This window comes from Acinetobacter sp. UBA6571 (assembly GCF_002434085.1).
Taxonomy (GTDB): domain Bacteria; phylum Pseudomonadota; class Gammaproteobacteria; order Pseudomonadales; family Moraxellaceae; genus Acinetobacter; species Acinetobacter radioresistens.
In genome coordinates, this window is sequence record NZ_DJJJ01000055.1 from 57,672 (window position 1) to 115,342 (window position 57,671).

Annotated in this window: 46 protein-coding genes and 1 pseudogene (1 of these 47 only partly in view); 20 read left to right on the forward strand and 27 right to left on the reverse strand. The window is 42.0% G+C overall.

The genetic code is table 11. The annotated features are described in order from the left end of the window. Positions 1–1,017: the 3' portion of a hemolysin family protein gene (locus B3X18_RS10380; protein ID WP_005027283.1), read on the forward strand. Its footprint begins 306 nt before the window's first position; the window shows 1,017 of its 1,323 coding nt (coding positions 307–1,323); its start codon lies off the left edge, out of view; it ends in the stop codon at positions 1,015–1,017. Between the two features lie 342 nt (positions 1,018–1,359). Here B3X18_RS10380 and B3X18_RS10385 read toward each other — a convergent pair whose 3' ends face one another. Together B3X18_RS10385 and B3X18_RS10390 are read right to left on the reverse strand one after the other, a co-directional pair. Further along, entirely contained in the window at positions 1,360–1,866 is a 507-nt protein-coding gene (locus B3X18_RS10385) for a hypothetical protein (protein ID WP_005027286.1), read from the reverse strand. Between the two features lie 167 nt (positions 1,867–2,033). Further along, positions 2,034–3,029 (reverse strand): NAD(P)H-quinone oxidoreductase, encoded by a 996-nt coding sequence (locus B3X18_RS10390; RefSeq protein ID WP_005405016.1) that lies wholly within the window; start codon positions 3,027–3,029, stop codon positions 2,034–2,036. A 305-nt stretch (positions 3,030–3,334) separates the two neighbouring features. Between B3X18_RS10390 and B3X18_RS10395 the strand changes: the two genes are divergently transcribed. After that, the gene (locus B3X18_RS10395; RefSeq protein WP_005405015.1) at positions 3,335–5,737 is read left to right on the forward strand and encodes a glycerophosphodiester phosphodiesterase family protein; all 2,403 of its coding nucleotides are present in this window, start codon (positions 3,335–3,337) and stop codon (positions 5,735–5,737) included. 189 nt (positions 5,738–5,926) lie between these two features. Here B3X18_RS10395 and cysN read toward each other — a convergent pair whose 3' ends face one another. The 4 genes from cysN to lysS form a co-directional block, all read right to left on the reverse strand. After that, positions 5,927–7,540, reverse strand: a complete 1,614-nt coding sequence (cysN, locus tag B3X18_RS10400) for a sulfate adenylyltransferase subunit CysN (protein ID WP_005405014.1) — start codon at positions 7,538–7,540, stop codon at positions 5,927–5,929. Between the two features lie 20 nt (positions 7,541–7,560). Further along, positions 7,561–8,484, reverse strand: coding sequence for a sulfate adenylyltransferase subunit CysD (gene cysD / locus B3X18_RS10405; RefSeq protein ID WP_026443966.1), 924 nt, complete (start codon positions 8,482–8,484; stop codon positions 7,561–7,563). Between the two features lie 257 nt (positions 8,485–8,741). Then, complete coding sequence (locus B3X18_RS10410) at positions 8,742–10,196, reverse strand: capsule assembly Wzi family protein (protein WP_026443967.1); 1,455 nt, start codon at positions 10,194–10,196, stop codon at positions 8,742–8,744. Positions 10,197–10,349: 153 nt separating this feature from the next. Next, positions 10,350–11,879: a lysine--tRNA ligase gene (gene lysS, locus B3X18_RS10415; protein WP_005027297.1), complete on the reverse strand. Its 1,530-nt coding sequence runs from the start codon at positions 11,877–11,879 to the stop codon at positions 10,350–10,352. Positions 11,880–12,124: 245 nt separating this feature from the next. Here lysS and B3X18_RS10420 point away from each other — a divergent pair, with 245 nt between their 5' ends. Further along, the gene (locus B3X18_RS10420; RefSeq protein WP_005404380.1) at positions 12,125–12,634 is read left to right on the forward strand and encodes a YqiA/YcfP family alpha/beta fold hydrolase; all 510 of its coding nucleotides are present in this window, start codon (positions 12,125–12,127) and stop codon (positions 12,632–12,634) included. Between the two features lie 26 nt (positions 12,635–12,660). On the opposite strand, the gene B3X18_RS10425 is transcribed toward B3X18_RS10420, so the two are convergent. Then, the gene (locus B3X18_RS10425) at positions 12,661–13,203 is read right to left on the reverse strand and encodes an adenine phosphoribosyltransferase (protein ID WP_005027299.1); all 543 of its coding nucleotides are present in this window, start codon (positions 13,201–13,203) and stop codon (positions 12,661–12,663) included. 598 nt (positions 13,204–13,801) lie between these two features. Between B3X18_RS10425 and rubA the strand changes: the two genes are divergently transcribed. The 4 genes from rubA (at position 13,802) to oxyR (ending at position 17,135) form a co-directional block, all read left to right on the forward strand. Further along, the gene (gene rubA, locus B3X18_RS10430; RefSeq protein ID WP_005019074.1) at positions 13,802–13,966 is read left to right on the forward strand and encodes a rubredoxin RubA; all 165 of its coding nucleotides are present in this window, start codon (positions 13,802–13,804) and stop codon (positions 13,964–13,966) included. A 70-nt stretch (positions 13,967–14,036) separates the two neighbouring features. Beyond that, positions 14,037–15,215 carry an NAD(P)/FAD-dependent oxidoreductase gene (locus tag B3X18_RS10435; RefSeq protein WP_005027302.1) on the forward strand — a complete coding sequence of 393 codons (1,179 nt, stop codon included), beginning with the start codon at positions 14,037–14,039 and terminating at the stop codon, positions 15,213–15,215. A gap of 60 nt (positions 15,216–15,275) precedes the next feature. After that, positions 15,276–16,220: an esterase EstB gene (estB, locus tag B3X18_RS10440; RefSeq protein WP_005019072.1), complete on the forward strand. Its 945-nt coding sequence runs from the start codon at positions 15,276–15,278 to the stop codon at positions 16,218–16,220. Between the two features lie 6 nt (positions 16,221–16,226). Next, on the forward strand, positions 16,227–17,135 hold the full coding sequence (gene oxyR, locus B3X18_RS10445; RefSeq protein ID WP_005019070.1) for a LysR family transcriptional regulator OxyR: 909 nt from the start codon (positions 16,227–16,229) through the stop codon (positions 17,133–17,135). Between the two features lie 56 nt (positions 17,136–17,191). Here the strand turns inward: oxyR and ppk1 are convergent, their stop codons facing one another. Together ppk1 and mtgA are read right to left on the reverse strand one after the other, a co-directional pair. Then, positions 17,192–19,270, reverse strand: coding sequence for a polyphosphate kinase 1 (gene ppk1, locus B3X18_RS10450; RefSeq protein ID WP_005019069.1), 2,079 nt, complete (start codon positions 19,268–19,270; stop codon positions 17,192–17,194). A gap of 109 nt (positions 19,271–19,379) precedes the next feature. Next, positions 19,380–20,054 (reverse strand): monofunctional biosynthetic peptidoglycan transglycosylase, encoded by a 675-nt coding sequence (gene mtgA / locus B3X18_RS10455; RefSeq protein ID WP_005019068.1) that lies wholly within the window; start codon positions 20,052–20,054, stop codon positions 19,380–19,382. A 78-nt stretch (positions 20,055–20,132) separates the two neighbouring features. Between mtgA and B3X18_RS10460 the strand changes: the two genes are divergently transcribed. Further along, a complete protein-coding gene (locus B3X18_RS10460; RefSeq protein WP_005027306.1) occupies positions 20,133–20,939 on the forward strand; it encodes a rhomboid family intramembrane serine protease in 807 nt (268 codons plus the stop codon). Positions 20,940–20,966: 27 nt separating this feature from the next. Here B3X18_RS10460 and B3X18_RS10465 read toward each other — a convergent pair whose 3' ends face one another. Both B3X18_RS10465 and B3X18_RS10470 read right to left on the reverse strand, forming a co-directional pair. Further along, the gene (locus B3X18_RS10465) at positions 20,967–23,447 is read right to left on the reverse strand and encodes an ABC transporter permease (protein ID WP_101161182.1); all 2,481 of its coding nucleotides are present in this window, start codon (positions 23,445–23,447) and stop codon (positions 20,967–20,969) included. Next, positions 23,428–24,174, reverse strand: a complete 747-nt coding sequence (locus tag B3X18_RS10470; RefSeq protein WP_005027311.1) for an ABC transporter ATP-binding protein — start codon at positions 24,172–24,174, stop codon at positions 23,428–23,430. Before B3X18_RS10470 ends, B3X18_RS10465 begins: the two co-directional genes overlap by 20 nt. An 84-nt stretch (positions 24,175–24,258) precedes the next feature. Between B3X18_RS10470 and B3X18_RS10475 the strand changes: the two genes are divergently transcribed. Then, positions 24,259–24,816 carry an arylesterase gene (locus B3X18_RS10475; RefSeq protein WP_372410819.1) on the forward strand — a complete coding sequence of 186 codons (558 nt, stop codon included), beginning with the start codon at positions 24,259–24,261 and terminating at the stop codon, positions 24,814–24,816. Between the two features lie 54 nt (positions 24,817–24,870). On the opposite strand, the gene B3X18_RS10480 is transcribed toward B3X18_RS10475, so the two are convergent. Continuing rightward, positions 24,871–25,485, reverse strand: coding sequence for a carbonic anhydrase (locus B3X18_RS10480; protein ID WP_005019060.1), 615 nt, complete (start codon positions 25,483–25,485; stop codon positions 24,871–24,873). Between the two features lie 321 nt (positions 25,486–25,806). On the opposite strand from B3X18_RS10480, the gene B3X18_RS10485 reads away from it, so the two are divergent. Together B3X18_RS10485 and B3X18_RS10490 are read left to right on the forward strand one after the other, a co-directional pair. Beyond that, positions 25,807–26,838, forward strand: a complete 1,032-nt coding sequence (locus tag B3X18_RS10485; RefSeq protein ID WP_005027314.1) for an alpha/beta fold hydrolase — start codon at positions 25,807–25,809, stop codon at positions 26,836–26,838. 17 nt (positions 26,839–26,855) lie between these two features. Beyond that, entirely contained in the window at positions 26,856–27,857 is a 1,002-nt protein-coding gene (locus tag B3X18_RS10490) for a hypothetical protein (protein WP_005027316.1), read from the forward strand. A 39-nt stretch (positions 27,858–27,896) separates the two neighbouring features. Here B3X18_RS10490 and B3X18_RS10495 read toward each other — a convergent pair whose 3' ends face one another. Continuing rightward, entirely contained in the window at positions 27,897–30,104 is a 2,208-nt protein-coding gene (locus tag B3X18_RS10495) for a TonB-dependent siderophore receptor (protein ID WP_005027318.1), read from the reverse strand. Between the two features lie 179 nt (positions 30,105–30,283). Next, entirely contained in the window at positions 30,284–30,922 is a 639-nt protein-coding gene (gene nfuA / locus B3X18_RS10500; protein WP_005027320.1) for a Fe-S biogenesis protein NfuA, read from the reverse strand. 158 nt (positions 30,923–31,080) lie between these two features. Here nfuA and B3X18_RS10505 point away from each other — a divergent pair, with 158 nt between their 5' ends. The 4 genes from B3X18_RS10505 to B3X18_RS10520 all read left to right on the forward strand — a co-directional run bounded on the left by B3X18_RS10505 (position 31,081) and on the right by B3X18_RS10520 (position 36,561). Continuing rightward, positions 31,081–31,701, forward strand: coding sequence for a rhomboid family intramembrane serine protease (locus B3X18_RS10505; RefSeq protein WP_005019051.1), 621 nt, complete (start codon positions 31,081–31,083; stop codon positions 31,699–31,701). Between the two features lie 166 nt (positions 31,702–31,867). After that, the gene (locus B3X18_RS10510) at positions 31,868–33,529 is read left to right on the forward strand and encodes an arylsulfatase (protein WP_005027322.1); all 1,662 of its coding nucleotides are present in this window, start codon (positions 31,868–31,870) and stop codon (positions 33,527–33,529) included. Continuing rightward, the gene (locus B3X18_RS10515; protein WP_286935554.1) at positions 33,526–34,509 is read left to right on the forward strand and encodes an SUMF1/EgtB/PvdO family nonheme iron enzyme; all 984 of its coding nucleotides are present in this window, start codon (positions 33,526–33,528) and stop codon (positions 34,507–34,509) included. The genes B3X18_RS10510 and B3X18_RS10515 overlap by 4 nt, the downstream gene beginning before the upstream one ends. A 495-nt stretch (positions 34,510–35,004) precedes the next feature. Beyond that, positions 35,005–36,561, forward strand: a complete 1,557-nt coding sequence (locus B3X18_RS10520; RefSeq protein WP_005027327.1) for a hypothetical protein — start codon at positions 35,005–35,007, stop codon at positions 36,559–36,561. Between the two features lie 76 nt (positions 36,562–36,637). Here the strand turns inward: B3X18_RS10520 and B3X18_RS10525 are convergent, their stop codons facing one another. Beyond that, entirely contained in the window at positions 36,638–38,254 is a 1,617-nt protein-coding gene (locus B3X18_RS10525; RefSeq protein ID WP_034670566.1) for an inorganic phosphate transporter, read from the reverse strand. A 476-nt stretch (positions 38,255–38,730) separates the two neighbouring features. On the opposite strand from B3X18_RS10525, the gene metH reads away from it, so the two are divergent. Then, entirely contained in the window at positions 38,731–42,417 is a 3,687-nt protein-coding gene (gene metH / locus B3X18_RS10530; RefSeq protein WP_034670568.1) for a methionine synthase, read from the forward strand. Between the two features lie 188 nt (positions 42,418–42,605). Here metH and B3X18_RS10535 read toward each other — a convergent pair whose 3' ends face one another. The 5 genes from B3X18_RS10535 to B3X18_RS10555 all read right to left on the reverse strand — a co-directional run bounded on the left by B3X18_RS10535 (position 42,606) and on the right by B3X18_RS10555 (position 48,856). After that, entirely contained in the window at positions 42,606–42,791 is a 186-nt protein-coding gene (locus tag B3X18_RS10535; protein ID WP_005019038.1) for a hypothetical protein, read from the reverse strand. Beyond that, positions 42,788–44,332: an FAD-dependent monooxygenase gene (locus tag B3X18_RS10540; RefSeq protein WP_228133328.1), complete on the reverse strand. Its 1,545-nt coding sequence runs from the start codon at positions 44,330–44,332 to the stop codon at positions 42,788–42,790. Before B3X18_RS10540 ends, B3X18_RS10535 begins: the two co-directional genes overlap by 4 nt. A 3-nt stretch (positions 44,333–44,335) precedes the next feature. After that, the gene (locus B3X18_RS10545; protein WP_228133327.1) at positions 44,336–44,497 is read right to left on the reverse strand and encodes a hypothetical protein; all 162 of its coding nucleotides are present in this window, start codon (positions 44,495–44,497) and stop codon (positions 44,336–44,338) included. A gap of 646 nt (positions 44,498–45,143) precedes the next feature. Then, positions 45,144–46,532, reverse strand: a complete 1,389-nt coding sequence (locus B3X18_RS10550) for an MFS transporter (protein WP_026443975.1) — start codon at positions 46,530–46,532, stop codon at positions 45,144–45,146. 47 nt (positions 46,533–46,579) lie between these two features. Beyond that, a complete protein-coding gene (locus B3X18_RS10555; RefSeq protein ID WP_286935559.1) occupies positions 46,580–48,856 on the reverse strand; it encodes a cytochrome P450/oxidoreductase in 2,277 nt (758 codons plus the stop codon). Between the two features lie 159 nt (positions 48,857–49,015). Here B3X18_RS10555 and B3X18_RS10560 point away from each other — a divergent pair, with 159 nt between their 5' ends. Both B3X18_RS10560 and B3X18_RS10565 read left to right on the forward strand, forming a co-directional pair. Beyond that, positions 49,016–49,657 carry a helix-turn-helix domain-containing protein gene (locus tag B3X18_RS10560; protein WP_005019026.1) on the forward strand — a complete coding sequence of 214 codons (642 nt, stop codon included), beginning with the start codon at positions 49,016–49,018 and terminating at the stop codon, positions 49,655–49,657. A 276-nt stretch (positions 49,658–49,933) separates the two neighbouring features. After that, a pseudogene (locus B3X18_RS10565) lies at positions 49,934–51,202 on the forward strand (MFS transporter). A 51-nt stretch (positions 51,203–51,253) separates the two neighbouring features. On the opposite strand, the gene B3X18_RS10570 reads toward B3X18_RS10565, so the two are convergent. Next, complete coding sequence (locus B3X18_RS10570) at positions 51,254–51,751, reverse strand: DUF2505 family protein (protein ID WP_005027342.1); 498 nt, start codon at positions 51,749–51,751, stop codon at positions 51,254–51,256. Positions 51,752–51,895: 144 nt separating this feature from the next. Next, positions 51,896–52,183 (reverse strand): hypothetical protein, encoded by a 288-nt coding sequence (locus B3X18_RS10575; protein WP_005027344.1) that lies wholly within the window; start codon positions 52,181–52,183, stop codon positions 51,896–51,898. A 158-nt stretch (positions 52,184–52,341) separates the two neighbouring features. On the opposite strand from B3X18_RS10575, the gene B3X18_RS10580 reads away from it, so the two are divergent. Then, on the forward strand, positions 52,342–52,716 hold the full coding sequence (locus B3X18_RS10580) for a copper resistance protein NlpE N-terminal domain-containing protein (protein ID WP_005027346.1): 375 nt from the start codon (positions 52,342–52,344) through the stop codon (positions 52,714–52,716). A 116-nt stretch (positions 52,717–52,832) separates the two neighbouring features. Here the strand turns inward: B3X18_RS10580 and pnuC are convergent, their stop codons facing one another. The 5 genes from pnuC to B3X18_RS10605 all read right to left on the reverse strand — a co-directional run bounded on the left by pnuC (position 52,833) and on the right by B3X18_RS10605 (position 56,368). Continuing rightward, positions 52,833–53,405: a nicotinamide riboside transporter PnuC gene (gene pnuC, locus B3X18_RS10585; protein WP_005027348.1), complete on the reverse strand. Its 573-nt coding sequence runs from the start codon at positions 53,403–53,405 to the stop codon at positions 52,833–52,835. Positions 53,406–53,530: 125 nt separating this feature from the next. Beyond that, positions 53,531–53,872, reverse strand: a complete 342-nt coding sequence (locus B3X18_RS10590; protein ID WP_005019015.1) for an FKBP-type peptidyl-prolyl cis-trans isomerase — start codon at positions 53,870–53,872, stop codon at positions 53,531–53,533. Positions 53,873–53,995: 123 nt separating this feature from the next. Then, on the reverse strand, positions 53,996–54,619 hold the full coding sequence (locus B3X18_RS10595; RefSeq protein WP_005019007.1) for an MgtC/SapB family protein: 624 nt from the start codon (positions 54,617–54,619) through the stop codon (positions 53,996–53,998). Between the two features lie 102 nt (positions 54,620–54,721). Continuing rightward, positions 54,722–55,252, reverse strand: a complete 531-nt coding sequence (locus B3X18_RS10600; RefSeq protein ID WP_005019006.1) for a YaeQ family protein — start codon at positions 55,250–55,252, stop codon at positions 54,722–54,724. Between the two features lie 93 nt (positions 55,253–55,345). Beyond that, positions 55,346–56,368 (reverse strand): CobW family GTP-binding protein, encoded by a 1,023-nt coding sequence (locus tag B3X18_RS10605; protein ID WP_005027351.1) that lies wholly within the window; start codon positions 56,366–56,368, stop codon positions 55,346–55,348. A 909-nt stretch (positions 56,369–57,277) separates the two neighbouring features. Here B3X18_RS10605 and B3X18_RS10610 point away from each other — a divergent pair. Continuing rightward, on the forward strand, positions 57,278–57,508 hold the full coding sequence (locus B3X18_RS10610) for a hypothetical protein (protein WP_005019002.1): 231 nt from the start codon (positions 57,278–57,280) through the stop codon (positions 57,506–57,508). Positions 57,509–57,671: the final 163 nt, after the last annotated feature.

Below are 57,671 nucleotides of genomic sequence, written 5' to 3' on the forward strand. Positions count from 1 at the left end.
GGTTTTGCTCTTTCCTTTACGCTGGTAACTTCACTTTTTATTCTGTTCGCAGATCTTATGCCAAAACGTCTGGCCATGATTGCGCCTGAGAAAATTGCTGTTTCGGTGATTAATCCTATACAGATTTTTATCAAGGTCTGTAAACCTTTGGCTTGGTTCATTAATGCAATTGCCAATACTTTGTTTCGGCTATTTAAGGTAAATACCACCAGGGAAGATAATATTACTTTTGATGATATTTCTGCCGTAATGGATGCAGGTGCACAGGCGGGTGTCCTGCAAAAACAGGAACATCATTTTATTGAAAATGTTTTTGAGCTAGAAGAACGTAACGTACCCTCAAGTATGACCACCCGCGAAAATGTAGTGTACTTTACTTTAAAAGAGTCCGAGGCCAGCATTCGTCAGAAATTGGGAGAGTATCCCTATTCAAAATTTCTGGTTTGTAATGAACATATCGATGAAGTAATTGGCTATGTAGACGCCAAAGATATATTGGTACGAATTTTAAATAACCAGTCCCTGCTTCAACTCAATGAAAATACCATACGTACTGTATTGACCATACCAGATTCGCTAACGCTTTCTGAACTGCTTGACCGTTTTCGTTCAACCAAAGAAAAGTTTGCAGTTGTTATTAATGAATATGCTTTGGTGGTCGGGGTAATTACTTTAAGTGATATTATGATTACTGTTATGGGGGATTGGGTGACGCCACTTGAAGAAGAACAGCAAATCATTAAACGGGATAATAATTCCTGGTTAATTGATGGCAGTACCCCCATCGAAGATTTGAAACATGCCCTCGAAATTGATGAAATGCCGGATGAAGACAACTATGAAACCTTAGCTGGTTTTATGATGTACCAGCTCCGCAAGATTCCACGCCCTGCCGATGTAGTAATTTATACCAACTACAAGTTCGAAGTCGTGGATGTTGACCATTTCAAAATAGACCAGCTTCTAGTGACCCGTATGCTGGAACCAAATGCTACGCCTTCTACAGAGCAGGAATAAGAGAATTTTATAGGAATAAAAATAACAGGAGACTTATCCCCTATATTTCTCTAATTTTTTCTGCCATCTAACGTGTGGCACAAATGATTAGATAAAGAGAAATTATTTAAGCTTTACGGCTTGCTAGCTCATTTTTCTTGAGCTTAGTTGACATCATATAGCTATAAACTTAAGCAGTTGGCAAATTGGCTTAACCGCCTTAAAGCAATTAACTGGAAGTATATGATTTTCAGTTAACTGGCCGATTTAATTATGCAGTTTTTATAAATTATAAATAATTATAAAATCATATTCATAAGGACATTAAAAAAGAGCCAGCTGGCTCTTTTTACATGAAATGATTTATTGCAGATTCAGCAAAGTATCGAGTACTGCCTCATAATGAATCTGGATATCTTCTGATAAGATTTTATAGGCATTGTCAAACTGTACCATTGGCCAGCCTTCTTTCCAGAATGGAAAGATATTATGCAGGTCATGAGTCACCACTGCTTCTTCACGGGTAATTGCCTGAGCTACTTGTGCCAATACCTGAGCAGTTTGTGCCCCATCAATTGCCATATAATCGATTCCGTGTGCTTTAAGAATACGAATACGGTCTTTCTTATAGCGAATTTTTTTGGCCTGGGCCTCATTTAGGTTTAGTGCAAGGGTTACCGCTTCAACAAAATTATTTTCAAAAGCCTGATTCAGTGCAATCAGAGCATTCCGATGACTTTCCTGACGTCCAGCCTTGCCACCGGAACGAATGATTTCTTTTGCCTGTATATCTAAGGCATCATTTTTCATGGCATTTAGAATATCCAGTTTTTCAATATCGCTAAGCTGTTCGGAAGAGTGTTCAGTCATGGAAAGTCCTTGGACAATATACTAAACGCTTATTTTGACATAAAATGACTTCTGAAAATGTGATTTTAGATATGGGACCGTATTTAAATTCATGTTTCTCTCTATTTTAAATTTCATGGTGAGAAAAAACCGCCTAACGGGCGGCTTTTTAATAACAGAAATACAGATTAGAGTATTTCTACTACAACTTTGCCTACATGTTCGCCCGTATCCATTGCTGCATGAGCATCTTGTATCTGATCGAACTTAAAGGTCTGATAAATCATTGGCAAACACTCACCTTTTGCCAATAAAGGCCAGACATGCTGTTTTAGACCTTCAGCAATGGTGTGTTTTTCTGCAGTATTGCGTGCACGCATGGTCGAACCAGTAATAGTCAGACGTTTCATCATAATATGGCCAAGGTTTATTTCTTTGGCTTTACGTCCACCTAAAAAGGCCAGATAAACCAAACGACCATCTTTACGCAGCAGGTTCAAGTTACGTTCAAGATAGGGTGCCCCAACAATATCCAGTATCACATCTATACCGCTCTTGTCAGTCTTCTCAGTAATGTAGCTTTCAAAGTCTTGGGTTTTATAATTAATCGCATCTGTCAGATGCGCAATTGCTGCAACTTTTTCATCACTGCCGACTGTGGCGAAAGTTTTAATGCCTAGTGCCTTACATAACATTAAGGCTGTAGTACCAATACCACTGGTGCCACCATGAATCAGTACAGTTTCCCCGGCTTTGGCTTTACCCATCTGAAACAGGTTAGCCCAAACCGTAAAAAATGTTTCTGGAATAGCAGCAGCCTGAACTAGGCTGACTCCTTCTGGAACTATTAGAGTCTGGGTTTCAGGTACTACACAATATTCGGCATAGCCACCACCATTGGTGAGTCCACAGACCGGATCACCTACTTTAAACTGAGTTACGTCTTTACCTACTGCTTCGACCACACCAGCCACTTCCAGACCAGGAACCGGAGTGACCCCTGCAGGCATCGGATAAAGTCCCTGACGTTGCAGGATATCTGGCCGGTTAATTCCGAAAGCATGAACCTTGACTAAAACTTCATCAGCTTTTGGTACTGGAATAGCAACACTTTCATAGGCCAGCTTTTCTGGGCCGCCCGGTTCAGTAATAATGACCTGTTGCATGGTGGTTTGCTGTGACATGATCTTTCCCTATCTGTTACTGTTCAAGTTTCTAGCTGCTATTTGAACATATAAATTTGCCACAATGAAGCTTAGCCGGATTTATGTATACATTTAAACAGCAACCGGCAGATTACCGGTTTTCACTCCACTTATTTACATTCCCCGCATAAAACATTAGCTATCAGCATACTTGTGTCTCATCCATATGAAATTAATAAAACTTTAATATGTAAGAATTTTTTAAATAACTGCTGAATCCATCTACTTGTCATTTTAGTGCTCTAGCCTTCTGGCCCGAACTATAACTAAAACTGAGGTTACTCATGAAATTTGCCAAGTTGAGCTTTACTATCTTGCTGGTTCTGGGCCTTGTCGCCTGTAATGATGATCACGACTCAAGTGGAAATAACGGCTCGAATGATACGCCAGTAGTGACTCCTCCAGCTCCAACCCCCACTAACCCAAGTGAAGAAGTACCACAACCCAAAATTTACATTGATGAAACTTTTGACCAGCTGACCGCTCTTCCGGCAGGCTGGATTGCCCCTAAAGCAAATGCAGGAAAAGTTTATATAGAAAATGGCAGCCTATTTATTGATGGCCGGGCTAATGATACCCAGATGACTTCGGTTATCTTGCCTGAAGAATTTCATAAATTACGCGACTATCGGATCGATATTGAGTTTAGCTATCCTGAAAAAAATAATGCTACCCGCTGGGGCAGTATTATGTATCGTGCAGCTGATGCTTTAAGTGAACCGGCATTTACACCTTATTACCAGTTTGCAATCCGTGCCGAGGCAACTGGAGCAAGTGGTGTAGAACTGGCATTACGACAGCCTACCAATGCCTGGAATGTGTTACAAAAAGGGGCCTATAAAGAAAATATCGAAGGTGATAGAACCTATAAAGCCACGGTAGTCGTATCCGGCAACCGGGTACGCCATTATCTGGATAATAATCTGATCCACGATACCACTTTACCTTACAACCTGAATCAGGGCGGAATAGGACTCTCGACTGCGGGTCTCTTGATGCGGGTAGATAGTATCAAGGTTACCCAACAGTTGGATGCCTTGCCTGAATCAAATAAAGTTACGCCTATAGCCGAGCAGAGCCTGCCGGTTTCTATGGCACCCACTTTGATTCAGCCCGCCTCAACTCAAGGAGTGATTTCAAATGCTGTAAGCCAAGTTTATTATCAGCTGGACGATCAGTTAAATATTCTTGATACATCCAATAAAAAAATCACTTCTCTAAAAGATTATTTAAGTGATCCTAAACGTAACACCATGCCCCTGTTCAGCATTAAAAACGAGTCAACAATTGAACATTTAAAGGTATTTTCAGATTCAGTTGATATTGCAGACATTACGTTAAGTTCAGACAACGTTGAGCTACTACGTAAAGCCCGTATCAGCCTGCCCACAGTACGGACTGCACTGGATTATTCAAAACAGCTAAACCTGACCAATAGCGTAAAAGATATTGTCACTATTACTCATAACACCAATACGGCTTTGGCAAAAATTATAATTTTACCTGAGCAGCTTGTGAATGATATCACTGTTAGCCATTTACAACGGTTATTGCTTACACCGTGGGCTTATAGCACCACTACTGATCCGGTAAAGGCTGCCAGGATTCTTACAAGTGGGGTTAATGGAATTATTGCTACCTCTCCTGATGTATTTCAGAACATCATGAAAAGTATGAAACCAAATACTCTGCTTCGCAAACCGCTTATTACCGGTCACCGTGGTATACCGGCACTTGATGATGAAAATACTCTAGAAGGTGCATTAAAGGCCGTTGAAGTAGGAGCAGATGCAGTTGAAAACGATATCTATCTGACTACTGACGGTCATATTGTCATTATGCATGATGGGTCAGCGAAACGGACAACTGGGGTAGACCGTAATATTGAAGATATGACATTAGCTGAAGTACGTCAGCTTCGTACACTAGGCTATAACCGTACTGTACCTACTTTAGAGGAATTTCTGGACGCTGTAAAACCTCATAAGAATGTAATGCATTTTATTGAAATCAAGAGTTCTAAACCAGAAATTGTACCTGCATTAAAAGCTTTGTTAGATAAACATGATGTTTATGATCAAGTCGTGGTGATCAGTTTTAATGGGCCTCAACTTTTAAAGATGAAAAATATTTTACCAGGTGTATCTACCGGTTTTCTAACTAACACTCCTACCGCAGAAAGCGATATAGTCAATACACGTCGTATCCTAGATGCAACGCAGCAGTATTCCTCTACCTTTAATCCATCCTATAATGGGTTGTCTACCAATTTAATGAATATGGCCAAAGACCGGGGTGTAACATTCTGGCCATGGACTTTCCGTACAAATAAGGCCGATTTCAACCGGATGTATATTGCAGGAACCCATGGTTTAACCACTGACTACGCTCATGATGCATCAGACTTTGTGGTAAAACTCAAAGTCCCTGCTCAGGTTAATGCCAGTATTGGTAAGCCTGTCAGTATTCAGGGTGAAAAGATTACGCAGAAAGGCCAAGTTAGCAATATTACTTTTAGTCAGATGCTGCTATTACCTACTTCCGGAAAATACAGCCAGAATGCGCAAGGGCAACTAAGTTTCTCTGAGAAAGGTACAGCTTACGTTATGCCGAGCTATACCTATAATATTGACACAACCAGTCAATATACAATTTATGCGCCACCTGTACAGGTAAATGTTCAGTAATCTTTTTTTTAAATTAAAAACCAGACTGGTTCGCCGGTTTGGTTTTTCTGATGTATAAGTAAAAGTAATCAAATTAGAAATCCATCGATTAAAATAAAAGTTTTCAACACGGAAATTTAATATTTTTATAAGTATGCTTTTAATAAAAAAACCCGCCATTAAGACGGGTTTTTTTAAAATAGTTGAGTCTTATAGACGAACTAATTCGACAATTTTATCAGCCAGATCTTCAACCGTATCTAAATTGAGCTTAACATCAGCACCTTCTGTAATATCTGTAATCACTACAATACCTGTTTCACGTAACAGGATTGCCTGCTCTGCCGTTAAGCCAACCTTAGCAAGTGCAACTATGCCCTGCTGCATGAGTAGACTTTCCAGCCCTTGAGCATGTTCAAGTACTTGTGTATTTACACTCACAACCGCAGGTTTTTGACCTAAACGTGCAGCACGGTCTTCTGCAGTAACTGGCTTGCCATTGGCATTCCACTCAACGGCAGATTCAACCATACCTGCGCCAACTGTCACATTGCTCAGACGGTCAATAAAAATAAATGCACCGGTATAGCGGCTGTCCTGGTAACGGTCAAAGACTACAGGTGCATCAAATTCCACTGTTACATTGGCAATTGCATTAAGTTCAAGCTGTTCTACCTGAGTTTGCTCAAGCGTATTCACATTGACGCGGTAATTAATCTCGGTGACTTTGGCTGGAACAGTTTGTGTGCCTAGCTTAATATTATAAAGCTTGCCTTTTACAAGAGGCTGATCAGTCATCCATACGACGGTAGCACGTACAGAACGTGAGATTTCTGGCTGGTCACCTGCTTTAACAATCAGGTTACCGCGAGAAATATCAATCTCATCATTCAAGGTTAAAGTGACTGCCTGCCCTGCAACTGCCTGCTCAAGATTACCATCATAGGTCACGATTTCTTTGACTGTTGATCGTTTACCTGATGGTAAGGCAATGATTTCATCACCCACATTTACCGTGCCTAATGCAATCGTACCAGCAAATCCACGAAAATCCAGATTTGGACGGTTTACGTACTGCACTGGAAAACGGAATTCCTGCTTAGCAGAATTACGGTTGATCTCTACATTTTCCAGCGTCGCCATCAGGGTCTGGCCCTTATACCATGGGGTATTGGCTGATGGATTGACTACATTGTCACCATTTAATGCTGAAATCGGCGTAAAGATAATATTAGCCGGTTTACGGTCGCCCAGCTGATTAACAAAATCATTGTACTCAGCCTGGATCTCGTTAAAACGGGCTTCAGAAAAGTCTACCAAGTCCATTTTGTTAATGGCAACAATAATATTTTTAATACCTAACAGGCTGGCGATATAGCTGTGACGGCGGGTTTGGGTCTGTACCCCATAACGTGCATCAATCAGAATAATGGCAAGGTCACAGGTTGAGGCTCCGGTTGCCATATTCCGAGTATACTGCTCATGTCCCGGTGTATCGGCAATAATGAATTTGCGCTTTTCTGTTGAGAAATAACGGTAAGCGACATCAATCGTAATGCCCTGCTCGCGTTCTGCTTGTAAACCGTCAACCAGAAGAGCCAGATCCGGTGCATCCCCTGTAGTGCCGACTTTTTTACTGTCGCGGGTTACTGCCTGTAACTGATCTTCATAGATCAGCTTTGAATCAAATAATAAGCGGCCAATTAAGGTACTTTTACCATCGTCAACATTACCACACGTCAAAAAACGTAGAAGGTCTTTTTGCTCGTGCTGTTTAAGGTAAGCCAGAATATCCTGGCTAATCAGTTCAGACTGATGAGACATACATCACGCTCCACAAATTTTTAGAAATAACCTTCTTGCTTTTTCTTTTCCATCGACCCTGCTTCATCATGGTCAATCATGCGACCCTGACGTTCGGAGCTGGTGGTTAAAAGCATTTCCTGAATGATATCCGGCAAGGTTGCTGCTGTAGATTCCACAGCCCCTGTAAGCGGATAACAGCCTAATGTACGGAAACGTACAGATTTCATTTGTGGAACTTCGCCTTCTTTCAGACGCATACGCTCATCATCTACCATAATCAGTGTACCATCACGTTCTACCACTGGACGTACAGCAGAGAAATACAAAGGTACAAGTTCTATATTTTCAAGGAAAATATATTGCCAGATATCAAGCTCGGTCCAGTTTGATAAAGGAAAGACACGAATACTTTCACCTTTATTTACTTTACCGTTATAAATATTCCAGAGTTCTGGTCGCTGGTTTTTTGGGTCCCAGCGGTGTTTAGAATCACGGAATGAATAGACGCGTTCTTTAGCACGTGATTTTTCTTCATCACGACGTGCACCGCCAAAAGCTGCATCAAACTGGTATTTGTCCAAAGCTTGCTTTAAACCTTGGGTCTTCATGATATCAGTATATTTTGAGCTGCCTTGATCAAACGGATTGATTCCGGCATCGTGGCCTTCTTTATTCTGATGAACAATCAGATCCAGACCCAGTTTCTTCGCCATCTCATCACGGAACTTGATCATGGCACGGAATTTCCAGCCGGTATCTACATGCAGTAACGGAAAAGGAAGCTTAGCTGGATAAAATGCTTTCATAGCCAGATGAAGCATTACCGCAGAATCTTTACCAATAGAATACAACATCACCGGATTTTCAAATTCGGCAGCAACTTCACGAATAATGTGAATGCTTTCAGCTTCAAGCTGTTTTAGATGTGTAAGTCTTTCCTCAGTTGGAGGAACGATTGCCATAACAACTCCGGATGTCTATCTTGATTAAAACTTGGATCGATGCTTATTACGCATCTGACGAACTATATTCATTATAGTGATTTGCCAGTCTGGGCTATTGCTTCTTTTGTGATATGTATATTCTTGGTTTTCATATAAGAAGTTATAAATTGTGCATTAAATAAAACCTATACAATGAACTAACTGGGTTCATCAGTTATTTAGAATAGCGAACAATAAAAAAGCCTGCATTTAGCAGGCTTTTCTTTTAGACACAACTAGCGAAATGCTGCCCAAGCACGATCCAACGGAAACTCGATTCCGACTGATACACCGGCATCATTACCATTCGCATCTGAATCACTTAGCCAGCCATTCAGTTTTAAAGGAATATCAGGCTGCATATAATGGGTCCAGGTTAAATCGACTGCCTTAATTTCATCATCCTGTGCAAAAGCTAAATTATTTTTCGCACTTCGTTCAGATTGATTAACTTTTGCAACCAGGGCGCGTCCACTTAAACGGTTCATAATATCAAAGCGAATATCTCCACCAATAGAGACCATTTGAGCATCGCCTCCCAATGCGTGTCCTAAAGGATAGCCATGCTGATAGTAACCGTCAGTATAAGTACTATGAGTATAAGAAACACCTCGAACCTCGCCGTTGGTTCGAGTATCTGCCCACTCGGCATAAAGTTGAAATGGCAGGTTTTTATAGACAGATGAGTAGTCTACACCAGCTAAATACATTTTCTTTGATGGCAAGCCTCCAGCTTCATCCTCACCCACATACTGACCGTAAATACCTACCGGTGTATTTAAAAGTGGTATAAGATTCAGACGTGCATCAAATCCTGCAAGCTGGTTAGAAGGATCAGGCTCACCTGTTCCCCCATTATCTTTATTACCAACGAAAGCATCCCAAAGCGAACTTAAACTTTCTGGACGGCCCTCTCCTCCCCACTGGATCATTCGGGATGCCCCCAATTCGAGATAAGGTAAAGGCTGAGCTGTCAGACGCAGTCCAATCAGTTTCGCATCTGGTACTGCAGAGTAATCATCAAGTTGACCTGCGAACGCCTGATACTGCCAAGGCCCAATCCATGAAAGTAATGGTGTTTCAAAAGAATCTTGTACTGCACGCTGAGCAGTAACACCAATAACAGGACGACTAGCATCACCACGAATCAGACTGCCATCATGTCCTGGTCCCCACCAGCTTGGGATCTGACCGGCAATTACCCACTGATTCCAGAGTTTACCAGCAATATAGGAACCTTCGACATTAATATCCTGTCCATTGTCAATTTGCGGATCTTTCTCTGCATTCACCCGGACTTTCGCATCCCAGTTTTCTCCTCCTGCATTGAATTCAAGCGCGGCCTGATACTGGGCTTTCTGTTTGTCGCCGAAAGCTTGTGGTAGAACCTTCTGGTCAGTTTCAGCAAATAGCCCGGCTTTTAGCATATTATTGTCAGCTTTTAGAGTATTGAGTACAGAATCAATTACTTTTTGCTGAGTAGTATTTTTGATATTAGCTTGTGCAAGAGCGCGTTGAATTTCATCTCCACTCAGCGGCCAAGTTGAAGTACTGATCTGAATTACACCTTGTTGGTTTAACCAGTTCAGATCAGTACGCAAATCTTGGTTATTGAGGACCAGACCTTGTGCCCAGACAGGAGAAGACAGGACCGATAAAAGGGAAAGGCCCAAAACTTTTTTTAAAAACATTGTAGTGTCATGCTCAGGTGTAATTATTGTTACCAACCTTAAAGATTTCGTTTAGGTTTTTCAACATTGTAAATTCGGCTATTTACATATCTATAACTAAATCTTGGAATATAAAAAAGCCTGCATTCAGCAGGCTTCTCTTTATTTTAGTAATCAGACATCTTTACGACGCATGTGTGGGAATAAAATTACATCACGAATACTTGGCGCATCTGCAAAAATCATTACCAGACGGTCAATACCAATTCCCTCTCCGGCGGTTGGTGGCAGACCATATTCTAAAGCTTCAATGAACTCTGCATCATAGTGCATTGCTTCATCATCACCTGCATCTTTCTCTTCAACCTGAGCCTGAAAACGCTCTGCCTGATCAATCGGGTCATTCAGCTCTGAAAAGCCATTGGCAAGTTCACGACCACCGATAAAAAATTCGAAACGGTCTGTAATATGGGGGTTATCATTATTACGGCGTGCCAATGGAGAGGTTTCTGCCGGGTACTCAGTAATAAAAGTCGGCTGGCGCAGTTTGGTTTCTACTGTTTCTTCAAAAACGATTGTTTGCAGCTTACCTAAACCAAAACCAGCTTTCACCTGTTCTTTAAGTTCTTCCCGAACAAATTTTGCCAAGAATTCCCGGTCATTAACATTTTCTGGTGTAAATTCCGGATTATGCTCAAGAATGGCATCAAACATCGAGATTTTCTTGTATGGCCCTTTGAAGTTAAAAACTTCTCCCTGATAAGGCACATCGGTTGTTCCCAGAATATCGAGCGCCAGTTTTTCTAGCATATTCTCGGTCAGTTGCATCAGGTCTTTATAATCTGCATAAGCCTGATAAAACTCGATCATAGTAAATTCCGGATTATGTCGGGTCGATACCCCTTCATTACGAAAGTTACGGTTAATCTCAAATACTCGTTCAAAGCCGCCCACAACCAAACGTTTTAGGTAAAGCTCAGGCGCAATACGCAGAAAGAGTGGCATATCCAGCGCATTATGGTGAGTTTCAAACGGACGTGCTGAAGCACCACCAGGAATGACATGCATCATCGGCGTCTCAACTTCCATGAAACGTTCACTGTTCAGGTAACTACGGATGCCTGCAACAACTTTGGCACGAATTTCAAATGTTTTACGGGTTTCTTCGTTAACAATTAAATCCAGATAACGTTTACGATACTTAACTTCAGTATCGTTTAAACCATGAAACTTATCAGGCAATGGACGGAGCGATTTGGTGAGTAATTCAAAATGTTCGATATGAACATAAAGATCTCCTTTACCTGAACGCCCAATGTAACCTTGTACAGCAATAATATCACCAAGGTCCAAGCCCTTAATGCTTGCAAGAGTCTGTTCATCTAATTCTTTACGTGCAACATAAAGCTGAATACGGCCAGTCATATCCTGAATGACAATGAAGGAGCCACGATTCAGCATCACGCGCCCTGCTACAGACACATAAACTTTTTCACCAGCTTCAATTTCTTCTTTGGTTTTGCCAGCAAAAAGATTCTGTAGATCCTGCGCATAATGTTCACGTTTAAATGTATTTGGCCAAGGACTCTTACCAGTCTCTTCGGCCTGCTCTTTGATCTGTTTTAGTTTGGCATGACGCTGTGCAATTAAATCGTTTTCGGAAATAGTGTGTTCAGAAGTCGATTGAGCGTTATGTTGCGTCATCTCTGCCTCGATTCAAGTATAAAAAGAAGTCACATAGCATAGCAGATTGGTTACATTTTTCGTATGCCTTGCATCACGCTAAAGCAAAATAATTTCATCAATGCATTTTACTTAGACTTTGATCTAATCTAGACCAATAGCTAACAGCCAAGCGACAGGCGCAAAATTAAACTACCTACCGGAAGGGACAAGAAAAGATAACGGATATCTTGGATATTTCTGGATAGCGATTTGAAGTAAATTAAATGAATAAGTGCACATTAAAGATATTATTTATGCATGGGCTGGATTCCTCACGGGAATCTACCAAGTTCCATGCACTTCAGTCAGAAAATAAATGCTGTATTACAGTGGACTATCGTAATCTGAATTATCAGACAGTTGCTCACTTTTATCAGGAAATAATCCAGAAAATTCAGCCTGATGTGCTGGTAGGACATAGCCTGGGTGCGTACTGGGCATTAAAGATGTCGGCCTTATTCAAGCTACCGGCACTGGTTGCCAATCCCAGTTTGAAACCACAATTCCGGACAGATTATCCATCTATTAATGAGACAGATCTGGATTCTGATGCACCCAAAATTGCATATCTTGAACTGGGTGATGAAGAGCTGAATATGCTGGAAGCACAAGAATATCTGGAACAGTTTATGCTAGTTGAAGCAGTAGAAGGCGGTTGTCACCGCCTGTCTAATCCGGATAATTTAAATCAGCTGTTGCATCATCTGGAGAACCATTTTTTGCAACCTATCTGAATTATCCGGCTTTATAAGAATAAATTTTAGGCGACTTGTGCTTCAGGCTGGGTACGTTCATCCAGAACAGACCAGATATTAACCCCTAAATCACTATGTAAATCTGGCAGGTCAAGTAAAATACTTGCTCCAAGAATATGATGCTGACATTTTTCAGCAAGCTGTTTTACAGCTTTTAAAGTACCGCCTGTAGCCAGCACGTCATCAACAATAATAACTTTCTGTGGTGCAATACCATCAGCCATTTCCAGACGGTCTACGCCATACTCAAGACTATAACCAACACCCACTACTGGAGGCGGCAATTTGCCAGCTTTACGCACCAGTAATAAACCTTTATTTAAACGCTGGGCTAAAAGACTGGCCAAAACAAAACCACGTGCTTCTACCGCCAGGAAACTGTCGACTTCATTTAGCGCTTCAGCCGGAATGCTAGCAATTAAAGCATCTGTTAAAGCGGCAATATTCTGCATGAATAAAGGTGTCAGGTCGTAAAAACATATACCAGGCTTAGGGAAATCTTGTACCGTGCGGATATGAGTCCACAATGTTGTATGCAAACTGGTCATGGGAGAGGATCTGAAAAAACGAAAAAGAATGCATGAATTTTATGCTTTTATTCAGGTTATAGCCAGTTATCTAATGCAGAGTATTCAGTAATCAAAAAAATAAAAAATATAAGTGTCTGAATTTAATTAATTTTAATTAAAGGTATTTCTAAATAAAATTTTACCTATCTTTAAAATAAATGAATCATCGCTGCCCAGCTAGTAGACTATGGTCTTATTATCTACGCTTCTGCTTTTTTAGTCTCATGTCTGTTATCAGATATTTTATTAAAAATAATGAATGATCCTATATTTGATATTTGATATTTGATATTTGATAATTTTTAAAACAATTAATATTTTTATATCCTTAGAGATTCAGTCATTTAGGAATAGATAGTACAAAATATTGCCTGTTTGCCCCTCCTTTTGACCTACTCTGCCATTACCTCAGTTTTCAAACTGGTTAAACTCCGGTATTTGCTTTACTTTGACTGCTGAACAGCGTAAAAATATATGGCAAGATGAACATTCCTGAATGTTTATAATTTTAAAGATTTAACAATAGCTGCTTGTTTTTCCTGCCAGGTCTTTTGGCCCAGCAGTTTTGGAGATACAGATGAAGAAGTACCAATGCATCGTTTGTGGTTGGATTTATGACGAAGCTCAAGGTTGGCCACAAGATGGCATCGCACCGGGAACAAAATGGGAAGATATTCCGGATGACTGGACCTGCCCGGATTGTGGGGTATCTAAAGCAGATTTCGAGATGATCGAAGTTTAAATAATACTAAGACCATGCCCGACATGGTCTTTTTTACATCGAGCATAATTTATTGAACATGGAGAAAAATATGGACCCTATCGTCATTATCGGCTCAGGGATGGCAGGCTATACCCTTGCACGGGAGTTCCGTAAATTAAATACTGAACAGGAACTTGTGATGATTTGTGCCGATGATGCAGTAAATTATGCTAAACCGACTCTTTCAAACGCCTTGGCAGGTAATAAATCACCTGAACAGATTCCATTGGGTGATGCACAGAAAATGGCGGCCCAGCTCAATATGCAGATTGAGACCTTTACTTGGGTAAAAGAAATTCATCCTGAGCAGCATGAACTGCTCATTGAAAAAGATCAGCAGTCCCGAAAGCAGAAATATTCCAAGCTGATTCTGGCCGTTGGGGCTAATCCGGTTCGCCTGAATATTGCCGGGAACGCCAGTGAAGATATTCATGTCGTAAATTCATTAATCGACTACCGTACATTCCGTGAAAATCTGTCATCGCGTAAAGATAAGCGTGTTGTGATTTTAGGTGCGGGTCTAATTGGCTGTGAATTTGCCAATGACTTGCAGCATACCGGACACGGCGTTACTGTGATTGATCTGTCCTCACAACCGCTTGGCCGTTTATTACCTCAGCATGTGGCCAGTTCATTCCAGCATAAACTGGAACAGGCCGGTATCAAGTTTGTGTTTAATACTACTGTAGAGCAGGTTAATAAAATTGAAAATGATGACTATGTTGTGAGTCTTGCAAATGGAAAAGTATTGGAGGCTGATATCGTGCTTTCTGCAATTGGCTTGCAGCCAAACCTTGAACTGGCGAAAGCAGCCCAGATTCAGACCAGTCGCGGTATAGTTACAAATGGCCTGCTGGAAACCAGTCAGCCTGATATTTATGCCGTAGGTGACTGTGCCGAGGTAAATGGAACCCTGCTCCCTTATGTCATGCCGATTATGCAACAGGCACGGGCTCTGGCTAAAACCTTAAATGGCGAGCATACTCACGTCCATTATCCGGCTATGCCCGTTGCAGTAAAAACTCCGGCTGCCCCTCTTACTGTTCTTCCTGCCCCTTTAGATATTGAAGTCTCCTGGGAAAATGAAGAGCTTGAAGATGGTCTGATTGCCAAAGCTGTAGATGCTTCAGGAACATTACGCGGTTTTGTTTTACTTGGTCCAACAGCAGGCAAGCAGCGCCTGAACCTGGCAAAACAGGTCCCTGACTTGATTCCGCCTCAAGTTTAGCGCATAAATAAGCAGAGTGATTTTCAGTCAATACCGCTGTTTCGGGAGATAAGTGGTTTTATGAATAGTAATTTTCAACTTAAAGCTTCACCTTATTCTTCTTTTATGCATGAAACTCGGGTCGATTTAGGCAACGGAATCGAACTTCATGTAGAGATTGGCGGTAAACCTGAACATCCAACTATTTTGTTAATTATGGGACTAGGTGCGCAGCTTTTATATTGGCCGGATTTCTTTTGTAAATCATTAATTGACCAGGGTTATCGGGTAATTCGTTTTGACAATCGTGATATTGGACTTTCATCAAAGATACGTCATAAAGGACCACGTTTAAATACTTTTAAGCTGATGGGACGTTTTGCGCTTGGTCTACAGAATCAGGGAGCACCTTATACCCTCTATGACATGGCTGATGATGTAGCTTTACTGCTTGAAAGAATGGGGCTGGAAAAAACCTATGTTATCGGTGCTTCAATGGGTGGTATGATTGCGCAGATTCTTGCAGCACGCTATCCGGATAAGGTCGAAAAGTTAGGCTTGATGTTTACCAGCAATAATCAGCCTTTGCTTCCCCCTCCTTTTCCAAAACAGCTGTTTAGCCTGATTGGCAAGCCTGAAAGCAATGATGAAGAAGGAATTATTAGTCATAGTTTGAAGTTATTTGAGATTATAGGATCTCCCGGCTATATTAATCAGGTTGAAGCCATACAGAGTGCACGTAAACTATATCAACGGAGTTATTATCCAGCGGGTGTACTTCAACAGTTTTTAGCAATATTATGTACAGGTTCATTGCTAAAGCTGGATAAACAGATCCATCAGCCCACATTAGTGATCCATGGATCACGTGATCGTTTACTTCCACCGAGCCACGGCAAAGCTGTTGCGAAAGCAATCCCAGGCGCTAAGTTTGAATTGATTCATGGAATGGGGCATGATATTCCGCCGCATTTTATTCCTAAACTTAGCAGTTTATTTGCTCATCATTTTAATCATACACATTAGGACACTATGGCTGCATTACCCTCTTTAAGACAGCTGTCATATCTTGTAACACTGTCTGAAACGTTGCATTTCACTGAAGCAGCGCGCCGTTCATTCGTAACCCAGTCCACTTTATCGGGCGGAATTATGGAGCTGGAACGTTTGCTTGGTGGGGTTCTGGTAGAACGTGACCGCCAGAATGTACGTTTAACTCCCCTGGGTGAACAGGTGGTCGCACGAGCGCGTGTATTGCTGGCCGATGCTCAGGATTTAATGCGTTTAAGCCGTGAAATGAGCGAGCCGTTGACTGGTGACCTGCATCTGGGCATTATCCCAACCATGGCACCTTTTCTATTGTCACAGCTACTTGAAGAAGTGCATAAACAGTTACCCAAGATTCAGCTACATCTGCATGAAGCTCAAAGCGAGAAAATTGTAGAAAAGCTTGAACATGGTAATCTGGATATGGTTGCTCTGGCTCTACCGTTTGATACCCGTAATTTGAAAGTGGCTGAAATCGCAAAAGAAGATTTGTATCTGGTTTATCATAAGGCTGACCAGAAAGCAGCCAATGCAAACAGTCTGCAAGATCTGGATCTGTCGCGACTGATGCTGCTTGAAGAAGGCCACTGCTTACGTGACCATGCTTTGAGCGCCTGCCCGATTGGTGAGCGTAAAAATGATAGTCGCCTGAAAGCCAGCTCATTACCTACATTGGTAGAAATGGTATCTTCTAACTTGGGCTTTACTCTGCTTCCTGAAATTGCCATTCATAATAATATGATTAAGTGCAATGAAGAGTTGATGGTGAAATCGATTGAGGCGGCGCCAAACCGTACGCTTGCACTGGTTACCCGTAAAAGTACGCCATTACAGAGCGAGTTCGACGTCCTGTTACAGATTTTTCAGAAAATCAGCAGTGAGTTACAAGCTTAGGCTCATGTCTGATCATTTTATTTAGTGTAAAAAGGAGCCTTAAGGCTCCTTTTTTATCATGATTGAAAAATCTCCAGTAGCGTCTGCTGGGCATTGTAAGGTACCTCACCTTCAGCCAGCTGGGCACGATGCCACTGCCCGTTGCCCTGTAATATCCATGCCTGCTGGTTATCTTTAAGATAGGTTGCCAGCCCCTGTTCATAGATACGTTTTTTCAATGCTGGATCTTCGATAGGGAAACAGGCTTCTACCCGATTAAATAAATTGCGGTCCATCCAGTCGGCACTGGAACAGTAAATACGCGGATTGCCATTGTTTGAGAAATAATAAACCCGTGTATGCTCCAGAAAACGACCTACAATAGAACGGACCTGAATATTCTCCGAAAGGCCTGGCAGTCCCGGACGCAGGCAGCAGATAGAGCGAATAATCAGATCGATCTTGACCCCAGCCTGTGAAGCCTCATACAGTTTGTTAATCAGCTGCATTTCAGTTAAGGCATTGACCTTTACGATAATACGGGCTTTTTTCCCGGCTTTGGCATTAGCAATTTCTTCTTCAATATAGTGAATCAACTGCTGATGAAGTGTAAATGGGGCATGCAGCAGCTTTTTCAGCTTGGCCATTTTACCCATTCCAGTTAATTCTTGGAAAATACGGTGTACATCTTCACAAAGCTCTTTGTCAGTGGTCATCAGGCCATAGTCAGTATAAATCCGTGCATTGGCTGCATGGTAGTTACCTGTACCCAGATGTACATAACGCACCAGTTTGTTGTTTTCACGGCGGATAACCAGAATCATTTTGGCATGAGTTTTATAGCCTACAATGCCGTATACCACTACCGCACCTGCCTCCTGCAGGACATTGGCTACCTCAATATTGGACTCTTCATCAAAACGGGCACGCAGCTCGATCACTGCGGTTACTTCTTTGCCATTACGTGCAGCTTCTGCCAGAACCTGTACAATTTCAGAATCCGGTCCAGAACGGTATAGAGTCTGCTTGATGGCCAATACCTGCGGATCTCGCGCTGCTTCACGCAGCAGATTAATTACCGGTGCAAAAGATTCAAATGGATGGTGCAGTAAAATGTCCTGTTTCTGCATGGCAGAGAAAATATTTTCTGATTTTTTTAGGACTTTAGGAATTATCGGGGTATGCGAGTTATAGCGTAGATGAGGACGTTTAAAGTTTGACAGCAGCCGGGCCAGATTGACCGGACCATCCACTTTATATAACTGCTCCTCATCCAGATCAAACTCATTTAGCAGGTACTCATAAATATGTTGTGGACAGTTTTCAGTTACCTCCAGACGTACTGCACGGCCAAACCGTCGCGAGCTTAATTCGCCTTTAAGAGCTTTAGCCAGATCTTCCACATCCTCATTGAGTGCCAGATCGGCATTTCGGGTCACACGGAACTGGTAACAGCCGGTAGCTGTCATACCGGGGAACAGGTCTGAAACGTGTTCGTGAATAATCGCAGACAGCATGACATGATGCTCTTTACCACCAGTCAGTTCATCGGGTAAGCGAACTACACGCGGTAATGAACGGGGGGCAGGAACAACAGCCAGATCAATCTGCCGGCCAAACGCATCTTTACCTTCCAAGGTGACAATAAAATTTAAGCTTTTATTTACCAGTCTTGGGAATGGATGCGCTGGATCTAAACTGATAGGTGTAAGTACTGGAGCAACCTGCTCCTGAAAATACTTTTTGACCCAGGCGGATTGGGCAGGTGTTAAATCACCACGGCGCAGAAAACAGATATCTTCTTCACGCAGCTTGGGTAAAATTTCCTGATTTAATATCCGGTATTGGCGGGCAATGGCCTCATGTGCAGTTTTGGAAATGCTTTCCAGGACCTGTTTGGGAGTTAAACCGTCAGGACTGCGGCTTTCATTTCCCAAGTACAGCTGCTCCATAACTCCAGCAACACGGATTTCAAAAAACTCATCCATATTACGGGAAAAAATCAGCAGAAAATTCATACGCTCCAGCAAGGGATGTATCGGGTCAACAGCCTGTTCCAGTACCCGCAGGTGAAAGTCCAGAATGGACAGTTCACGGTTAATGTAGCGGTCATTATATGTATATTCTGAAGGACTGGCTGGAACTATACTATTCATGCTGCAACCTATACGAATGAGAACTGATATATTTCATTCAAGTATGCGTTAAAATTTTGACAATTTCATAAAAAAAAGCCCAAAAAATGGGCTTATCTTTAAAAAATTATTAAGGAATATGGCTATAACGCATATATTTACTGATCATACGCTTGCGGTACTGTAATTTCCGGTCATTCCGGTTTTCATCATAGTATTTCGGATTTGGTAAAAGTGCAGCCAGAAAAGCGGCCTGTTCACGGCTTAGACTATGCGAGCTTTTACCAAAGTAATGCTGGGTCGCAGCTTCTACCCCATAGATATTTTCCCCGAACTCAACCGAATTCATATAAACTTCTAAAATACGCTGTTTGGTCCACATACGCTCCATCATCCAGGTCGCGATAGCCTCCTGACCTTTACGTAAAAAAGAGCGTTTATTGTATAAAAACAGATTTTTAGCAAGCTGCTGGGAGATAGTCGAACCACCGGCCACCACTTGCCCCTTTTCTCCGTTACGTTCAATAGCGTGTTGGATGCCATCCCAGTCAAATCCATGATGCTGAAGAAATTTGCCATCTTCTGCAGCGACAATTGCATGTTTAAAGTAATCGCTGATCTGGTCATAGTCACGCCACTCATGCTGGATAGGCTGACTTCGATCTGCCCAGTAATCTAGTCGCATAAACATGGTGGTTTCAACCGGATGGGTACGCCACCACACCAGACTGCTAAAAATCCAGAGTTGTACTAAAAGAAACAGACTGACAAGAATTAACAAAGTGCGAACAATAATAGCTTTCATGTCAGAGAGTTACTCCTGTATTCATTTTTTTTCGTGTTAAGCTGTCTTCGACCATATCGTATCTGTTTTTAAAAAAGCATGTCGAACTATTCACCTTTTCCGGTTCAATCCAATACGCAGCTTTGGTGGTGTACAGCGCTTCTGATTGCAATCAATGTCGGGTTGTTCGCCTGGCAGATTTTCGCTGGTGTTGATATTACCCAGCCTGAGATCATTGATGCAATCCGCTGGGGTGCTGATTATGCACCTTTAACCTATTTAGAGGAACCTCAACGGCTATTCACCAGCATGTTTTTTCATTTTGGTCTGATCCATCTTATGTTAAACATGTGGGCCCTCTATATCTTTGGCAGTGTGGCTGAACAGCTGTTTGGACGGTCCTATTTTATAGGTTTATATGTACTGGCCGGTCTTATGGGAAGTCTGCTCAGCGGCTATATTGATGTTCAAAATACATATAGCCTGCTGAATCAGTTTGAACCCGAGCTATTGCCACGTGTAGGTGCAGGCGCATCGGGCGCAGTCATGGGTCTGGGGGCAGCCTTGGCTATACTATCTTTATTACCAGTACTGCCCCGACAGCAGTTTATTCTGGACCGAAAATCCTTATTACTGGTTATGGGGCTTAATCTGGGCATGGGTTTTATGATTAGTGGCATTAATAACGCAGCCCATATCGGCGGCATGTTGATGGGTATACTGTTAGCACTGCTCTGGTATCTCAGCCAGCGTTTACGTGTCAGCGTTATAGGGGGAATGGCTGGCCTATTGATAGGTGCAGCATGCTGTCTGGCCTTGTATCAGTATAATCTGGAGCAGATACAGCAGATTCAGCCCCTCTGGCAGGAAATTTTAAGCCAGATGAAAAACCAGCTTGGCTTTTAAACCAGGCTGGCATTTATCTAAAAACTTTTACTGATTAATCGAGCGCAGACTCTCTAATGGTGGAATATCACAGAGATAGCTCAAGCGATATCGGCCAATGATGGCACATACGACTGTCATGACAAGTGGTAGAAATAGCCAGATTTCAGCATGTAACTGTATCGGCAACTCCATACGGTAACTGGCAATTGCACTGATCACCTCTGCAAACAGACAAGCGACCGCTCCGGAAATAAAACCGATTAATCCAATTTCCAGACTCAGCATCTGTTTTAATTTATGTTTTGAACTGCCAAAAGAACGTAATAGCGCAACTTCCTGCTTACGTTCGTCCATCAGTAGGTTTAGACATGCCAGCAGTACCAGAAAACCGGAGATACTCACCAGTACTGCCAGTACAGTAATAATCTGTACCAGAACATTTACCAGCTGTTTAACCTGTTCCAGAATCATACTGACATCAATAAAAACCGTATTCGGAAATTGTTGAATCAGATTAACCAGTTTAGGCCTGTCTTCTTCAGGTACATAAAAACTGCCCAGATAACTGCCTGCATTTTCATCTATTGTGTCTGGTGAAAAAATAAAGAAGAAATTAGGACTGAAACTTTCCCACTCAACGGTTCTCAGATTAATGACCCGGGCTTTTAACAGGCCTTCTGGCAAACTAAAACCCAGCTCGTCCCCGACCCTGATTCCTAACTCTTCTGCTGTTTTTGCTTCAACTGAAACCTGTCCAATCCGGCTAAATGAAGCAGCTCCCTCAATAATCCGGTTATCTGCCGGATATTGCTTTGTCTGGGTAAGATTAAGTTCACGTTGCAAGGAGTTACTTTTCTGAATAAGTTCACTTGAGAAAGGCTGACCATTTTTCTCAGTCAAACGTCCCCGGATATTTGGATAAAGTGCTGTTCCAGCCCAACCATTTTGTCGAACCTGTTGCTGAAATGGTTCAAGGTCAAAAGGAGGCAAGCCATAAACGAACTGGTTCGGTGTATCTACAGGGAGTTGCTGCTGCCAGCGCTCCAGCATATCGGTACGCAATACGGCCAGCACCGTGATCAGGCTTAAACCCAAGGCCAGCGCTGTTATTTGCAAAGCAGTCTGATAGGGTGTACGTACATAAGCTGAAATCCGGCCTTTTGCTGCTTTTAATATTTTCAAAATAAGCCAGACTAAGCCGTAAAGTACTGTACATAACAGGATAATCGCCAGCATTACCCATGCCGTCAGTCGCAGATTTTCTGTGAGTACCACACTAAAGATCACCAGACTTAATAGCCCGGTGGAAAGCATGACCAGAATAGAGATAACCGATTTTTCCTGCTGACGAATCACCCGAATAGGGGGCGTATTCAAGAGTTGCCATAAGCTTGGTCCGATAAAACCCAACAACACAATGGCACTGGTAAACATGGCTACAGGCAACGGGCCCTGTAGCATGGCCAGTGCCGAAAACTGGATGTTCAAATTAGGGATGAGCTGCAGCATCAACTGAAGCAAGCCATAACCAAGTCCAATTCCCAGTATTGCGCCAAAACTGATGGCAATCAGCATGATAATCACCAGCAGTATAAGATAAGCCCATAAAATACTATGTTTGGAAGCACCCAGACAGCGCAGCAGCGCCAGATGGTCCTGGTTTTGCATGACATAGCGTTGGCTAGTGAGCGCGATAGCAATACCGCAGAGTAAAATGGTAAGAATATTTGCCAGTTGCAAAAAGGTATCCAGATTCTCAAGCGGTTTCATCAGACGTGTATTGGCTTCACCCGCATTACGCAACTGCAGGCTGGTAGTTTCCCCTGCCTGTTCTGTATCAATTTTATTTTTCTGCTTTTGTCCGGTGAGCTGTTCAAAACCTTTTTCAAAAGCTTGTACCTGTTGCGGTGATCCGGCCATCAATAAACGGTACTGTACCCGGCTACCCACCTGAATAGCTTCTGTACGTGCGATATCTTGCTGGTGAATAATGACAGTGGGTGAAAATCCCGAAAATCCTAATTCCTGATTGCTGTCTTTAACAATTTTTGCTGCAACGTTAAAACTGCCATCTGCAATCTGGATCTGGTCACCTACTTTTACCTTTAATAGTTCCAAGGCACGTGGGCTAAGCCAGACTTCTCCCGGATTGGGAGTTTGAGCAGCAGAGGTACTCTGCAGTTCTCCTCTCAAAGGAAAGGCCTGATCTATGGCCTTAACATTAACCATAACAAACTGGTCATCCGTATGGACCATTGAGCTAAATACAGTAACCTTTGACTGTGCCAAACCCAGCTGCCGGGCCTGCTGGAACCATTTTTGCTCGAGCGGCGCGGTATCACTTAGCACCAGATCAGCGGCAAGCATTTCCGCTGCCTGTAAGGCAACCGCCTGCTGTACCTGCTGATTACTGAATTTAACTGCGGTTGTGGCACTGATGGCCAGAACCAGTGCAATGATCAACAGATAGATACCACTGCTACGAAAGCTCTGTGTTAATAGCGGTTTAAGCACCGGACTTAACATGGGTATCTCCTGAAGTCTTTTCAATCAGATGGCCATTCACCAGTTCGAAGTGACGCTGGCACTGTCGGGCAAGTTCAGGGTCGTGAGTAACCAGTACCAGTGTAGTGCCCAGTTCATGGTTCAGTTCAAACAGTAACTGCTCAATTTCTTCAGCTGTCTGTCCGTCGAGGTTGCCTGTTGGCTCATCGGCAAAAATGATCGCAGGCTCACTGATGAGTGCCCGTGCAATGGCAACACGTTGCTGCTCGCCGCCCGAAAGTACTTTTGGAGTCTGACCGGCCTGTCGCTCAAGCCCTACCCTTTTCAGAAGTTTTAAAGCCCTTTGTTCAGCTGTCTGGTAATGGAAGTCTGGCTGTAACCTGAGTGGTAACATCACATTCTCGACAGCAGTTAAGGCTGGCAATAACTGAAAAGACTGAAAAATAAAGCCAATGTATTTCAGGCGCACCTGAGCACGCTGCTCTTCATTTAACCGATGAACTTCTTCTTCGCAGATAATCAGTTCACCAGAACTGGCCTGATCCAGTGTTGCCAGAATACCCAGCAATGTCGATTTACCCGAACCAGAGCGACCTGTAATAGCCACCTGCTCTCCCGGCATAATCTGTAAATTAACCTCTTTTAGAATTGTTAAATTTTGATGCGGCAGTTGGATGCTTTGTGTGATCTGCTGGGCAGAAATAATCGGTTGTGGCATGATGGAAGATCGCAAATTGGCCTGATTCATAAAATTCCTGATATGCAAAATCGAAAATTGTGGTCTTTAATTCTTAAACGTCTGGCTATTGCAGGCTTGGCTGCAGTTCCGCTAATGGCGTCAGCTAAAACTATTATGGTTTTAGGCGATAGTATCAGTGCCGGTTATGGTATGAAACCGGAACAGGGATGGGTTCAGTTATTGCAAAAGCGCCTTGACCAACAGTACCCGAAACAGCACAAAGTGGTCAATGCAAGCGTCAGCGGTGAAACCACTAGTGGTGCTCTGGCCCGTTTTCCAAAGCTTTTACAAACCTATAAACCCCATGTGGTCGTGATTGAGCTGGGCGGGAACGATGGTCTGCGTGGACAGCCACCACAGATGATTGAGAAAAATCTTGGACAACTTGTACAGCAGGCAAAAGCTTCAAAAGCCAAAGTGCTGCTATTTGGCATGAAGATACCCCCAAACTATGGCGCGGCTTATAGTCAGAGTTTTGAAAATACTTATAAAAGAGTCAGCCAGCAGTATCAGGTAAAATTGATGCCATTTTTTATGGAAGGAATTGCTGGCAATAAAACCTTGATGCAGGCAGATCTGGTACACCCCAATAGCAAGGCCCAAATGAGACTACTCAACAATGCTTACCCTTATATTAAGGGCGCACTATAAATTAAAGGCCTGGTATGTCATTACATACCAGGCCTGATTAAATATTTTTCTGTGTTAGAAATCCAAAAACTCTACTTCACCTGTCTCGAGTGAATATTCTGCCCCTACAACAATCATCTTACCTTTAGCAATCAGGCTTTCCAGTACGGCTGAACCATGACGCAACTGGTTAACTGATGCGAACACGTTAGAACGTACTGCATGCTTGGACAGTTTCTTAACATCATTTTTAAGTTCGGTCTGCATCAGGATTTCAACTGAAGGCCGTACACGGTTCACAATTGACATCAGGTTCATGGAAGGTTCCTGATCCGGATTATTCAGAGCATTAATAGTGGCCTGAATTGCACCACAATGACTGTGGCCTAGTACCACAACTACAGCACAGTCATAACGCTCTGCAGCAAATTCGACACTTCCTACCTGCGAAGGTGCAACAATATTACCAGCTACACGAATAACAAACAGGTCACCGAGGCCCTGATCGAATACCATTTCTGCCGGAACACGTGAGTCAGAACAGCCCAGAATAATGGCGAACGGATTCTGGTCTTCTGCCATCTCTGCACGTTCCTGATGTGACAGAAGCTTGGGGTGAGTCGTCTCTCCCTTCACAAAACGTTGATTTCCCTGTTTGAGGCGTTCTAAAGCTTCTTGGGCAGTTAGCATTCTATTTCCCATCTGTTTTAAATGTTAAAAAATATTTTAATCCTGCAATTTTTGAATGTCACTGACAAAAAATAGAGTATCACGTACTTTTTTAACGAACTTCATGAATGAAACGTTTTTATAATGATTGATTCATATAGTTACGTATCAATACTTTGTCAAAATAAAAGACACTGTATGATCAGACCCGCTATTTTCCTGCTGACGGAATTGACTGCATTTTATCTGATTAGTTGTCAGTCAGGTATGCTATCTGTGCCAGAGTCGATAACAATAGCGATTTTTTTATATAATGAGTAACTTTTCAGGGAAGTCCGATAAATGACAGGCTCAAGCATGCAGCGTACTTTTAAATTTTCCTCTACAGTTGCCATGATTTTGCTCGGAAGCTGTTTAAGTATATTAAGTCCAACTGCAATTGCCCAAAATGAAGAATTACAGAAAGAATTTCAGCAGGCCTTACAGGAAGAACGGAGCTGGGCCGGGCTACGCAGTAAAACCCTGAAAGTCGGTGAAGTGACCTGGTCCTACAGTGAAGGCGGACCGGTTGACAAGCCCACGCTACTCCTCCTGCACGGTCTTTCCGGAAGCCGTGACAACTGGAACCGGCTGGCTCATTATTTAACGCCGCATTATCATGTGGTCATTCCAGATTTGCCTACAGGAGGTGAAACCCGGACCCCAGCAGATTTTGATATGTCTGTTCCGCACATTACCGAGCAGTTACGCCGTTTTGTCGAGGCAGCTAATATTCCAAACCAGGTGCATCTTGCTGGGCATTCATTGGGTGGTGCAATTGCCATGCTATATGCAGCCCAATATCCTTTTGAAACCCAGAGCCTATTTTTGGTCAGTAGTGGTGGCGTATTTCGAAATGCCAAAACGCCTTATCTGCATAATCCGGCTTACCTTAAACAGCTGGTGGTTTCTAAACCTGGAGATTTTAACTATCTGCTCAAAACTGTAATGCAGAACCCTCCCTTCTTGCCACGCCGTTACAAGCAGGCGCAAGAACAGATCATGATTGCTCAGGCACCACAAACAGCAAAAATGGTAGACCAGCTGGTGGCTTTAAATCGTACCTATACACCGCAGTCTTTTGCACTCTTAGCCCGAACTATTGATGCACCGAGTTTGATTATTTGGGGTAAGCAGGACAGAATCATTAATGTTGAGGTTGCCGAAGAGTTAAAAACACTATTAAAACACGCGGAACCGCCCGTAATTCTGGACCAGGTCGGCCATATGCCCATCATGGAGGCAGAACAGCTAGTCATCCAGCACTACCTGCCTTTTCTGGCGAAGACCCGGAATCTGAAAAAACCGTTAAATACTCAGCCCACTCAACCTTAGGCCATAGAAAAAAGATTATGACAATAGCCACAAAAACCGAACAGCTGATCGAAGCTCATCTTGATTTTTTACAACATGAATTTAGTTTACCTGAAACTATTGCGCTGGAATTTAGCAGTTTTTATCAATGGTTCAGAAAGCAGCGTTTACAGGATCTCTGGTCTTTTGAAGAGATTAATCATTTATTACATAAGCAGATTTTGGCCACACCCGCCAGCAGTTTTTTGATTGAACAGATTGCTGAACATATCCGTTTTGCACTGATTCATCCGTGTAACGATTCGACTAGAATAGAAGATGTTATTCCAGTACTGACAGTTGATCGTATTGCCCAATATGTAGCCAGCAAAAGTAAGCATCGTGAACGCCTCATTAAAAGCGTCGTAAATAGTCCGGCTTTTTCTGCCATGATTACTCAGCTCATTCAGCATGCCATTCAGGATTATCTGGATAACTCTATAGTCTCAAAAAAGGTGCCGGGTGTAAGCCGTTTTATGAAAATGGGAAAATCAGTCCTGGAAACTGTTACTGATAGCAGTCTGGATGATACAATCCATCATTATTTGCAAAAAAATATATTGAAACTCAGCCAGATGAGTGAACATGTGCTGAACCAGCATTTCAATAATGACAAGCTCTATCATTTTCAGGCCAATCTCTGGCATAAAATTAAAAAACAGCCTTTAAGTGTTTTACGGCAATATATTGAAGTTGAGGACTTACCCAATACTGTGAAGCTGGGGCATGAAATCTGGGACTTTATGCGCCAGAGCGAGTATTTGAAACAGCAGATCCATGATGGTGTACATGCCTGGTACGTCCGCAATCAGGAACGTAATTTTGATCTTTTACTCCGTGACCTGAATATTGATGAGTCACTGATCCAGCATGAGTTACAACAACTGTTACAGCCAGTAATTCAGACGATGTGCAGTTCCGAATATCTGCGTAAGCGGGCTAGAGTATATCTGGAACGGTTTTATACTTCCGAATCTGCTCAAAATATTTTAAACGGATAAATTGAAAGAGCCGCTTTGAAAGCGGCTTTTTTAGAGATTTTAGAATTCGTACTTCAAGCTTGCATAATATGCACGGCCAGGTTCGTTATAAGTCTGATTTACTGTATTGTCACGCAGTTTTTGCTCATCAAACAGGTTGCTAATACCAATCCGGCCACTGAAATTGTCATTAAATTTATAGCCTGTATTGATACCGGCCAGACCATAACTTTTAACACTCTCAGTAATTATACCCTGTTTATCTTCAAGCGAAGTTTCTTTATATTGGCGCGGTTTTTGACGGCCATACTGGGTATAAACAAAATTTACATCCCATGCATCAGTAATGTCGTAATTGAAAATAGAGTTAATTGTATAATTTGGCACCACCGAGAGAGGATTTCCTGTCTTTTTGTTTACCGAGTCAGTCATGTAAGTAAAGTTGTTAGTCCAGGTTACATTCCCCCAATCCAGACTGATACTTCCTTCAAGACCTTGAATAAGTGCTTTAGGAATATTAGTCCATTGCAATACATTATAGGTTGTATCCCCAATAACTACCTGCTGCGTTACTTCATCTCCAGAAGTAATTTTGTCTTCATAATCATTACGGAACCATGCCAGGCTGGCATTTACAATATCTTTCTGAAATTCGAAACCAATCTCTTTATTGATTGAAGTTTCAGGTTTTAGATTGGCATTTCCTTGTAGTACACACTGACTCAGACCAATCGGACAGCCATTTCCTCTTGTACCCAGCAAATATCCTTCCGCATTTTGATAAAGGTTTGGTGCCTTATAGGCTTTGGCAATACCACCTTTTAAAGTGAAGTAATCACCCAGTTTGTGGCTGAGGTTTAAACTTGGGCTCCAATTGGAACCTGACCGGTTATGGTCATCGAAACGTATACCGACCACCATATCTGTAGCATCAGTAATTTTCATATTGTTTTCAAGATATCCAGAAGCTATGCGCGACTTCATCTTGCTACGGTCTCCCGTAGTTAAATTTTCACTATAAGAGCCATCACCCTGCTTGGTATTTTCCTGATCGCTAAAATCATCTTCAACCCATTCAGCACCTATCGTCAGGTTTTGCGGGACATACAGTTCAAAAGGGACGGTGACTTCTCCATTAAAACGCAATGTATCGAGGGTAGAAGTCACCCGGTCTTCCAGACTGTTAATACGGCCTTCACTTGCTCCTGCTGTTCCTTCGGGTAGTCGCTTGTTTTTGGTACGGTCAAATTGAGCAATAAGCTTGCTATCACCCCAACTCCATTCTCCTTCATGAGTCAGAGCATAGTTATCGCGATACAACGTATTAGTTTCTTTACCAAATAATTGAGACAAGATGTCATTAGTAGTCGGGTCGAGATTACTGTTCTGTGAATCACCTGCATACAGGTTACCCTGCCGTCCCGAACCTATATCAAAAAACAAATGTTGATGATCAGTCATTTTCCAGGCCAAGCGGGCATTAATATCTTTATTTTCTACCCCTTCACGACCTGCGGCACGATAACCGTTTGACCCCACCACAGGATTGATGTCTGGCGCATCATTATCAGTTTTATTATAATTTCCATAAATTCGATAAGACAGAATATCCTGAATAATCGGTCCACTCAAATTGACACTTATACGATTAGTATCACCTTCTTTACTATTTTCTGGCTGGTTGGTATAAGTTTCAATAGAACCATGTAATTGATTGGTCACTTTTTTAGTTTTAATATTGACCACGCCTCCCATAGCGCCAGAACCGTAACGGGCAGCAGCAGGACCTCGCAATACTTCTATTGACTCGATTGCATTGACTGGTACCCAGTTAGAATCACCTCGCGTATCACGTTCACCTCGCCAGCCATAACGTACAGAATTACGTGAATTTACCGGCTTGCCATCGATCAGAATTAAGGTGTTTTCAGGACCCATTCCGCGAATATCGATCTGACGGTTATTGCCACGTTGGCCAGTAGCACTGTTACCGGTTAAGTTTACACCTGGCATACGACGTACATATTCCGAGATATCATTGGTTACGGGTAACTTATCTAAATCTTCTTCTGTAATGATAGAAACGCCCAAAGACTGTTTTACCTGCTCTTCTGCGGTAAGAACCATAGTTTCTAATTTGACAGCATCCTGTGGCTGGCTCTCATTTTCCTGCTGCTGAGCCTTGTCTGTTTCAGCTGCATTGGCTACAGATAACATAGCTGAGAGAATCGAAACGGTAAGTACAGACTTCATCATACGGTTAGACATTACTGCCCCCAAATTACGGATTTATGGAGAAAAATGAAATTTAATGTTGCGCAGTGTAACAAAAAACTTTTAAATTAGGAATGATATTGATAACAATTCTCATTATTTATATTTTCTTATGGTTATAAAAAAACCTCCCGAAGGAGGTTTCTAGATACATATCTGACCTAAAGTAAAACTTACTTAAAGTAAGCGCCTTCCGCCTGACTATGGTCAGTCTGGTCGACTACGCGTGACAACTCGGGAATATGCTGTTTCAATGTGGTTTCTACTCCCTGTTTTAGGGTTACGTCAATTGCTGAACAGCCCTGGCAGCCTCCACCGAATTTAAGTACAGCTGTTAGGCCATGTTCTTCATCTTCTACCACTTCCACCAAGGCACAGTTACCGCCATGTCCTGCCAGTCCCGGATTAATCTCTGACTGGAGTACATAGGTAATACGCTCTTCGATTGACGCATCTGGACCGACACGTGGTACTTTAGAGTTTGGAGCACGGAATGTCAGCTGCCCGCCGAAACGGTCTTTATTGTAGTCAATAACCGCATCACGTAGATATGGAATAGACGGGGCATCGATAAATGCGGAAAAATCTGGATAATCCTGTTTGTAGTCAGTAGGAATAATCTCTTCCGGAGCACTATACGCCATACAGCATTCAGCACGTGGTGTTCCCGGATTTTCTACAAAAATACGAACACCAATTCCCGGAGTATTCTGCTTTTCTAGCAAATCATGCAAATACTCTTGTGCATTTGGAGTAATTAACAGGTTCGGGATCTCTTCTGCTACTGCAGTGCTGTTGGTCTCAGTCGACATAACAATTATTCCTCAAGCTATTGCAAGTATTTTAACTGAAGATGCGGGGGATTTCGAAAAAATCAACTAAAATTGTCGGAATTATTATGAAACTCCCATCCACGATCTGTTTTAATGGCATGATGACTTTAAACAGATCCAAATGAATACGAGATTTTATGCTAGGTCTACCTTTTAATCATACCGTTACCCTGATTATTATCACAGTGATCGTTTCACTGCTGGCATTTTCCAATCAGGCCCTGATGAATCGCCTGATTTTCTGGCCACCAGCCATGCAGAAAGGTCAGTATGACCGTTTTATTACTCATGGTTTTGTGCATGCAGATGGCGCTCATCTGCTGTTCAATATGATTACCCTGTTTTTCTTTGGCAGTATTATTGAAAGCTTTTATCGACAGTACTTTTATGATCTGGGCTTTGTTCTGTTTTATCTGGGTGGATTAATCATTGCAATTCTGCCAAGTTACCTTAAACATAAAAATGATAGCCGTTGGGCCAGCTTAGGCGCATCCGGCGCAGTTTCTGCTGTTTTGTTTGCATACATCCTGTTTGAGCCCTGGAAACTGATTTTTGTATTTTTTATTCCGGTACCCGCTATTATTTTTGCAGTTTTATATATAGCGTACAGTATCTGGTCCGGTAAGCGAGGTAACAGTAATATTAACCATAGTGCTCACTTATGGGGTGCTGCTTACGGGGTGATAATGACTGTTATTCTTGAGCCACGCCTGATTCCACACTTTTTGAACAAACTATCACAACTGCCTTCTTTTTAATAATCTGAATGTAGTAATCAATTAAATTTCTTCTTAAAAAAATTGCTTAGTATAGTGACAATTGTTCTAAGCAATTTTCTTACTTACTAAAGCAAAATTTATTCATTTTTCAACGAGTGGCTTTGTCTTAGGCTTGGCAGCAAGCTTATTGCCACTTGATTAGATTATGAAAAAAATTAAACTATTTTTTACCCTTACCAGTTTGGCACTCAGTTTTTCTCTGTCTGGCTGTAATGATGATAAAAACGAAGACAATAAACAGAATAAAATACAGCAGCCTAATATATTGTTTATTATGGCAGATGACTTAGGCTATTCAGATCTGGGAGCATTTGGCAGTGAAATACATACGCCTAATCTGGATGCATTAGCGCAAGCGGGTAAAATTCTTACCGATTATCATACAGCCGCAACCTGCTCTCCTACCCGTTCCCAATTGATTTCAGGTACAGATCATCATCTGGCCGGAATTGGTGCAATGGCAGAACTCACTCCTGCCCATTTAAAAGGTCAACCAGGTTATGAGGGCTATCTGAACGAGCGATCTTTATCAATTGCAGAAGTCTTGCGTGATCATGGTTACCGTACTTATATCAGTGGAAAATGGCATTTAGGCTTGACGCCTGAGAGTAATGCTCATGTCAAAGGATTTGACCGCTCTTTCACCTTGCTTCAGGGCTTGGATTTACATTTTAAAGACGCACCTGCTGCATTTAAACGCACAGCGACTTATACAGAAGACGGGAAAATTATTTCTATCGCAGATTTACCTGATGACTTTTTTTCAACAAATTATTTTACTGATAAATTACTGGAATATCTGGAAAGTGGCAAAAATAGTGGCAAACCTTTCTTTGCTTATGCAGCTTACACCGCACCCCACTGGCCCATACAGGCGCCTGAAGCTTATAGCAATAAATATAAAGGCGTTTATGATGCAGGATATGGGGTCATCCGCGAAAACCGGATTAAACGCCAGAAACAGCTCGGTATTATTCCTCCTGACTTTCAGTCAGCCACACCGTTGGCAACTGATAAATTAGGTTATGGCCAATGGACTGAACTGAGTCCAGAACAAAGAGCTATAGAAGCCCGTAAAATGGAAGTTTATGCGGGTATGGTAGAAAACCTGGATGCTAATATTGGCAAAATTATCCAGTACTTAAAAGCTAACCGTCTTTATGATAACACCCTTATCTTTTTTGTTTCTGATAATGGTGCAGAAGGTACTATTCGCGGAGTAAGCGATCCGAGTTTCGATGCTTCTCTGAATGCTGTTGGTACAGCACAGTCCTATCATTATATTGGTCCACGTTGGGCAGAGGTCAGTGCTGCTCCTTTTCATCTATGGAAAGAAACCGCTGGTGAAGGCGCAACTATTGCACCTGCAATAATAAAAGTCCCTAATGTATTATCAGATTCACAAAAATATCATGGGTTTACTTCAGTACTTGATGTACTGCCTACTGTACTGGATTTCGCCAGCATTCCTGTACCGCAAAGTGAATATAAGGGAAGAAAAATTAACACACCAAATGGCTATTCATGGAAAGCACTCCTACAAAATAAAGCTGCCTCGGTTCGCCCTGCCGATTTCATATTCGGGGATGAATTACATGGCAACAAATATCTACGTTCAGGTGAATGGAAAATAGCCTTGCAGGCGAAACCTGAACTTGGTACAGGCCAGTGGGAACTTTATAATCTGAAAAATGACCGCGGCGAAAATCAGAATCTTGCCGAGCAGTATCCCGATCAGGTTCAAAAGCTGAGTCAACTTTATCAGCAGTATGTACAGCAGCATGGTGTACTGGAATACCGCAAATGAAATTAGCGTTAAGATTAGGGCTGTGCAGTCTACTTTTTGCAGGCTGCCATAACACCGAACAAAGTAGCCTCCCCACAAATAAAAAAAATTTAAATCTGGGAAATATAACATACTGTCAGTCATATTCTGGACTGCCTTCAGGCTGGTTAGAACAGGCACATGCCGGGATGTTATATATTCCTGAAGGCGAGGTGAAATTAGGATCAGAACTGGCTTATCCAGATGAGATCAATTTTGGGGCTCAAAAAAGGAAAGTGAAAGGATTCTGGATTGATCAGACTGAAGTGACTGTGGCTCAGTTTGCAAGTTTTATAGCAGCTACACACTATATTACCGATGCCGAAAAACAGAACGAAGCTGCCGTATTTGAAGCAGATGAGCAGTCACCACAACAGTGGTGGAAACTTAAATCAGGTTATAACTGGCGCTTGCCTGAAGGGCCAGAGGGTCCACCTGCCCGCGCTAACGAAGCAGTACGGTATATTACCAAAAACGATGCTGAACATTACGCGCTCTGGCTCGGCCATGATTTACCTTCTGAAGTTGAATGGGAATACGCAGCCAAAGGTAATGACGAGACAGATGTGCCCTTAAAACATGAACCGCGTAATCATCAGCACCGGCCTGATGCAAATTACTGGCAAGGTGATTTTCCCTTTCATAATAGCCAAGAAGACCATTTTAAAGGTATAGCCCCTGTGGGCTGTTTCAGCCCGAATGCCTTTGGGCTTTATGATATGATTGGTAACGTATGGGAATGGACCAGTTCCGTATATACCGGTGCTCATGATGAGCATATGGGAAATTATTCAGCGTTAAGAACTTCGCAGCATATCCCACAATCCTTTGTGATTAAGGGGGGCTCCTTTCTTTGTGCCAGTCAATACTGTGCCCGTTATAGAAAAAGTAGCCGTCATCCACAAGAATTTAACCTTGCTACGACTCATACCGGGTTTCGTACTATTGACCGTAGTAAATAACTACATTCACTGGCTCATTTTACAAAGAAAAAACTGAACAGAGTAAAGACCATATATTGTTTTATAAACTTTAATTCATGGCTTGAGCCACAAGATCATAAAGCAACCATCATAGTAAATATTTAAAAATAAATATAATAAAAACAAAAACCAAGATTGAGTCATAAAAGAAGTTTTATTATTTTTCGGTAAACTGCTGAATAGGTTTAAATAGCTGTAGCTCATACTGAACAAGCAAGTATTATGCTTGAACCAGCGTGGCTTTTATTATTATCCAAACGATTTCTAGTCATCAAAACAGATCAGACAAATTCACGGTTGATCTATTTATAGAGAAAAGCATTCTACTGGTAGACGGTTTTACTCTCTTTACTCACCAAATGAGTTTTCTTATTTTCTTGCAATTTTGTCACATAATGCCACCCCTTAATCTAATCTGGCATAGATAATGTATACAACTGTATATTAAATCAATGATCCGAAGAGATATTTTGCATGTCTAACCCACTTGAAGGTTTACAATTTCCCGTACAGGAAGGCTCTAACAAGCCAAGTACGACCCGTACCGGTAAAGAAATTATTGCTGAAGCATTATCACTGGTCGATTCCGACAGCTCACAGCAGGCATCTAAAGAAAAAAATTGGCGCAAGACATATCCAAAATATTTTAAAGCGCTGGTGTATCAGGGTATCCGGCAGGTTAATCATCCGATTACTATTGCCAAGCAAGGTTTACATAAGGCACATCATAGCTTTGTATTTTACCGTGCAGGTGAATCCTGTTTACTCAAGGATGTGATGCAGATTCCTGTAGAAAAAAAACTTTATACAGTCAAGTTCCAAGGCAAGAGCGATAACACTCCTGAATGGTATGTGCCTTATCACGGCCAGAAACTTCAGGGCCAGAGTTTGCTCAGCCAGATAGAAAAATGGCTGGCAGCTGGCATCATTGAGGCAAGTCATGCTGAAGCTTTGCAGCAGGCTGTGGCACATCCGGAATGGTTTGACCTGTCTGACCGGACACTGGTTTTGCTTGGTGCAGGTTCTGAAGCCGGCCCATTAACCTGGCTGGCCAAATGGAAAGCCAATATTGTTGCTATTGACTTGCCGCGGGCTCAGGTATGGGAAAGAATTTTAAATATTATTGAAGCAGGAAATGCCACGCTTATCGCACCCAGCGATCAGCCTTTTCCCGAACAGGCCAGTATTTCCGAGCTAAAAGAGCATCTGGGAGCCAATCTGTTGACCCAGTTACCAGAGATTGGCCAGTGGCTGGTGACCTTTAAGCAGCAACTGGATTTGGCAGCTATCGCCTATCTGGATGGTGAAAAACATGTACGGGTTTCTATGGCAATGGATGCCATCATGCAATATGTCAGCCAGCATAAACCGGATACCAGCCTGATGTTTATGTGTACTCCGACCGATGTATATGCGGTGCCGGAAGAAGTTGCTCAAGCTGCATCTGACAAGTTCAAACACCGCTCGCAGTTACAAAAGCTTCTAACTAAGGGTATTTCAACCGCTTCTTTGAAACATTTTTTCCAGAAGAACCAGCAAATACTTGTAAAGTCAGATAATGGTAAACATTACGGCATTACTGACTGTCTGGTCTTGGAACAAGGCCCGAATTATGCACTAGCCAAGCGCCTACAACAATGGCGCGCTGTACTCGCACGCCATCAGGGTCAACAGGTCAGTATTAATATTGCCCCGTCAACCACGACGCATTCTGTCACCAAGAATCCATTACTAAAGGCTGCCTTTACTGGCGCCAGCTTATTTGATGTAGAAGCATTTGCACCTGAAACTACCAATGCCATCATGGCAGCCCTATGGATCCACGATCTGCGCAATCCTGATTCAGCTGCACATCCAGACACTGCACTAGAACATCCTTTAGAGCTGATGATGGAAGGTGCTAACCATGGCGGTCTGTGGCGTGTCGCTTATCTGGCACGAACTGCACTACCTTTTGCTGCCTTATATGGCTTGGCTTCAGATAAACTGCCAGTAGAAAAACTTCTTTCAAAATTCAAAAAGAAAAGCTGAAGCTTTTTCTGAACAAACAACAGCAGATACAAAAAAAGCTTTGCCGAGGCAAAGCTTTTTTTAATGTCTATTTTAATTAAACAAATAGTTTGAGAAACAGCCAATATAAACCGCCAGATAAGCAAATGGTCGCTGGCAGTGTAAATACCCATGCGGATAGAATGGTTTTAACAGTATTAAAGTTCAGGCCAGATTTATTAGCCACCATGGTACCTGCAACTGCACTGTTTAAAACATGTGTAGTCGATACAGGCATACCCAGGCCATCTGCTGCAGCAATTGTAGACATAGCTACCAGCTCGGCAGACATCCCCTGACCATAAGTCATATGATGCTTACCAATACGCTCACCTACTGTCACGACAATTCGCTTCCAGCCCACCATAGTTCCAAGGCCCAGTGCCAGGGCTACTGCCACTTTGACCCAAGTCGGAATATATTGCAGGAATGAATCCAGATTATCGCGATATTCATCTACCAGTTTATCCTGAGCTTCAGGTAACGCAGGTAACGCCTCTGCCTTATCTAGACGCTTAAATGTAGTGGTACTCAGGTACATGTCATTACGAATTTCGCTGACTACTGCTTCAGGCATGTCTCTTAAATTATCATAGGCTGCGACACGCTCACCCAGATGGTCAGTCAGGCTTGCCAATGCTGGCACTACTTCAGGGCTAATTTCCTTGGTCTGGATATAACGGGTCAGTACAGTCCGTGCCTGCTCATCCGGGATATCCTGATAATTAGCATAAATAGCAGAAGCAGTTTGAGTAGATAACTGTTCAAATGACTGTAAATGTGCCTGATCCAGATTTTTATTCAGAGAGTACGCTAAAGGTACCAGACCAATCAGAATCAGCATGATTAGGCCCATGCCCTTTTGCCCATCATTTGATCCATGAGCAAAGCTAACACCAGTACAGGTAAAAATCAGGATGGCACGGATCAGTGGTGGAGGCGGCTTGTTTCCTTTTGGCGGCTGAAACAGTTCCATTTGTTTCTTAAAGATCTTTTTAACCAGCAGGAACAATACCGCAGCAAATGCGAAACCAATTAGTGGTGAAAACAGTAAGGCCTTACCCACCTTGATGACCTGATCCATATCGATACCACTGGCACCGGTCGCGGCATTTAGAAGATGGTTCATGATACCCACCCCCAAGATTGAACCGATCAGGGTATGCGAACTTGAGGCAGGTATACCAAGAAACCAGGTACCGAGGTTCCAGATGATTGCGGCAATCAGTAAAGCAAATACCATCGCAAAACCGGCACCGCTACTGACATTCATAATCAACTCAACCGGAAGCAGCGCAATAATACCGTACGCGACCGCCCCACTTGCTACCATTACCCCAAGAAAATTACAAAAGCCTGCCCACATCACAGCTACAGGTGCTGGCAAGGCATTGGTATAGATAACCGTCGCTACAGCATTAGCTGTATCATGAAAACCATTAACAAATTCAAAGCCTAATGCAATCAATAAAGCAGTGGCTAGCAGAATAATAGAATATAAACCAAGCGGCGGAACATGAGCCAGATCAGCATTTACCTGAAAGCCAATATAGATTAGCGTGGCAACAATTACCGTCAGGAACACCGGCATAAAAAACTTCGGTGTTGGCACGTGTACATTACTGGATGCCACGGGAAGTACTGGATCTGAATCGGGAGGAATATTCGAATTCATCTAGATGGTTTAAGAGGATAATAAAATCCCCTTATTCTTTATTTAAATTGTGACAATTATATGACAAAAGGGTGTCATATAAAGCCAATTTTCATCTAATTGAGCTTATTCAGGTCATCCTTAGAACCCATATCTTTGTACTCATTCTATTCCTACTATTTTTTATATTTATAAATTCAATAACTTATATTTAAAATAATAAAAAAGAACAAGCTACGGGCTAATAAATTACTTTCATTGAATTATTACAGCTATAAGTCACCAATTGTTTGTTTCATGTTCAGTTAATGACTATGCTGCAAAGATATTGCAATTTCATGAAAAAAATACAGGACCAATCAGGTAAAAGTAGCCGGCTATATCAGGAATAGCCACAATCCTTATAGGAAATGCTTAACATGCAAAGGCATAACTATATAAGTTGAATCTGTTACAATAGCGCCCATTTTACAGTTATCCGCATTGGGGGTCTCTTCATGTCTACGCTTGCCACCCTAAAAGAGCTTCTTGCCAAACGCATCCTGATTATTGACGGTGCGATGGGAACCATGATCCAGCGTCATAGGCTTGAGGAAGCAGATTATCGTGGTGAACGTTTTGCAGACTGGGCCCATGATCTGAAGGGCAATAATGACCTGCTGGTATTGACTCAGCCACAAATTATTCAGGGCATACATGAAGCTTATCTGGATGCTGGTGCAGATATTATCGAGACCAACAGTTTCAACGGTACCCGCGTTTCCATGTCAGACTACCATATGGAAGATCTGGTACCAGAAATTAATCGTGAAGCTGCACGGCTGGCCAAAGCAGCTTGTGAAAAATATTCAACCCCTGATAAACCGCGCTTTGTGGCCGGTGTACTTGGCCCTACTTCACGTACTTGTTCTATATCACCGGATGTTAATAACCCGGCGTTTCGTAATATTACTTTTGATGCCCTAAAAGAAAATTATATAGAAGCGACTCATGCCCTCATTGAAGGCGGTGCAGATATTATTCTGATTGAAACCGTGTTCGATACACTGAACTGTAAGGCAGCTATTTTTGCGGTAAAGGAAGTCTTTAAAGAATTAGGTTATGAATTACCCTTAATGATTTCCGGCACGATCACAGATGCTTCCGGACGTACGCTGACCGGACAAACTGCTGAAGCCTTCTGGAATTCGGTGCGCCACGGCGATCTGCTTTCAATCGGATTTAACTGTGCCTTGGGTGCAGATGCCATGCGCCCACATGTTAAAACAGTGGCTGATGTTGCTGATGTATTTGTTTCTGCTCATCCGAATGCCGGTTTGCCCAATGCTTTTGGCGGTTATGATGAAACACCGGAAGAAACTGCTGCATTTCTGAAAGAATTTGCAGAAAGTGGCTTAATCAATATTACTGGTGGCTGCTGTGGTACGACTCCGGACCATATACGAGCCATTTATAATGCTGTAAAAGATATCGCTCCCCGCCAGATTCCCCAGATTAAACCAGCCTGCCGACTGAGTGGTCTGGAGCCATTTAATATTTACGATGAATCACTATTTGTAAACGTAGGTGAACGAACCAACGTAACCGGTTCAAAGAAATTTGCACGTCTGATCCGTGAAGAGAATTATGCAGAAGCATTGGATGTTGCCCGTCAACAGGTCGAAGGCGGTGCCCAGATTATCGATATCAATATGGACGAAGGGATGCTTGATTCGCAAAATGCGATGGTGACATTCCTGAACCTGATTGCTTCTGAGCCTGATATTTCCCGTGTACCGATCATGATTGACTCATCAAAATGGGAAATTATCGAGGCAGGACTGAAATGTGTACAAGGTAAAGCCGTAGTAAACTCAATCTCGCTGAAAGAAGGTTATGATGAGTTTGTAGAGAAAGCACGTTTATGCCGTCAGTATGGTGCGGCTGTCATTGTTATGGCTTTTGATGAAAAAGGTCAGGCCGATACGGTTGAGCGCAAGAAAGAAATCTGTAAACGATCTTATGATGTGCTGGTCAATGAAGTTGGCTTTCCTTCTGAAGATATTATTTTTGACCCGAATGTCTTTGCGGTAGCGACAGGTATTGAAGAACACAACAACTATGGTGTGGACTTTATTGAAGCTACTGGGTGGATCAAGCAGAACCTGCCAAATGCCATGATCTCGGGCGGTATTTCTAACGTTTCTTTCTCGTTCCGCGGTAATGAGCCGGTACGTGAAGCAATCCATGCAGTTTTTCTTTATTACGCCATCAAGCAGGGCTTGACCATGGGAATTGTAAATGCCGGACAGCTGGCAATTTATGATGACATTCCGGCTGAGCTAAAAGACGCGGTTGAAGACGTAGTGATGAACCGCAATCAGGGAGAAAGCGGACAGGAAGCCACTGAAAAGTTACTGAGTATTGCTGAGAAATATCGTGGTCAGGGCGGAACCCAACGTGAAGCTGAAAATCTGGAATGGCGCAACGAACCGGTAGAAAAACGTCTTGAGTATGCGTTAGTGAAAGGTATTACTGCCTTTATTAATGAAGATACCGAAGAAGCACGGCTAAAGTCTGCCCGTCCGCTGGATGTTATTGAAGGCCCGCTTATGGCCGGAATGAATGTCGTAGGCGACCTGTTTGGTTCAGGCAAGATGTTCTTGCCACAGGTTGTAAAATCGGCTCGGGTTATGAAACAGGCTGTAGCCTGGCTTAACCCGTATATTGAAGCTGAAAAAACTGCTGGTGAAGCCAAAGGGAAAATCCTGATGGCAACAGTCAAAGGTGACGTACATGATATTGGCAAGAATATTGTCGGTGTAGTACTTGGCTGTAACGGTTATGACATTGTAGATTTAGGCGTAATGGTGCCGGCAGAGAAAATTCTGCAAACTGCAATTGATGAAAAAGTTGATATTATCGGGCTGTCAGGCCTGATTACGCCAAGTCTGGATGAAATGGTCTTTGTAGCTAAAGAGATGCAGCGTAAAGGCTTTAAAATTCCTTTAATGATTGGCGGGGCAACTACATCAAAAGCCCATACTGCTGTAAAAATTGATCCGCAATATTCAAATGATGCCGTCATTTATGTTGCCGATGCATCACGTGCGGTAGGGGTCGCCACTTCCCTGCTCTCGCCGGAAATGAAGCCTGCTTTTGTACAGGGTCACCGTGATGAATATGTTAAGGTACGCGAGCGCCTGGCGAACAAGCAGCCAAAAGCAGCTAAACTGTCTTATGCCGAGTCGGTTAAGCACGGTTTCAAGATCGCTCCGGGCTACGTACCACCACAGCCAAATTTTATCGGTGTTCAAACCATTACCCAGTATCCGCTAGAAACACTGGTTGAGTATTTTGACTGGACTCCATTCTTTATTTCATGGAGCTTGGCAGGCAAATTCCCGAAAATTCTGGAAGATGAAGTAGTCGGTGAAGCAGCAACTGATTTGTATCAGCAGGCACAGATTATGCTCAAAGATATTATTGAGAATAAACGTTTTGATGCCCGGGCCGTATTTGGTTTATATCCTGCTAAACGTACGGCTGCCGATACTGTCACGGTATACGATGAACAAGGTACTGCGACACATCATTTTGAGCATTTACGCCAGCAGTCAGACAAAGTTACCGGTAAGCCAAATTTATCTCTGGCAGATTTTATTGTCACCGAAGAGAACCAGGCGCAGGACTATCTGGGGGGTTTTACAGTTTCAATTTTTGGTGCTGAAGAACTTGCCAATCAATACAAAGTTAAAGGTGATGACTATAGTGCTATTCTGGTTCAGTCTTTGGGTGACCGTTTTGCCGAAGCTTTTGCCGAGCACCTGCATGAACGTATCCGTAAAGAGTTCTGGGGCTATCAGGCCAGTGAGCAGCTAAGCAATGAGGAACTGATTAAAGAGAAATATATCGGTATTCGTCCGGCACCGGGTTACCCGGCCTGTCCTGAGCATTCTGAAAAAGCGGTTCTATTCGACTGGCTGGGTTCTACTGACAAGATTGGTACACAGCTCACTTCCAGCTTTGCAATGTGGCCCCCTTCATCGGTGAGCGGCTTCTATTATACTCATCCCGAATCTCAGTATTTCAATGTTGGCAAGATTTCTCTGGATCAGTTAGAAGATTATGCAAAACGTAAAGGCTGGACGCTGGATGAGGCCAAACGCTGGCTAGCACCAAATCTGGATGATTCAATTGTCTAAATAAATATCCGGTTTAAAAAATCCCCTCTATTGAGGGGATTCTTATTTTAAACTCTTTTCTTGTACTAGCTTGCTTTAAACTTTACCAGCCGAGTTATATCATTAAAAATTAAAGATATTTTCAATACGAAATACAAGTACTTTTCATTTTTTCTTTCCGTATTTTAAAATACTTATAGAGTCAGATATTAATCTTCAAATACTTTCGCCTGGTTAATCAGTCTTAAAAATATAGTGCTGTCTTGAATCTGGTTTGCACTGAGTAAAGCCAGCTTGACCAGAAACAGCTCACGTTTTTCTGCATCCAGATGATCAATACTTTCTGCCAGATGGTCATATACCTGTTCCAGGTCTTCAATCCGAATATTACTCATGCTGCTACTCCTTTTGTTAGCTGACAAAACTGCTCAAAAGTTTGGGTAATGGCAGAGTTCCTATAATGCAGCCAGCGGCCATGAATATGATGATCAGGACGTATCAGGTAAATTGAACCACTTTGTGCAAAAAAATGTTCTGCTGCAAGTTCTGCAGTGATCTTTAAAGTCATCTCTGCGTTATGTACTGTCTGGCCATCCAGCGCAAGTGCAATAATCTGCACAGGAATAGCACAGGCTTGTAATGCTTTAATTTCAGTATAAAGACCGGCAGGAAGTTCGCCCTGCTCTGTGAAAACCAGAACGTTGAACTTACCATCGATCCGGTCATACAAAAATGAACCATCTACAGTTTTAACATTAGGAATCAAGGCACCATTTTCAGTCATTTCCTTCATGCTGGCATTGTCATCATTTTGACTGTTCAAAGGTGAATAGCTATAGGCATGTGGCCGTGATGTACGCCAATGATAGAGTGGACGTACAAATTCGTGTTCTAGCGATAAAGACAGTACTGCGTTACGTAGCAAGCGGTAGCCTTGGGTGGGTGGTGCCATAAAGCGGGTAGATTTCCCGGCCTCAGCAATAATCTCCCGCACTGCTCCAACCCGGTCGAAGGTATAACTTTCTAAAAGCTCGCGGGATGCCCAGCCTTGAATTACACCGGCCAGTTTCCATGACAGATCTTTGGCATCCTGAAAGCCGGTATTGGCACCACGCACGCCAAAAATTGGTAACAGATGTGCAGCATCACCAACAAATATAATGCGGTTATGTACATAATTATCGAGTGTTAACGCACGTGCCGAATAGACGGTACTCCAGTCCATTTCCCACTGTAAATGTTCCTGTCCAATCATTTTAAGCTGGTCATTGACAGCCTTGCTCAGATTTTCCGGTTTGAGTGCTTCTTCCGGACTGATACTTGGATCAAGCTGATAGTCAAAACGCCAGATATGATCTGGTTCGCGGTGCATGAGAATGGTATTGCCCGGGTTCCAGTCCGGTGAGAAAAAGGCCAAACGTTCGGTCGGATAGTCCAGCTTGATACGAATATCCGCAATAACAAAGCGGCCTTCATAGCTGGCGCCTTGCATCCGCAGCTTCATCTGTTCGCGTAATGCAGAGCGTCCTCCATCTGCTGCAACCACCCAGCTACTTTCATGCTGATATTCACCTTCTGGAGTATGGATGGTTAAAGTGACTGTTTCATCATTCTGTTCATGTGCAATGACCTTATTACCCCAGCGAATCTCAATATTATCCTGCTCATGTATGGTCTCAAGCAAGTAACTTTCCAACCAGTTCTGCTGCAGATTATTTAATGGTGCGAACTGATCATGTGAGCCAGATGGTGAAGCCATTCGAAAAACCACCTGTCCTTTATAAATAGAGTTGCCATGTGTCCACGGTAGGGCTTTTTGCATGATACGTTGGGCAGCGCCAGCAGACTGTAAGATTTCCATAGAGCGCCTGGTGTATACCAGTGCCCGGCTACCTTCAGATAACTGCTGTTCAGCAGACAGTAGAACGACCTGTATACCTTATCTGGCTAGCAGTAATGCTGTTGCCATACCAATTGGTCCTGCTCCTACAATAGTTACTGTACCTGTTTGGGCAACAGTCTTTTGCGGACTATGAAAGTAGGGATAAACCTGATAAGGATAATAGAGTGAATTTCTTGGCTGCGTTTCGGGAAAATGCATATTTGAACTCCTTGTCATGTTTTTTAACGCAGCATTGCTCAAACTGCGTGCTTTCTTCTATTTCTTCTAATAGTTTCTGCTTTTTCTTTCTATAGCATTTTTATGAGATTTATAGCATCTTCAAGAGCCCAATAAATTACGATAAACATAATTAAATTACTTTTACCGTAAAATATAATTTTTAGTATGCTAAGTTTTAGAGTAAAAATCAAGCATTTTAAAAGTCAATCAGGCCTACTACTAAAATCTATAAAAATATATATTTATCAAAAAATTAATATAATATTTTTTTAAATTTAAATAATCACAATCTGTTTTTATTGGTTGATTTTTCATTTATATAAAGGAGCAAATATTATAAGTATCATTCGATGACCGATATAAATAAATAAGTCTTTCAGGTCACATGATTTCCCATAAAACATAGCTAAGATTCAGATTCCTTGCTCATTCTCCCGTTAATTTTATATTGAACTGACCCCCTCATTTTAATTTCCAAAAATAATATGGCATTTTTAGAACTGAACAATCCGGTTTATCAGACAGTAAAATTGACCAGGCATAGAGTAGACATCTAGTACAAAAATTTATGATTTAGATCAATAAAATATAAAAAGCCTCCCATAGGAGGCTAGATAGCTTGCTATTATTTATGCCAGATAAATGGCGACTGATTCTGTTCTGTCTCATGATCTGCACCTAGTGGCATGCCGGTACGGTCCTTGAGTAAACAGATGGCTATAAGGGCAAAACTCGCCATCATCATTAAGTAAACAGTTACCAATGTGGTCGAATTTGAAACACTGATGAGCCAGGCTGCAATCAGGGGTGCGAATGCGCCGCCGATGATAGAACCAAGTGCATAAGTAATTGAGATTCCCGAAAAACGAATCGAGGCAGGGAATAATTCGGTATAAACAATTGCATTGATACCATGGGTAAAGCCAACACCCATTGACAGCAAAAACAGGGCAATAGCAATACCAGAGTAGGTTGCTGTATCGACCAGAGGGAATACTACAAAAGCCGCACCCAGCTGTAGTAATGCCCCTAGAATATACATTTTCTTACGCCCAAATCGGTCAGACAGGCTGGCAGAAATCCAAGTAAATGCAGCCCACACAATCGCAGATAACGTTACGAGCGTTAAAATAGTCGAGCGTTCCAGTGCAATCGGTCCGGCCGGGTTCGTTGTATAATTCTGGATGAAGCCCCCAGTCGTCATGTAACCCAGTGCGGTTGTTCCAGCACATAGTAGTGCCGCAAGCAGTACTGAAAGCTTATGATGCTTAAACAGGGTTTTAATCGGATGTGGATTGGCAGACTTACGTTGCTTGATTTCTTCAAATACTGGACTTTCGCCAATAGAACGACGTATCCAGTGGCCAATCAGCAGTAGCAACAAGCTAAGCAGAAATGGAATGCGCCAGCCCCACTCAACAAAGGCATCCCCTGGTGAGAACCAAGCTGTCATAATCACTAATACCAGAGAAGCCAGCAATAGCCCGAATGGAATACCTAGCTGCGGAAATGAACCAAAACGCCCGCGCTTATTTTCTGGTGCATGCTCAACAGCCATCAATACCGCTCCGCCCCATTCTCCACCAGCTGAAATTCCTTGTAGAATCCGCAAGATGATCAGGATAATAGGAGCTGCAATACCGATTGAGGCATAGGTAGGAAGCAGACCAATTAATGCCGTAGCACCACCCATCAATATAAGGGTAATTACCAGCATGGCACGACGCCCGAGTTTATCCCCATAGTGGCCGGCAATAAATGCACCTAAAGGACGAAATAAAAAGCTGATTCCAATAGAGGCAAATACCAGCAAATTGGCAACCACTGGTCCGGCAGGTGCAAAGAATAGCTGGTTAAAGACCAGGCCTGCCACTGCTGCATAAATAAAATAGTCATACCACTCGATTGTGGTTCCAATAATAGTGGCATAGGCAACTTTTTTGTCAGCCTGTGTATGAACCTGTTGAGGTATAGCATTGACATCCGTCAGCGCTACAGATTTAATCTGATCCATTTTAGTTTTCCTTTTATCATTTTCCCTGAATTTGTTGTTATTACCATTTAAAGCTTGAGTTTGAGTTTTCCTTTTCCTCGTGAACAGCAACTGATTACCGATTTCATTCCGTCACGCTCGGCTCGGGTCAACACCTTATCGCGATGATCAATTTCACCTTCTTCAACCGGAAGCTGGCAGCTTCCACACAAACCCTCGGTACAGTCAAAGCTGACATCAATTCCTTTGTCCAGCAAACAGTCCAATAAGGTCTGGTCCCGGGCTACTGTCAGTGTTAAACCGCTATCCAGTAGTTCAACTTCAAAGTCGGTATCATTTTCATATAAAAAGAGGTTCTTCCCTGAACCAAAATGCTCGACCGTGAGCTGAACCTGTGACAAGTCTTCGATATAGTTGGTCAAGGTATCAAGTAATGCTTCCGGACCACAGGCACAAACCTGTGTACCGGCAGGCAGCGCTGACAAGAGCTGTTGCAGGTCTATCCGTTTACCTTCAGAAGAAATATAGAGTTCGGCAGCACTACCATGCGCAGCAACTTCCTTAAGTAATGCCATACTAGCCCGCTGGCGTGAAAGATAAATTAGCCAGTAAGGGCGCCCCTGTTCACGTAAGCTATTAGCCATGCTCAGAATAGGAGTAATACCTATCCCCCCTGCGATCAGCACATACTGGCTCGCCTGTAAATTTAATTTAAAAAAGTTTTTGGGTCCCTTAATGTAGATCTGTTCCCCTGCTTTTAAATACTGATGAATCCATTGTGAACCACCCCGGCTTTCCTGCTCTCTCTTTACAGCAATCGTATAAAATTGATCAGTCGCTAAACCGCATAGAGAGTACTTACGGCTCAGGCCATTAGGCAATACCAGTTCAATATGTGAACCGGCACTCCAGCGTGGTAATTCTTCACCGTGTATAGCAGCCAGCTCAATACGTATAATATCTTCTGCTTCAGGATAAACTGCCTGGACACGTACCGGGCGGGTCATGGCCTTGAGATCAGGCGCTCCAATAGGAAAACTGGTAATTTGTCTGGCAGTTTGTTCTGGCTGGGCATGCCACTCAGCCCACAAGGCCTCTGGTCCTCTGAACGAGGTATTGGCCAGATAGGTAAATTCCTGCTCGCAGAGTTTCAGGTCTGGTATACGGCGTGACAGTTCTTCAATGAAAATACACATTTCCATACGGCCGATATTCTTACCCATACACTGGTGTGCACCATAACCGAATGTCAGATGCTCAATAGCATTATCACGATAAATATCCAGCTCATCGGCATTTTCAAAATGCAATTCATCATGATTAGCAGAAGCCGACACCAAAAACAATTTATCGCCTTTCTTAAACTTGACTCCACTGACTTCACTCTCGGTAGTGACCTGTCTGCGCCAGGCCACTACAGAACCTGAATGCCGTAAACACTCCTCGACTGCACCCGGAATCAGCTGTGGATTATCACAGATTTTTTTCCACACTTTCCGGTCAGCTAAAAGTAGTTTTAATGCATTGGCAGAGGCTAGTGCGGTAGTTTCATGGGCGGCAACCATAATAGCCATCATCATTGAATGCAGATAATTGTCTGTCACCACCTCTGGCATTACACGATTTTTAGCAATCATGTCATACATCCAGCCTTTACCTTCTGGATGATTTTTCATTTTCTCCAGCACACGGCCAGAGTATTCCCAGAATTGTCCTACTCCCTCGGCAACCTCCAACTGCTGTTCTAATGTTGGACTTCCCCAGGTATTAACGGTATGAGCAACTGCAAATTTACGTAGTTCCTGCATGTCATCTTCAGGTACGCCCAAAAAGTGTAACGCTACCATTAAGGGTATTTCCCATAGCATTTCCTGTACCAGATCTGCCCGCCCCTTATAAATAAATCCGTCGACTTTCTTCCTGACTAGTTCTCTAACGAAATGTTGGTGCTCTTCAAGATTCTGTGGTGTAAAAGCATCCATTAAAGCACGACGCCGTTCCATGTGTACCGGTTCATCTTCATTTACCAGTGTACGATTCATACTATAATTATATTTTTCGAGAATTTTTAATGCTTCAGGGCAAGAGGGTGTCAGTTTCTCGAGTGCATTACATGCAGAAAAGGTAATAGGATCACGAAAAATTGCTTTGACATCTTCATAACGGGTCACAATCCAGTAACCCATCGCTTCAGAGAAAAAAATCGGGAGTTGTGCACGAAACTCCTTCAGAGCCAATGCAGGGTCTTGCTGATATGGCACTGCAAACATGTCAAAGTTTTTACCCTTCTGTTGTAACTCGGCATGAAAAGGGCATTGCCCATGCATAGGTACTTTTACGTTCATCCTGAACTTCCTGTTCTATTATCGTACATTATGTTCTAATATAGTAAAAGAATAAATAATGAGCAGACATGTTGTCAATTGGCTAAAATATCTTTTTGCAATTGTTTACTATTTAAGACAGACCCAAATCCGGGTTGACCAAGCGGAGTAGAAAAAGAATTGGAGACCTTACAGACGCTGGAACGGGGCATTCATGCATTAGAACTGATTGCCAGACATCAAGGCCAGTTGACCGTAGCGCAGCTGGCTGAACTATTAGAGATTAACCGGACTATTGCCTACCGTATTACCCGGACCTTAACTCATTTAGGTTATATTAAAACCAATGAAAATCTGGGGTTGGAGCTCAGCAGCAAGATTCAGGATTTATATCACTGCTATGAAATGACGATTCCATCTAATAGCCAGCAGATTCTGAATAGTCTGTCTAATCGGACTCAAGCCAGTGCATCGCTAGTAATTGCTGAAGGATCAGACTGTGTAGTAGTTAAAACCGCATCGACTGGTTCTTCTTATTTACGTATTAATTATCAGCTGGGTTCACGGCATCCGATTGGTACAGCTGCAGCTGGTATTGCAATTGCTACAACCTATCCGCCTCAACCGGAGGAAAAAGAAGAAATCAGGTTAGCCCGCCAGCTTGGTTATGGTTATTCTGAAGGTCGGCTGCAATCTGGAGCCGTAGGCCTGTTTATGCCAATTCCAGAGCGGCATATGGCTATTGGAATTGTCAGTATTGGAGAAGTTAATAAAGAAGCCGTTTTAGAGGCCTTAAATGATGCGGTACGGGCTTTAAACTAAGCCCCCCTGTTCAAGCATAGTATTATCTTTATTTATTTTACCCAGAAGCTGGCTTAAAGAATATTTTAATAATTTTCGTTAGCAGGCTAAAGTTAAAAATAAAGATGCTATGCTCACAGTGTTCGACTTAATAGAAAAGTAAACTAAAATTACTCTTGGCCCATGGAGCTGGCATATAAAATTTTGTTAACTATGCTTTAAAAAAGATTGATTAATCATCTAATTAACATTTTATTACAATCAGTTAAATTTAATATATTTTATGGAATTCAATGCATGGAAGCACATTCAGGTTTAAGTGCGCAGGATAAACGTACCCTTGGATTATCATCCTTGGGGGGCGCACTCGAATTTTATGATTTTGTCATTTATGTTTTTTACGCCAAAATTATTTCAGAGCTATTCTTTCCAAGTGGCCTGAGTCCTTTTTGGGCTATGCTGAATACTTATGGAATTTTTGCAGCCGGTTATTTTTTCAGGCCCTTAGGGGGCGTAGTTATGGCTCATTTTGGCGATCTGGTAGGACGCAAACGTCTCTTTAGTTTATCTATCTTGCTGATGGCATTGCCAACTTAAGTCATTGGCCTGATGCCTACTTTTGAAAGTATTGGCTATGCTGCCCCTTTATTATTACTTCTAATGCGGGTAGTACAAGGTATTGCAATTGGTGGAGAAATACCGGCTGCCTGGACTTTTGTATCAGAACATGTGCCTGAGAAAAAGATTGGCTTTGCTAATGGCCTGTTAACCGCCGGACTTTCACTGGGAATTCTACTTGGTGCCCTGATGTCACTATTTATTTCCCTTAAATTTAGTGAAGCGCAGATTCATGACTGGGCATGGCGCATTCCATTTATTATTGGTGGTGTATTTGGACTGGTTGCTTTATATCTGCGGTCTTACTTGAAAGAGACACCCATTTTTAAAGCCATGCAGGCACGTAAAGAACTGTCTAAAGAGTTACCGGTCAAGCAGGTGCTCGCTCGCCACAAAACAGCAGTTGTTATTGGCATGATGTTTACCTGGTTTTTAACTGGTTGTGTAGTGGTACTGATTTTAGCAATGCCTAACTTGCTTACCGGCGCTTTCGGTATTGAACGCTCAGATGCCTTTACCATGCAAAGTGCTGCTATTATCATGCAGATGGCAGGCTGTATTCTGGCGGGACTTTTGGCTGACCGTTTTGGTGCCGGAAAAGTTATTCTGATCGGTTCATTCTGCGTCGCTGCGATTGCAGGAATTTTTTATACCAGTCTGGGTCATGTGTCACAGTCAACCATTTTTATATTGTATATGCTGCTCGGACTGTTCTCAGGTACGGTCGGTATGGTGTCTTACAGTATGGTCAGAATGTTCCCTGCCCAGATTCGTTTTTCGGGAATTTCATTTTCTTATAATGTCGCTTATGCAATTGCAGGTGGCCTGACCCTGCCACTGGTACAGTGGCTGAGCCTCTACAGTAAAATTGGTGCAATGTACTATATTTGGGTGGTATGTCTGGTGGCATTTTTTACTGCCATAATTTACAGATCAAAATTTGAATAAGTCTGTTGTCCCTCATTCTTTTTAAGTTAAATGAATGAGGGACAAGCACCCCTAGGCCTGCAAGTTCTTTCTGAGCTCATCTTCTACAATTTCTATTTCGATATCGCTAAACTTGCGGATTTCACCTTCAGCATGTTTCTCCAGCATTCCACCGATTAATGGCACTTTTACTTTGACCTGCCAGTCCAGTTTTATATGAATCTGCTGGTCATCACCAGTTACACTACGGTCACAACTTGCCTCCAGTGGCAGGTTGGCGCCAAGTGCCACTGTCGAGGTTAGTGCTTCAAGATTGGTAATATCTGTACGTCTCAGACGAAAAGCATCTTTTAATAATTTTTTGGCAATGTCTGGAATATTGACATCCAGATTATAAGCACGCTTGAGTGTATAAATCCCCTGATCAATCCTGGATTCCAGAATTTCCAGCTTATCCCCCGGAATACGTCTACAGACTTTTTCATGCAGTGAAGTATCGGCACTCAGCCGTTTAAAATCACTCAGAGAAACACCTGGAATAGTGGCATAAACAGTAAAACGATGTGCCATGATTTAATCCTTTCTTTTTTATTGTAGACTCTGTCGCAAAGTGATCCATTCAAATTGCGCTGTTAAACCCTTTTAATTATTAAACAGGGTTAAAACATTATAATGGTTCAATTAAATCCTGATTCTTCAGATCTGTCATTGACTTTAATAATACTGATCTTTCCGACTGATGCCAGAACATACTGTATTTTGTCCGGTACAGGTCATATTTAAAGTATATTGCCGATATTCAATTATGGCATAAAATTCTTCGGCTCCATCGTCAAGCCCGCTTGCAAACCAGACCGTACCTTTAGGAAACTCTGCCAGCCATACTGCCTTGTAAAAATCAGAAATTGAATCAAATTGCAGATAACGCTCAGGCTCATTCATGATTTTCTCTGCAACCCGAAAAAATTGCTGTTCCTGAGTTTGAATAAAATCAATCAACATATTACTTCTACTTACGACATTAAATGAGTCTGGTACTCATTATATAAACCTTCTTTAAGCTAGACTGCATAATTGTGCTGTTAAAATGATTTAACAGGTGAAGTTTAAAAAGAAGTTATATAACATTATAACAATTTAATACTTCTTTCCGGTAAGCCATGAAAAAAGCACTTCTGACCTCTTTTGTTGCAGCAAGTATTTCTTTTGGCTGTTCCAACCAGACGACTGAACCTGAACAGAAGACCTCTGCGGTTAAAACCGACCAAGGCCAGACAAGCGATCCCAAACTGCAAGCCTGGGTTGGGAAATATGAAGGAATAATCCCCTGCGCTACTTGTATTTCACGTTGTGAAGGCTGTGACAGTATGGGCGTAGACCTTGAACTGCATCCTGATATGAGTTTTAAACTGGTGCGCACCAGCTATAGCACTCAAAGTGCTGCCGAGGTCTACACCGGATATTTTGAATTTTTAGATGGTGATAAACTTAAAATTCAGCTAAATGAAGTAAAAGACCGTAATATTCTGGTATAGGGGGCAGATTATACCGAAATTATAGATACTAAATCCGGCCAGCCCTATGCAGCTTATCCAGATTTTCAGCTGGAAAAGATTAGCAGCTAGACAAGAGTTTAACAGTCAAACAGTACTTAGCTGGCTTGTAGCTGTTTTTGTTCAATCTGTTTCCATTGCCACCAGCCAAATAAAGCCAGCCCGACAAATCCTGCATATAAACCTGCTGTCAGCAGCAAATCTTTATAGATGAACATTCCGACATAAATAATATCAATCCACACCCAGAGCATCCAGGTAGCAATATATCTACGACTGGTCCAGTATGTAGCAAGCAAACTAAAGGCAGCCAGCTGCGCATCTAGCAATGGAACAGCAGCATCTGTCCAGTATTTTAAAGTCAGTCCGAGTAGCAGCCCTAAAACTGCTGAGAGTAAAAGCTGTAATATTACCAGCTGCCTGGCAATAGAAATGATCTTGATTTCATGACTCTGCTGATGATCTGTCCACCAATGGTACAAACCATAAAAATTCATAATTATAAATATTCCCTGTAAAAGGGTTTCTCCGTACAGCTTAAATTCAAAAAACAAGTAAGCATATAAGGCACATGCCACAATATTAAAGCCCCAACAGAGTATATTTCGCTGAATGGTAAGAGCTACTCCTATCACACTCATCAGAACAGCAAAGATTTCTAAGGGGGTCATGGTATTTTTCCTATAGGAAAAGGACTATTTTTATTTAACACGGTAAAATCCGCAAATCATCTGTTTAAGCACAACCAAATAAAAAGCCCGCTACCGGGCTTTTTAAAAGCTCTTAAAGACCGCAGTTATTCATCACGGGTTTTCACATCAAATAATTCAATTTCGAATATCAGGTTCGAATTAGCCGGAATAATTTTGCCCATTTTTCGCTCTCCATAGGCTAAATGTGCGGGAACCAGCAATTTACGTTTTCCACCTACCTTCATACCCATAATACCTTGATCCCAGCCTTTAATGACTCGGCCCGTACCAATCACACATTCAAAGTAATTACCACGATCAATCGATGAGTCAAATTTTGTTCCGTCTTCCAGCCAGCCAGTATAATGGGTGGTAATCAGTGCGCCTTTTACTGCTTCCTTACCAGAGCCCACTTTCAAATCTATAATTTCCAGTTCATTGGACATTTAATACACTCTAAATCGTCATATTGCATTTATTATAACTGAAACTTGGTCAGTCTTTTTCCGAGTTCATGCTTTTTGAAGACAAGTTGGAATTCAGAATATTTTGAAAGGCTAGAATTTTATCTAGAAACTTAAACGTTTAATCCGCGGGTCCTGACTCAGTTCTTCAACCAATAAATTATGTCGCTGGCGTTTACCACTTATATTCCAGTGCAAAATAATTTCATCGGACTTTAGAACCTGCAATACATGCTTGGCCTTCAAGCCATACTGCTTAAAGAGCTGCTCATAATAATGTGATAATCCCTGCTCATAATGACAAATCATTTTATAGTCACGGATTAAATTGAATTCTTCTACCAGTTTTTCAAGGTAGGTTAACAGGCTTAAGATCACCAGTACCAGTATGGTGCCATACAGGCCTAAAGCAATATAGCCTGCGCCAATTGCCATGCCTAAAGCCGCGACCATCCAGATAGTGGTCGCGGTAGTAATACCCGAAATACGGTTTTCATCTTTAAAAATAACGCCAGCACAGAGAAAACCCAGTCCAGTCAAAATATTTGCAGCAATACGGTCATCACTAACCTCCCCAATTTGCCGAGACAATATGGTAAACAGGCAGGAAGCCATACTGACCATAATCATAGTACGTAGGCCGGCGGTCTTATTTTTATATTCCCGTTCCAGCCCGATGACTGCGCCTATTGCTGCGGCACATAACAAATAATAGAGTTCACTGTCCATAGCGCGAAGAATCTTGCTTTTATATTAAACATGATCTAAACAACAGGTCCTGAATGAGGCAAGCCTTTTTAATAAATTTCCATCATGAATAAAACACTTCTATTACTTGAGTTGTTGCCACTCAATTACAGCTTGTGCATGGTTACCAATTAAGGTCCATTCACCATCCATTACATTGAGCTGTAGTTGCATGGTTCGTTCACACAAGGCTTGTAACGCCTCAGTAGAAGCCTCAGAAATCTGCCATACTTCGACATTATCCAAAGTTTTTATCTTGCTGTTCTTTTTCCACCAGTCCGACACCTGGCTGCCATAGGCTATAATGGCGACCTGCTTGCAGCGTGAACTGGCTTTTTTAACTTTATCTTCATCCGGACAGCCTACCTCAATCCATTTTTCCAATTGCCCCGTTAAGTCCTTTTGCCACAAGGCTGGCTCATTGGTCTCAAACAGGTCTTTGGTAAACTCAAGCTGCTCATCAGCAAACCGAGCAAAAGCAGCAATACGTACCATCAAGCGTTCAATGGTTTCAGATGGATGCAAAGCCAGAGTCAGTTGATGGTCACTGTACTGGTGTGTATCCATATTGGCAATATTCAGGTCTGCCTTATATATTGTTGCTTTTAACGCCATAACGGTATCTTCATCATAAAAGTATAAATGGCGCCAAGCATAGCAAAAAAATAGGTCTATTTATTTTAAGTAATGGCCATCTCAAGGAAAATTTTAAATCTGGCTATTTTCCTCGGCTATATTTAACTGTGCAGCCAAAAGGCTCATCTCAAAATTTTCCCAATTACGATTTTCATCTGTAATTATCTCTATCCGGTTATCTATCCCTTCTTCACCTGACTTGTAATTCAGCTGTTGCGGATTGAAGTTAAAATAGATCCAGCCCTGATCAGTATTAAAGATCCCTTTGATTCTCAGCCAGTTTTCGGTTGTACAAAACAGATCCAGCAAAGCATAAAAATCAAATTGCCAGCGCTTAGGTAATTTCCAGCCCGCTACACTATAACCTTGTGCAGTTTCTACATAATGATAAGGTAACTTTTTAATTGGTTCTTCACTCAGCAGTGCTGTTTGTAAACGCTGTACTTTAAGCAAAGGCTGTAACTTGCGCTGTATACCCTGATACAGCAAATCAATTTCTGCCAGATCAAGCTGCCCCTGTTCGGCCATTATCCAGTCTTGGCCATAGGCCGCATATTCCTTTTTGAGCTGTTCTAAAGCCTCCCCATCAGCAAAACTCATCAGATCACCATGTGAAACCACTATGATTTGTGCGGCTTTAAGCTGATCCTGATAAAGGTTTTGGCTTACCCACTCCTGTTCGTGTAAACGTGAACCATCCAGCACTGTCACCAGAGCACGAACGGTAAGCGTCTGTTGCCAATGAGGCTCAGTAAGCTGTTCGAGTAACTGGGCCGGATGTCCAAGCCCAGTAGGTTCAATAAATAGCCGGTCTGGCTTGGTTTCAGATAACAGTCTTGAAAGAGCAATCTGCATAGGAAGCTGGCTGCTACAGCATAAACACCCTCCCAGCAGCTCCTTTATTGCGTACCCCTGCTGCTGAGGTAACAGTTGTTGGTCAACTCCGATCTGACCAAATTCGTTCATTAAAATAGCCCAGGTTTCATGCTTTGGTTTCTGCCTCAACAGATGTTGTAACAGTGTGGTTTTTCCTGCACCTAGAAAACCGGAAATAATGTGGGTTGGTATTGCGGCTGGTGTCTGAATCAACTTCACGAAAATTACTCTGCTTAATGAAAATAGTAGACAAGGGATCTCAATTTTATACTGGTGACCTATTCATACCATAGGTTCAGTTTTTACTTGGACTTGCATTGAAATCTGAACATAAACAAATTATTCAGGCTTAATCTTACTCTTATAAAGCTTGCGAAATCTTTTTAATTTAAGTTTTTACTTTTTAACTGCTCTCCGCCATGTATCTATTCAAATAATCCTCTTTCAAATTTATTTTTCTTTACTATATACAGATGGAAAAATAATTTTCAAAAACACCGTACTACTGTTTTAAAATTCTGAACCATTCTATAGCTGTGTTTTGTTGACCAGATTTATGTGATTTTAAGAGTTTTAGGCTCATATTAAATATAAATGATGAACATAATAATTTTTATTTGCTTACATTTAAGATCAATTTTTAATCAATTTAATTTAAATATAGTTTATTTTCTCAAGATATAAGATTTTTACTGGATTTTTATAATAATTTTTAGAAAAATAAAGAAAGAACCTTAAATTAAGCAAATTATTGAATTGTTTAATAAATTTAATTTCTATGATTGTTAAATTTTATTGATTTATAAAAAATATAAGGAATAACCAATCATTGCTATAAAAATATATCACCTCTATTGTGTATTTAGGTTAATTTATTGATCAAATATTAATCTAATTTACATGATTTTATACATTTTAGTATGATTTATCATTTAATTTTTTACATTAAACTTACATTAAATCCTTAATTGTGTTTTGAGTGTAACCGTAAAGTTACGCTTTGTATGAATTATTGCAGGCTCAGAAAAGGGAACATAGCATGACATCCAACCCAGAAGTCCTGAACATATACACTGTTGAGGGATATGTACTGGGTTCTTTATTGTTTACAAATAGAAGGATGCCAATATGAAACTTGTTAAAACATTACTTGCTACTACTCTTGCTCTAACTGCTGCTACCAGCTTTGCTGCAACTGCTAAAGATCAGTCAGCTACTGAAGAAAAAGTGGTTGTTTCAACTCAGGAACAACCAACTGCTGCTGGTACAGAAAGTGCAGCTGCTCAACCTACAACTGCTCAGCCTGCATCTGAAAGTGCTGCTGAAGAAGCTAAAGATTCTGTTGCTCAGCCACAGTAATTTTATGTTTTAGTGACATCATTTTTTTAAAGCTGTATAAAAGTTTTAAAGAAATAGGTCAAGCCTTGCTGCGGCTTGGCCTTTTGCTTTTTAGTACATTATGATTGAAATATATTTATTTAAGTTTAAATAAGAGATATAAAAAATGATCGCCGGAGCGATC

Coding starts and splice junctions, on each gene's coding strand:
- B3X18_RS10385 (WP_005027286.1), bottom strand. CDS start 1,866: ATGACTGAACACTCTTCCGAACAGCTTAGCGATATTGAAAAACTGGAT.
- B3X18_RS10390 (WP_005405016.1), bottom strand. CDS start 3,029: ATGTCACAGCAAACCACCATGCAACAGGTCATTATTACTGAACCGGGC.
- B3X18_RS10395 (WP_005405015.1), top strand. CDS start 3,335: ATGAAATTTGCCAAGTTGAGCTTTACTATCTTGCTGGTTCTGGGCCTT.
- cysN (WP_005405014.1), bottom strand. CDS start 7,540: ATGTCTCATCAGTCTGAACTGATTAGCCAGGATATTCTGGCTTACCTT.
- cysD (WP_026443966.1), bottom strand. CDS start 8,484: ATGGCAATCGTTCCTCCAACTGAGGAAAGACTTACACATCTAAAACAG.
- B3X18_RS10410 (WP_026443967.1), bottom strand. CDS start 10,196: ATGTTTTTAAAAAAAGTTTTGGGCCTTTCCCTTTTATCGGTCCTGTCT.
- lysS (WP_005027297.1), bottom strand. CDS start 11,879: ATGACGCAACATAACGCTCAATCGACTTCTGAACACACTATTTCCGAA.
- B3X18_RS10420 (WP_005404380.1), top strand. CDS start 12,125: ATGAATAAGTGCACATTAAAGATATTATTTATGCATGGGCTGGATTCC.
- B3X18_RS10425 (WP_005027299.1), bottom strand. CDS start 13,203: ATGACCAGTTTGCATACAACATTGTGGACTCATATCCGCACGGTACAA.
- rubA (WP_005019074.1), top strand. CDS start 13,802: ATGAAGAAGTACCAATGCATCGTTTGTGGTTGGATTTATGACGAAGCT.
- B3X18_RS10435 (WP_005027302.1), top strand. CDS start 14,037: ATGGACCCTATCGTCATTATCGGCTCAGGGATGGCAGGCTATACCCTT.
- estB (WP_005019072.1), top strand. CDS start 15,276: ATGAATAGTAATTTTCAACTTAAAGCTTCACCTTATTCTTCTTTTATG.
- oxyR (WP_005019070.1), top strand. CDS start 16,227: ATGGCTGCATTACCCTCTTTAAGACAGCTGTCATATCTTGTAACACTG.
- ppk1 (WP_005019069.1), bottom strand. CDS start 19,270: ATGAATAGTATAGTTCCAGCCAGTCCTTCAGAATATACATATAATGAC.
- mtgA (WP_005019068.1), bottom strand. CDS start 20,054: ATGAAAGCTATTATTGTTCGCACTTTGTTAATTCTTGTCAGTCTGTTT.
- B3X18_RS10460 (WP_005027306.1), top strand. CDS start 20,133: ATGTCGAACTATTCACCTTTTCCGGTTCAATCCAATACGCAGCTTTGG.
- B3X18_RS10465 (WP_101161182.1), bottom strand. CDS start 23,447: ATGTTAAGTCCGGTGCTTAAACCGCTATTAACACAGAGCTTTCGTAGC.
- B3X18_RS10470 (WP_005027311.1), bottom strand. CDS start 24,174: ATGAATCAGGCCAATTTGCGATCTTCCATCATGCCACAACCGATTATT.
- B3X18_RS10475 (WP_372410819.1), top strand. CDS start 24,259: ATGGCGTCAGCTAAAACTATTATGGTTTTAGGCGATAGTATCAGTGCC.
- B3X18_RS10480 (WP_005019060.1), bottom strand. CDS start 25,485: ATGCTAACTGCCCAAGAAGCTTTAGAACGCCTCAAACAGGGAAATCAA.
- B3X18_RS10485 (WP_005027314.1), top strand. CDS start 25,807: ATGACAGGCTCAAGCATGCAGCGTACTTTTAAATTTTCCTCTACAGTT.
- B3X18_RS10490 (WP_005027316.1), top strand. CDS start 26,856: ATGACAATAGCCACAAAAACCGAACAGCTGATCGAAGCTCATCTTGAT.
- B3X18_RS10495 (WP_005027318.1), bottom strand. CDS start 30,104: ATGTCTAACCGTATGATGAAGTCTGTACTTACCGTTTCGATTCTCTCA.
- nfuA (WP_005027320.1), bottom strand. CDS start 30,922: ATGTCGACTGAGACCAACAGCACTGCAGTAGCAGAAGAGATCCCGAAC.
- B3X18_RS10505 (WP_005019051.1), top strand. CDS start 31,081: ATGCTAGGTCTACCTTTTAATCATACCGTTACCCTGATTATTATCACA.
- B3X18_RS10510 (WP_005027322.1), top strand. CDS start 31,868: ATGAAAAAAATTAAACTATTTTTTACCCTTACCAGTTTGGCACTCAGT.
- B3X18_RS10515 (WP_286935554.1), top strand. CDS start 33,526: ATGAAATTAGCGTTAAGATTAGGGCTGTGCAGTCTACTTTTTGCAGGC.
- B3X18_RS10520 (WP_005027327.1), top strand. CDS start 35,005: ATGTCTAACCCACTTGAAGGTTTACAATTTCCCGTACAGGAAGGCTCT.
- B3X18_RS10525 (WP_034670566.1), bottom strand. CDS start 38,254: ATGAATTCGAATATTCCTCCCGATTCAGATCCAGTACTTCCCGTGGCA.
- metH (WP_034670568.1), top strand. CDS start 38,731: ATGTCTACGCTTGCCACCCTAAAAGAGCTTCTTGCCAAACGCATCCTG.
- B3X18_RS10535 (WP_005019038.1), bottom strand. CDS start 42,791: ATGAGTAATATTCGGATTGAAGACCTGGAACAGGTATATGACCATCTG.
- B3X18_RS10545 (WP_228133327.1), bottom strand. CDS start 44,497: ATGCATTTTCCCGAAACGCAGCCAAGAAATTCACTCTATTATCCTTAT.
- B3X18_RS10550 (WP_026443975.1), bottom strand. CDS start 46,532: ATGGATCAGATTAAATCTGTAGCGCTGACGGATGTCAATGCTATACCT.
- B3X18_RS10555 (WP_286935559.1), bottom strand. CDS start 48,856: ATGAACGTAAAAGTACCTATGCATGGGCAATGCCCTTTTCATGCCGAG.
- B3X18_RS10570 (WP_005027342.1), bottom strand. CDS start 51,751: ATGGCACATCGTTTTACTGTTTATGCCACTATTCCAGGTGTTTCTCTG.
- B3X18_RS10575 (WP_005027344.1), bottom strand. CDS start 52,183: ATGTTGATTGATTTTATTCAAACTCAGGAACAGCAATTTTTTCGGGTT.
- B3X18_RS10580 (WP_005027346.1), top strand. CDS start 52,342: ATGAAAAAAGCACTTCTGACCTCTTTTGTTGCAGCAAGTATTTCTTTT.
- pnuC (WP_005027348.1), bottom strand. CDS start 53,405: ATGACCCCCTTAGAAATCTTTGCTGTTCTGATGAGTGTGATAGGAGTA.
- B3X18_RS10590 (WP_005019015.1), bottom strand. CDS start 53,872: ATGTCCAATGAACTGGAAATTATAGATTTGAAAGTGGGCTCTGGTAAG.
- B3X18_RS10595 (WP_005019007.1), bottom strand. CDS start 54,619: ATGGACAGTGAACTCTATTATTTGTTATGTGCCGCAGCAATAGGCGCA.
- B3X18_RS10600 (WP_005019006.1), bottom strand. CDS start 55,252: ATGGCGTTAAAAGCAACAATATATAAGGCAGACCTGAATATTGCCAAT.
- B3X18_RS10610 (WP_005019002.1), top strand. CDS start 57,278: ATGAAACTTGTTAAAACATTACTTGCTACTACTCTTGCTCTAACTGCT.